This is a genomic window from Brevundimonas sp. P2_A6 (genome assembly GCF_056404975.1).
In genome coordinates, this window is sequence record NZ_JBFUCZ010000006.1 from 1 (window position 1) to 53,480 (window position 53,480).

The window sequence follows — 53,480 nt, forward strand, 5'->3', positions numbered from 1 at the left end:
GGGGCAGTCGACGTGGGCATAGTGACGGTTGGCCGTCTCATATTCCACGTGCGCGGTGTTGATCGTGATGCCGCGGGCCTTTTCTTCGGGCGCAGCATCGATGTCGGCATAGGCCATCGCCTTGGCCCCACCGGCCTTGGCCAGCGTCATCGTGATCGCCGCCGTCAGCGTCGTCTTGCCGTGGTCCACGTGACCGATCGTGCCGATGTTGCAATGCGGCTTGTTACGTTCGAACTTTTCCTTGGCCATGGCCAAACTCCTGATGGCCCTGGCCCAGAACGGGTGTGGGGGCGCTGTGTGCGATCAAAAACCTGGAGCGGGTAGACGGAATCGAACCGACATATTCAGCTTGGAAGGCTGCTGTATTACCATTATACTATACCCGCACGAAAACCACGGCAGTCCCTTGTTTTTGCAAGGAAATGTCCGCAGCGATCCCTTTTCTTCGCTCTGGTTCGCCGTGTCGAAACCGCGTGGTGGGGGAAGCAGGACTCGAACCTGCGAAGCTTACGCAGGGGATTTACAGTCCCCCCCCTTTGCCGCTCGGGACATTCCCCCAGCGCGTTTTCGAACCGTCGAACCCTGACCCGAAACCTGTCTTTCGACCGGTGTCGGAACAAAAGGCTTCAAGGTCGGGACACGCCTGAGATAGAGGGAGCGCCAGACCCGAAAGCCCTAGGGCTCCAAATCGGAGGGCGTCTTATAGTGTCGAGAAATCCAGAACGCAACGACCGGAAATCGGGCAAAAAAGGGCCGGTGAAACCGGTCTTCAATCCCCGCTCGGGCGACGCTTCAGCGGGTCCGAAGCCCGGCGGCTGGAACCCCAACCCGCCCGCCAAGGCCTTCTCGTCGGCAGCCCCGCGTCCCGGTCGGGGCAAGGTCGATGCCGACGGCTTCTTGTGGGGACGTCATCCCGTGCTGGCGGCCCTGGCCAACCCGGCGCGCAAGGGCATGGGCCGTCTGTTGGCGACCGCCGACCGGGCCGCCGAGATCGAGCGCGAGGCCGCCGTGCACGCCCACAAGATCGAGGTCATGGACGCCCAGACGCTGGAGCGGATGCTGCCCGCCGGGGCCGTGCACCAGGGTCTGGCCTTCAAGGTCCAGCCCCTGGAGGGCGTCGCCCTCGAAGACCTCGCCGAGCCCGCCGAGGGAATCATCGTCATGCTGGACCAGCTGACCGATCCCCAGAACGTCGGGGCCATCTTCCGCTCGGCGCTGGCGTTCGGCGCGCGCGGCATCGTGGTGCAGGACCGCCATTCCCCGGTGCTGGCCGGCGCGCTGGCCAAGGCCGCCGCCGGGGCGACCGAGCGCCTGCCCTGCGCCCGCGTCACCAACCTGTCCCGCGCCCTGGAACGCCTCGCCGACCTCGGCTGGCGCGCCGTGGGTCTGGACGGAGCTTCGGACGAACTGCTGGAGAATGCCCTGGACCACCGTCCGACCGTCCTGGTCATGGGGTCGGAAGGCGACGGCATCCGCCGCCTGGTCGCCGAGCACTGCGACGTGCTGGCGAAGATTCCCATGCCCGGCGGCTTCGAAAGCCTGAACGTGTCTAACGCGGCGGCCGTCGCCCTGTACGAGGCGACCCGGAAGCAACGAGCCTAGCCGTCTCCTCCCCATTCGCTGTGCGAACGGGGAGGAGACTTGGCGGTGACGCCCCTCCCCGCTAGAGACCGCCCCATGGAATTCCTCAGCTCCCCCGAACTCGCCAGCCAGCTGTCCGCCCTGGGCAAGGTGTTGGCCATCGATCTGGTGCTCGCGGGCGACAACGCCGTGGCCGTGGGTCTGGCCGCCGCTGCCCTGCCGCAGGAGCTGCGTCGCAAGGCGATCCTGGTGGGTCTGGCCGCCGCCGTCGTGCTGCGGATCGTCTTCGCCCTGGTTACCGTCCAGCTGCTGGCCATCGTCGGCCTGCTGATCGCGGGCGGGGTGCTGCTGCTCTGGGTCTGCTGGAAGATGTGGCGCGAACTTCAGGAGGCCGCCACCCACGATCAGGCCGAGGCCCAGGCGGAACTGGAACTCGCCCTGGCCATCGAACATGGCAAGGGTCCATCCCCCGAGGAAATGGGCCTGAAGCGCAAGAGCTTCGGCGCCGCCCTGATCCAGATCCTGATCGCCGACGTCACCATGTCGCTGGACAACGTGCTGGCCGTCGCCGGGGCCGCCCACGATCACCCCTGGATCATGGTCTTCGGCCTGATCCTGTCGATCGGCCTGATGGGCGTGGCCGCGACCTATATCGCCAAGCTGCTGAGCAAATACCGCTGGATCGGCTACGTCGGCCTGGTCATCGTGCTGTATGTCGCCATCCACATGATCTGGGACGGCTATCGCTCGACCGTCGTGCGGACCTTGTCCGTCGAACAGCACAATGCCTCCGCCCCCGCCTTCCTCGATGTCACCGCCGAGGAGGTCCAGAAGGGCTGCAAGCCCGAGGTCGGTCAGAAGCTGACGGTCTGTCTGGCGCAAAAGGCGATCGCCAAGCCTGACGCGGCCTGACGACAGGGTTCCTCCCGCTATCGTCCGATCGGCTCGCCGCCTAGGGTCACCCGAATCGACATGACCGGGATCGCTCCGGTCGTCAGACTGCGGAGTTCGCGATGAGCCTGATGCTTCTGTCCCTGCTGGTCGCCGGACCGATCGCGGCTTCGGCAGAGCCCACGCCCGTCGTCGTTCAGGACCGCGCCCCGGTGCGCGATGTCGCCGTCGGCAATCCCCTGCGGCCCGTGCTGCTGGATGTCCTGCGCGAGACCATCGCCGACGACCTGGGCCAGCCGGTCCAGTTCGTGGTCGACACCCTGCGCGCCGAAGACGAGAACTGGGCCTTCTACGCCGGTCAGATCCAGCAACCGAACGGCCGTCCCATCGACTTCAGCCACACCCGTTATGCCGAAGCGATCGAAGCGCAGATGTTCGACGGACCGACCGTCTTTGCCCTGTTCAGCTACAATAACGGCCAATGGCGCGTCGTGACATTCGTCGTCGGCCCGACCGATGTCGCCTATGCGGGCTGGGCCGAGGAATACAACGCCCCGGCCGCCCTGTTCGAGTAGGTCAGTCCGCCCCGCCGAACCGTTCCGACCATTCCGCCACCTGGCTGTCCTCGATCTTCCGGAACAGTACCTCGGCCGAGGCCACCGCCTGACCGCGCGGCAGACGGTCCAGCAACGCCTCGCCCGCCGATGGCCATGACAGGTCCGTCTCACCGACCGTGGCCGCGATCGTCGGGGCGGTGAAGGGCATGACCGGCGCGGCCAGCCGGGCGAACAGGGCAACCAGGTTCAGGCCGGTGCGCACCCCCACGGCCGACCGTTCGACGTCCGTCTTGAACGCGGTCCAGGGCGCGGCCTCCTGCAGATATTCGTTGCCCAGCACCCAGACGGCGCGCAGGGCGACGCAGGCCTTCCTGAACTCCATCGCTTCGAAAGCGGCCGTCGCCTCGGCGATGCCGGCCGCCACGTCGGCCTCCAGCTTGGCCTCCAGCGGCCCGGGCTCGCCCCCGTCCGGCACCACGCCGCCGAACTTCGATTCCGAGAACTTGACGATCCGGTTGACGAAGTTCCCCAGCACATCGGCCAGGTCCTTGTTCGTCGTCGACTGGAACTGCTCCCAGGTAAAGGCCGCGTCCGACCCCTCCGGCCCATAGGCCGTCAGGTGCCAGCGCCAGTAGTCGGCGGGCAGGATCTCCAGCGCCTGGTCCATGAACACGCCCCGCTTTTGCGAGGTCGAGAATTTCCCGCCGTACCAGTTCAGCCAGTTGAAGGCCTTCAGCGTGTCGACCGTCTTCCAGGGCTCGCCCGATCCCAGGATCGTCGCGGGGAACGACACGGTGTGGAACGCAACATTGTCCTTGCCCATGAACTGGACATAGCGGACATCGTCCGCGCCCTCGTCCAGCCGCCACCAGTCGCGCCAGGTCCGGCCGTTCGCCTCGGCCCACTCCTCGGTCGCGCCGATGTATTCGATGGGGGCGTCGAACCAGACGTAGAAGACCTTGCCCTCCATGCCCGGGCGCGGCCCGCCGTCGGGACCGACCACCGGCACGCCCCACTTCAGGTCGCGCGTGATCCCCCGGTCGATCAGCCCCTCGTCCAGGTGCTTCAGCGCGATCGATTTCGCCAGGGTCTGCCAGTCGGTCTTGGATTCGATCCAGCCCCGGATCCGGTCCTCGATCTTCGTCTGAAGCAGGTACAGGTGGCGGGTGTCGCGCACCTCCAGATTGGTCGAGCCCGACACCGCCGAATAGGGCGCGATCAGGTCGGTCGGGTCCAGCAACCGCCCGCAGTTGTCGCACTGATCACCGCGCGCGCCGACATGGCCACAGTGCGGGCAGGTGCCCTCGACATAGCGGTCCGGCAGGAACCGCGCGTCGTCGATCGAATAGACCATCCGGTCCACCCGCTCCTCGATCAGGCCGTTCTTCTCCAGCACATGGGCAAAATGCTGCGTCAGCCGCCGGTTCGGCTCGCGCGACGACCGGCCGAACCAGTCATAGCTCAGGCCGAACGCCTCGCCCGCCGCCTTCTGGATCTCGTGCTGCTCGTCGCAATAGGTCTGGACGTCCTGACCGGCGGCGGCGGCGGCCAGTTCGGCCGGGGTCCCATGCTCGTCGGTGGCGCAGATATACAGGACCTCATGGCCCTGCCCTCGCTTGAACCGGGCGAACACGTCCGCCGGCAGCATCGACCCCGCCAGATTCCCCAGGTGCTTGATGCCGTTGATGTAGGGCAGCGCCGAGGTGATCAGGATGCGGGGCATGGGTGTCCGGGGAGTCAGGGGAGCGGACGGATATAGGGCGATGCGGCGTCGCCGTCACCCTTGGCGACCTTTGTCTAGGACGCTTTACATTTTGCCGTTTGAATGTATAGGATGCTTTACATCTTGAACGCTTGGTCACGGGACCGGGCAAGAACGGAGCAGGAAAATGTCGCGTGGATTGGGCTGGATGCTCGGAGGGATCTTTGCCGGTTTCGGCGTGCTGTTTCTGACCCTCTGGCGATCGGAGGACTCGATGAGCATAGTGGCGGTCATGTTCGCAGTCTCCTCGGTGATGTTCGCCACCACCGAGGCCACGCAGAAACGCAAAGCTCCCTGCCCCGACAAGACTGCGGATCAGGCCTCGGCGGACTGAAGTCTCTTCGCGATCCGCACGAACCGGCCGGTCAAAAGGCTCGCCGACACCAGGCTGGCGATGATCACGGCCCAGACCAGGCCGTCGACGCCGATGCGGTGCGCCAGCACCCAGCCCAGCGGCATCATCACCGCTCCGTATGAGAAGAAGTGCATGATGGTCGGCCACCAGACGTCGCCGGCCGCGCGGTTGGCCTGTGACGCCACCACCTGGATGCCGTCGGCGACGAAGAACAGGCTGGCCAGGACCAGGGCCGGCACGGCGATCGCCGCCAGCATCGGATCGCGATTGTAGGCGGCGATCAGCAGCGGTGCCGTCGGCCACACCACCAGCGCGACGACCAGGGTCAGCACCGCGATCGTCCCGATCCCCACCAGGCCGTTCCTCAACACGCCGCGCGAATCCTTGGCCCCATAGGCCCGCCCGACCAGCACCGCCGTCGCCGCCGACAGTCCCATCGGCACCATGAAGACGATGGCCGAGATGTTCAGCACGATGGCCCAGGCCGCCGTCTGGGCGGTGCCCAACTGCCCGGCGATGAAGGTCATCAGGGCAAAGGCCCCGACCTCGATGAAATAGGACGCGCCCGACCCGGCCCCGATCCTGACCTGCTCGCGCTCGGCCGGCGGGTCCTTGGGCGGCCGGTTGAACACCCCCAGCGCCCGCGCCTCGGGCAGGCGCGCGATATAGATCACCAGGAACACCCCCAGCGAGGTCCGTGCCGCGAACGTCGCCCAGGCGGAGGCCTCCGCCCCGTGCACACCCAGCCCCAGGATGTCGGGCACCAGCAGCAGGTTGAAGGCCAGGTTCACCGCATTGGCCACCCACATCGCCACCATCCCCGGCTTGGGCTTGCCCAGCGCCTCAAGAAAGAACTGGCAGGCGACCGAGATCAGATATCCGGGCATCCCGAGCGCGAAGACGATCAACGCCGGCCGCGCCCCCTCCCCCAGCCCGTCGGCCAGGTTCAGCTGCGTCAGCGCCCACGGCCCCACGACGATCAGGGCGATCATCGCTGCGACCCCCAGCTGCAAGGCATAGCTCAGCCCTCGCCGCAGCACCGCCCCCGCCTCGTCGCGGCGTCCCTCGCCGATGCGCCGCGCGGTCATGACCTGCACGCCCAGCAGCAGCCCCACCGCCGTCGTCACCATGATCGAGGTCGGGGCCAGGGCCAGCGAGCTGTAGGCCAGCTCCCGGCTGGAATAGTTGCCGACCACGATCGCGTCGGTCAGCCCCATGGTCATGATGCCGATCCGCGCCAGCACCACCGGCCAGGCCAGCGTCAGCAGCTCGCGCGTCGCGGCTCGGGTGGAGGGGGAGAGCATGGGATTGGGGACTAGGGACTAGGGATAAGGGATTGGGCAGAGCGTCGCCCGGCCGACGGGCGCGTCTCATCTCACATTCGGACCCGTTCGCTAACCCCAGTCCCCCTAATCCCTAATCCCTAATCCCTATCCCCTAATCCCACTACCACGCCCCCATCTCCCGCAACTGCTTGGCCAGATCCTCCGGCATGTCGCCTGCATCCAGCGACGACAGGTCCGGCGGCGCGTCCTTGGGCTCCAGATAGCGCCAGCCCTGGAAAGGCCGCCTCGCCTGCGGGGCCGTGCGGACCACCTCGGGCGACAGCTTGATCAGGCACATCGACGCCTTGCCCTCGCCCCGCGTCGAGATATCCAGGATCGGCATCCGGCACGTCACCGACCCCTTCATGACCCAGAAAATCGAACCCCCATCTTCCAGCTCGGTCGCCCGCTTGGGCGTCATCCGTGTATTGACCGTCAGCCAGTCGCCCTTGGCCGCCCGCCGTTCCAGCGTCTCGACCTTGGCGACACCGACGCAGAGCTTGATCATGTGGAGGGGCATGAGTGAGCTTCTACGTTGATCCCTCTCCCGTTGGGAGAGGGCTTGAGCGCCCGAGAGCGCAGCGATCGGCCTTGCGCAAAAGGGTGAGGGTCGGGTGCCAACCTTCGCCGTTAGGCGTTCCCCGATCCAATGCGACGGCCTACGCCGACGGACGGGCCCGGCCCTCACCCTTTCGCCTGACCCATCGCTTCGCTCTGGGGGGCTCAAGCCCTCTCCCCATGGGAGAGGGGCGAGTTGGACTCATCTATTACGTCAGAAGCCAAGCCTAACGCGTTGAACGGGCGAATTTGCACTCGTTGGACTCGGTACCACTGGAGTCCAATCCGCTCAGCCCTTGGCCTCTACCACCGCCAGCACCGCGTCCGCCGCCACCTGGTCCCCGACGGCGAAGGCCACCTCGCCCACCACCCCGTCGAACGGCGCGTTGAGCGCATGCTCCATCTTCATGGCCTCCAGCACGATGACCGGCTGCCCCTTGACCACCACATCCCCCGCCTTCGCCGGCGTCGCCACGATCTTGCCCGGCATCGGCGCGCGGAGAGAGCCGTCGGAGGCGGGGCCTGCTGCGTTCGTGTCGGGCTTGAAAGGCAACGCAGAAATGGCGAGGCCTCTGTCAAAGACCACGTCCGCAGTGCCCACGCCACCTAGCCGGTATCCGAACAAATGCCCGCCTGGTTCAACAGACAGTTTGGATCGGATCTTCTGGTGTCGGTTGCCTGGGGTCTTGGCGACAACGAAGGACTGGTCGCCAACCGTGGCGTCGTAAGTCCAGCTTTCGGTGCCGGCCGACAGGCTGACAATGAACTTCTCGCCCAGCGCAACGAGAGCAACTGCTGACGACGGCTTCGCATTCAGGCGAAACCCAAACATCTGATCAAGGCGGGTTTCCCAAGCCTCTGTCCCCTCCCGCTTGGAGAAATCCCAGACGATGTTCTCGGTAACGAGGGTCGATGCGGCTGCAACGGCGGCAGGGGAAATCCCGGGGACCAGCCCCCCCTCCTCCGCCCCGATGAACCCCGTATCCACATCCCCGGCCACGAAGCGCGGATGCTCCAGGCACCGCACCAGGAACCCGGCGTTGGTCCGCACCGGCCACACCTCGACCGACCCGCAGGCTTCCGCCAGCCCCTCGACCGCCGCCTTCCGCGTATCCGAGTGGACGATCAGCTTGGCGATCATCGGGTCGTAGAACTGGCTGACCTCGCCACCCTGCTCCACGCCCGTGTCGATCCGCACCCCGTCCGGCAGGACGAAATGCTCCAGCCTGCCGATGCTCGGCAGGAAGCCGTTCGCCGGATCCTCGGCATACAGCCGCGCCTCCATGGCCCAGCCGTTGATCGACAACTGGTCCTGTTTCAAAGGCACCGGCTCGCCCGCCGCCGCCCGGAACTGCCATTCGACCAGGTCGACGCCGGTGATGGCCTCGGTCACCGGGTGTTCGACCTGCAGCCGGGTGTTCATCTCCATGAACCAGATGCGGTCGGCCCGCAGGCCCTCGGTCCCGTCGGCGATGAACTCGATGGTCCCCGCCCCGACGTAGTTCACGGCCTTCGCCGCCTTGACCGCCGCCGCCGTGACCGCCGCCCGCGTCGCTGCATCCATGCCAGGGGCCGGGGCCTCTTCGATCACCTTCTGGTGGCGGCGCTGCAGCGAGCAGTCGCGTTCGAACAGGTGCACGACCTCGCCGTGGCTGTCACCGAACACCTGAACCTCGATATGGCGCGGCGACAGGATGTATTTCTCGATCAGCACCCGGTCGTCGCCAAAGCTCGACGCCGCTTCCCGCCGGCACGACCCCAGCGCATCCAGGAAGGCCTCGGCCGCATCGACCCGCCGCATCCCCTTGCCGCCGCCGCCCGCCACCGCCTTGATCAGGACGGGGTAGCCGATAGCGTCCGCCTCGGCCTTCAGCCGCTCCGGCGACTGGTCCTCGCCCATGTAGCCTGGCGTCACGGGAACCCCCGCCTCGACCATCAGTTTCTTGGCCGCGTCCTTCAGCCCCATGGCCCGGATCGCGGCCGGCGGCGCGCCGATCCAGGTGATGCCAGCCGCCATCACGGCCTCGGCGAACTCGGCGTTCTCGCTCAGGAAGCCGTATCCGGGATGGATCGCCTCCGCCCCCGTCGCCTTCGCCGCCGCCAGCACCCTGGCCTGGTCCAGATAGCTCTCCCGCGCCGCTGCCGGCCCGATCAGCACCGCCTCGTCGGCCTCACGCACATGCAATGCCTTGGCGTCGGCCTCGGAATAGACGGCGATGGTGCGGATGCCCATCCGCTTGGCGGTGCGGAAAACGCGACAGGCGATCTCGCCACGATTGGCGACCAGGACGGATGTGAACATGGCACCTCCCTACCCCTTCTCCCCTTGCGGGAGAAGGTGCCCCGGAGGGGCGGATGAGGGGTACGAGGACCCAGACGAGATGAGGCGAGCAGGCGATCACCGGTCATACCGGGAGTCACCCCTCATCCGACCTTGCTGCGCTCGCCACCTTCTCCCGCAAGGGGAGAAGGAACTTCCTACTCCGCCCAGCTCGGGCTGCGCTTCTCCAGAAAGGCCAGCACGCCCTCCTGCCCTTCCTTGGACACCCGCGCCCTGGCGATGCGGCGGGCCGTGTCCTCCATCAGGCCGCGATCGACCTTCTGCCCGACCAGGTCGTTGACCAGTCGCTTGGCCTCGCCCATCGCGGCGGGCGCGTTCCGGCTCAGGCTGTCGGTCATCATCGACACGAACTCGTCCATCGACCCCTCGGGCAGGACCATGTCGATGATCCCGGCATGGGCCGCATAGTCGGCGTCGAAGATGTTGGCCGTCAGGAACAGCTGTTTGGCCCGCCGCGCGCCGACCGCCTCGATCACATAGGGGGCGATGGTCGCCGGAATCAGCCCCAGCTTGACCTCCGAGAACGCGAACCGCGTCCCCTCGACCGCCACCGCCATGTCGCAGGCGCAGACGATCCCCGCCCCGCCGCCCATGGCCGCGCCCTCGACCAGGGCGACCGTCAGGGCCGGAATGTCGTGCAGGGCCTTCAGCATCTTGGCCAGCATCATGGCGTCGTCGCGGTTGTCGCTCTCGGACCAACCGGCGGCGTCCCGCATCCAGCCCAGGTCCGCGCCCGCGCTGAACGTCCCGCCCGCGCCCCGGATGAAGACCGCCCGCACCCTGTCGGCCCCGTGCAGGGTCTCGAACGCCTCGTGCAAGGCGGCGATGGTCGCGGCGTCGAAGGCGTTCTTCTTGGCCGGCCGGTTGATGGTGATGAAGACCACCCCGTCGGTCGTCGAATCGATCTGCACCAGATCGTCGTTCGCATCCGGTGCCGGATCGGGCACCAGCGGCTGGGCGATCGAGTTGATCTCGGCTGCCTCGGCATCGGTGATGTCCAGGGCGTTCAGGTCGTTTTCGGTGGGGTCGGCCATGGTGGTCTCCTGCGGCTGTCGCCCTATAACGCGTCTGGGGCCGAACGGAACATGGAGACGACGCCATGGCGACCAGCACGACCGACCGCGTCCGCCGCATGAGCGTGGCCAGCGTCCACGTCCATTATGTCGCCAAGGCCGAGCGGAAGGGCCGCACGCGGGCGGAGGTCGACCAGGTCATCCGCTGGCTCACGGGCTATTCGCAAGGTCGGCTGGAGGCCCTGCTCGCGGCCGGAACGGACTTCGAGACCTTCTTCGCCGAGGCCCCGGCCATGAACCCGAACCGCTTCCTGATCACCGGCATGATCTGCGGTCACCGGGTCGAGGCGATCGAGGACCCGTTCATGCGCGAGGTCCGCCATCTCGACAAGCTGGTCGACGAGGTGGCCAAGGGCCGGGCGATGGAGAAGATTCTCCGGGCACCCATCGCCTGATCACATGCGGAAGATGCCGAACGTCGTGTTCTCGATCGGCGCGTTCAAACTCGCAGAGATCGCCAGACCGAGCACGTCCCGCGTCTGGGCCGGGTCGATGATGCCGTCGTCCCACAGGCGAGCGGTGGCGTAGTAGGGATTGCCCTCGTCCTCGTACTTCTGGCGGACCGGGGCCTTGAAGGCCTCCGCCTGTTCGGGGGTCCAGGTGTCGGCGTCGCGGTGGACGGTGGCCAGCACGGCGGCCGCCTGCTCACCGCCCATGACGCTGATCCGACTGTTCGGCCAGGTGAACAGGAAGCGCGGCGAATAGGCCCGGCCGCACATGCCGTAGTTGCCGGCACCAAAGCTGCCGCCGATCAGCACGGTGAACTTGGGCACATTGGCCGAGGCGACGGCCGTCACCAGCTTGGCGCCATCTTTCGCGATCCCGCCCGCCTCATACTTCCCGCCCACCATGAAGCCGCTGATGTTCTGCAGGAACACCAGCGGGATCTTCCGCTTGCAGGCCAGTTCGATGAAGTGCGCCCCCTTCAGCGCGCTCTCCGAGAACAGCACCCCGTTGTTGGCCAGGATGGCGACCGGATAGCCCCAGATGCGGGCGAAGCCGCAGACCAGGGTGGTGCCATACAGCGCCTTGAACTCCTCGAACTCCGAGCCGTCCACGACCCGCGCGATCACCTCGCGCACGTCATAGGGCGCGCGCACGTCGTCGGGGATCAGGCCGTACAGCTCGTCCGCGTCGAAGGCCGGGGCGCGCGGCTCGCGCACATCCAGATCGACCCGTTTCACGCTGTTCAGATGGCCGACGATGCCCCGCACGATCTCCAGCGCGTGCTCGTCGTTCTCGGCGACATAGTCGACCACGCCGGACTTGCGCCCATGGGTCTCGGCCCCGCCCAGCTCCTCGGCCGAGATGACCTCGCCGGTCGCGGCCTTCACCAGCGGCGGCCCGGCCAGGAAGATGGTGCCCTGATTGCGGACGATGACCGTCTCGTCCGACATGGCGGGCACATAGGCTCCGCCCGCCGTGCACGATCCCATCACGCAGGCGATCTGGGGGATGCCCTGCGCCGACATCCGGGCCTGATTGAAGAAGATGCGGCCGAAATGGTCGCGGTCGGGGAAGACCTCGGCCTGGTGCGGCAGGTTGGCCCCACCGGAATCGACCAGATAGACGCACGGCAGGTTGTTCTGCTCGGCAATTTCCTGCGCCCGCAGGTGCTTCTTCACCGTCATCGGGAAGTATGCGCCCCCCTTCACCGTCGGATCGTTGGCGACGATCATGACCTCGCGGCCGGACACCCGTCCCACGCCACAGATCATGCCCGCGCCCGGAGCCTCATCGCCATACATGCCGTTCGCGGCCAGCTGGCCGATCTCCAGAAACGGCGAGCCGGGGTCCAGCAATCGTTCGACCCGGTCCCTCGGCAACAGCTTGCCGCGCGCCACATGCCGCTCCCGACTGGCGTCCGACCCGCCCCGGCCCGCCCTGGCCACGCGCTCGCGCAGCTCGGTGTTCAGGGCGGTGTTGTGGGCGTGCAGCGCCTTGAACGCGGCGCTGTTGGAATCGATGGACGAGGTCAGCTTCGGCATGGGGGTGGTTTACGAGCGGTCGGAGCGGCTGAACAGCCCTTCCCCCGCTTGCGGGGGAACGGCTGTCGTCATTTCCTCAGCAACCGATCCCGCGCCGCATTGACCCGGGCCGCCAGCCCCTCGGTCCCGCCCTGATCCGGATGCGCGCGTCCCATCAGCCGCCGCCACGCCGCGTTGACCTGTTCCGGGGTCGCACCGACGCCGACCCCCAGGATCGCCCGCGCCTCCGCGTCCCCGATCGCCTCGCGCCGCGCCACGACCGACCGCATCCGCGACGCCACCGTCAGCCAAAGCGCGGCCCCGACCAGCCCTGCCCCGCTGATCCAGGCCCCCTTCGACAGCGCCAGAACCCCGCCGACCAGCAGCGCGGCCGACACCAGTGTCGCCGCCACCCGCCAGTGTCCGCGTCTCGGCCCCTCGGTCTGGCGACCCAGCCGCACCAGGGCCCACACCACGATGCCCGCCAGCACGAGCCAGATCAGGCCCATGCGAACGGTCCGATCAAGCGGCCTCGAGCGCCGGCAGGCTGACGTCGTCCAGACCCAGGGCCTGCATCAGGTTGCGCATCTCCTGGCGCGCCGCGACGTGGGCCAGTGACACGGCCACCGGTCGCACCTCGTTGGACAGGTCCGCGACCGTCAGGCCGAAGGGGAACAGCTCGCGATAGATGACCCGGTCGCGCAGCCCCGGCCCGACGCGGAAACCGACGCGCTTGGACAGTTTCAGCATCCGCTCTTCCAGACGGCGACGGTTGCGCGCCTCGGCCACGGCCATGCGGTTGACGACGACGATCCAGTCGATCGCAGCGTGGCGGCCCTCCTTGATCGCGCGGTGCTTGCGGGCCTCCCAGACGCTTTCGGAGTAGGTCGAGGGCTTCAGCAGATCCAGCGTCACCGGATCGACCGTGCCCAGCATGTCGAAGTCGACGAAGCTGTCGTTCATCGGCGTGACGATCTGGTCGGCGCGGGCGTGGGCCGCGCGCGACAGGGCCGTGTCGCCGCCGGGCGTGTCGATCAGGATGACCTCGGCCCCCGACGCGACGGCCTCGTTGAAGGCCGCCTCGAACCGGGCCAGCTGTTCGGCCTCGTCCGCGCGCGCCAGGGCCTTGCCGTCGCCCAGGTCCGGCTCGACCGGCATGGGCAGGGTGACGCCGTTGGCGGCCGTCCAGGCCGCCCGGTGCGAGAAGAAATGCGACATCGACCGCTGGCGCAGATCCAGGTCCAGGATCGCGACCTTTCGGCCGGCGTGCATCAGGCCACAGACGATATGGATGGCCAGGGTGGACTTGCCCGCCCCGCCCTTTTCGTTGCCGACGACGATAACTTGCGGCTGGGTCATGACCTGATGATCCGGATGCTGGCGACCACCGACTCACTTCGCCGGTCGTCATGGCTCACCAGAATCAGGCGCGGCGCCCTATCCGTCAACGAAACGTTAAGCGACAGCTGTGGGCAGATGGCCGGGCGGCCGGATCAGCCGCGACGCAGGCACCCCAGGTCGGCCGCATCGGCCGCGCGACAGACGGCGCGCGCCGTCTCGCCGACCGTCGTCACCTTCAGCCGTGTCAGGGTTCGCCCGTCCACGCTGACGGCCTCGAATGCCGGCGTCAGCTGGGCTACGACCGGACCCGATGCACTGATCCGCGACCACGCCGCCCGTGCCGCCGCCGGGCTGGAGAAGGCCCCAAGCTGCAGGGTCTCGCGCGGTTCGGTCGCTGCGACCCGAACGGGCTCTACGGCCACAGTCCTGGTCGGTCGCATCCTCGGCATCCGGTCGGACACCTGCTGCACCACCGCATCGGTCACGGCGGGCGCAGCGGCCTCGATCGCCGCCGGGGCCGCCTGTTCCACCAGACCGCGCAGACCGGAATCGCGCGCATCCCACAGGGCATGAGGGTCCATCACCTCGACCTTCAGTGCCCCCGGGTTCGCGATCGCCGCGGCATCCACCATCGCGGGCCGAAGCCCCTCCTCGGATGAGGTTCGAACGGACGCCGACGCGCCATCCAGCGACACGCTGGCCACGGCCTGGGCCATCGATTCGAAGCGGTGCGGATCGCTCTCGACCATGCCGCACGACGACGTCGCGAGGCCGGCGAGACCGAGGAGCACTGGACGAAGCATTCTGCTGGGCGTCATAAGCCGACCCTAGCCCGGCACCTTTTGCCGTCCGGTGCATGAACACGCTTAAGTCGAAGGGTTAATCCGGTAAGCATGAGCGACAACTCTCCCTCCATGCCCATCGCGCGAACGGTCGAAGCGTTGCGCGCCATGGTCAGCGACTGGCGTCGTCGGGGCTTCACCGTGTCTTTCGTGCCGACCATGGGGGCCCTGCACGAAGGCCACCTGGCCCTGGTGCGAGAGGCTGGCCAGCGTGCCGACAAGGTCGTCGCCAGCGTTTTCGTCAATCCGACCCAGTTCGCCGCGCACGAGGACCTGGGCACCTATCCGCGCCGCGAGGCCGAGGACGCCGCCCTGCTGGCGGGGGCCGGCTGCGACCTGCTGTTCGCGCCAACGGTCACCGAGATGTATCCCGACGGGTTCGTCACCTCGGTCGCCGTAGGCGGGCCGTCGCAGGGGCTGGAGACGGACTTTCGTCCCCATTTCTTCGGCGGCGTGGCCGTGGTCGTCGCCAAGCTGCTGAACCAGGTCCAGGCCGACGTCGCCGTGTTCGGAGAGAAGGATTACCAGCAGCTGATGGTCGTCCGCCGCATGGCCCGAGACCTGGATATCCCCACCCGGATCGTCGGTGCCCCGACGGAACGGGACGGCCACGGGTTGGCCCTGTCGTCGCGAAACGCCTACCTGTCAGACCCCGAACTCGACATCGCCCGCCGACTGAACGGTATCCTGGCCGAAGCCGCGATCAAGGCCGCCGACAGACGGCCTCTAGCGGGGGTCGAGCGCGACGCCTATTCCGACATGCTGAAGGCCGGCTTCGAGCGTGTCGATTACGTCGCCGTGCGCCGCGCCGACGACCTGGCTCCTTTCGCGAACGGCGTGGTCGATGCACCGGCCCGCATCCTGGCCGCCGCGTGGCTCGGCAAGACACGGCTGATTGACAACATGGCCGTCTGAAACTGCGGCGCCTTGACGCATCAAGACCGGTGATGTTCCTTCACGCTCGGAAACCGGGGGAATCTGAAATGCTGCGATCCATTGCGTTTTGCGTTGCGGCGTCAGCGGTATTGCTCGCCGCCTGCCAGCCGACGGCGACGACCACGACGGCCGACGTCACCGACGGCCCGCGTGTCGTTGCCGCCACCGACATCGAGGCCGGTCGATACATCGTCCTGGTCGGCGGCTGTAACGACTGTCACACCCCGCAGTATGCCCAGACGGGCGGCGCGCAGCCCCCGGAAGCCGAATGGCTAAAAGGCAGTACAGAGGGCCACACCGGCCCCTGGGGCACCAGCTATGGCAAGAACCTGCGCCTGACCGTCGCCGGCATGACGGAGGACCAGTGGGTCGAGAAACTGGCCACGGGCTCCAGCCTGCCGCCCATGCCCTGGCCCAGCGTCAAGGCGATGTCCGACGCCGACAAGCGCGCGGTCTATCGCTACATCAAGTCCTTGCCCGGCGACCCGGGCCAACCGGCCCCGGCCCCGCTGCCTCCAGGGGTGACGCCTCCCGGACCGCCCGCGGTCTGATCTAGCCGATCGCGCCGACGCAGCCCTCGGCGTCGCCGGGCGTCAGAGCGGCGTCGGTCAGGGCCAGAGTCCAGCCGTGGTGGGTGTTCAGCCCCCAGCGTCGCGCGCCGCCCCCATCGCCCGCATCGCCGCCGGCCGCGACGATGACGCTGCGGCCCTTCGGCAGCGCCGCCGGATCGATCTTGCCGATGGCCAGCGACGTGGGCTGTCCGCCCGCCTGGCCGAACCCGTCGAACACGCTCAAGCTGGACCAGTCGCGGCGCAGGCCGACCCACCAGGGATCGTCGGTGTTGACCGCCAGCACCGCCACACCTCGGCCCTCAGCGGCGAAGGCCAGGGCCGCCTGGGGGTCGCGCACCATGCGGATGGCCGCGGCCATGCCGAAACGGTGGCGGGCACCGTCGAAGGCGCGGGTGGGGTCCGTCGGCGACCAGACCTGGACCTGCAACTGGCCCTGTCGCGCCAGCCCCCAGCCGACGATCTCGCGCCACAGGCCCGTGACGGCCTCAACGTTGTCGGGTTCGGCCTGGGCCAGCATGCGAGTCAGGACGGTCTGTTCGCGATCGGGGCGCAGCTTGGTGTGGGGGCCGTGGGGGGCGTCCTTGGCCTGGCCCACCTTGGCGGCGATGGCCAACCGGCGCTGAAACAGGGCCAGGATCTGGTCGTCGACGCTGTCGATCTCAGCCCGCAGGGCGGCCAGAGCCATCTGTTCAGGGGACATCTCTTCGGGGGTCACGTCAGACCAGACGGTCTGGAGGTTCGATTTCGGCATGAGATCAGGGCTTTCAACGGGGACATTTCGATGAGGGGTGCAGGGGTGCGCCGCCGCCCTGTGTCAGGGCGGTCGCCGGCGAGGCTGTCAGGAGCGGATGCCGCTCGAGGCCTCAGCCGGCGTATCGAAAGCCGTAGAAACGATAGCCGAAATAGAGGTCGGCCGCGCGCGAACGGAGCATCAGGGTCTGGGTCGAGGCGCGCAGCGGGGACATGGGTCGGTCCGGTGTTCCGGATCTTCAGTGATCCGTGAGACTTTAAGACACGCAAGGATCGTGCGCCGTCAACCCGCCTCGCGACACAGCAGAACAAAGCGCGTGCGGTTGGCGTCCGAATCCTGAAGATCGTTGCGCAGAATCGACAGGCCATAGACCTCGGCCGCAGCGACCGGTGCCAAGGCCGCGCGGGTGCGGTCGTTGCCCTCCGAAACCGCGCGCGCCGCGCCTGCGGTGTCGAAGGCCTCCACGATCTCGACCCCCAGGGCGGCCAGCTTGTCGGCGCACTGACGCAGGGCGACGGGGTGGCTGGACACGGTGCGGATCTGGCCGATCTCGACCCCGTCCAGCGCCATCAGGGCGATCTGGATGGGCCGCCAGACGTCGGCGACCTGTTCCAGGCCTGCCGATGCCACCAGGGTCGCCGCAGGTTCGACCACGCCGATGGTCGAGTTCTCGACCGGGATCAGGGCGCAGTCGCAGTCGCCGGTCTTCACCGCTTCGATCGCCTCGGCGAAGGTCTCGAACGGCACGTGGACGTCCCAGGGACGCAGCTCGACGCAGGCCTCGTGGCTGAAGGCGCCGGGCGCGCCCTGGAAGGCGGTGCGTCCGCCCCGGTCGTCACCCTCGGGGTGTCCGATGTCGGCCACGGTCATGCGGCCTGCGACTGCTTCAGCCGTCCTGACTTGAGGCGTTCCGCGACCAGGAACGCCAGTTCCAGCGCCTGATCGGCATTCAGGCGCGGATCGCAGTGGGTGTGATAGCGGCTGGACAAGTCATCCTCTGATACGGCCTGCGCGCCGCCGATGCATTCGGTGACGTTCTGGCCGGTCATCTCCAGGTGGACCCCGCCCGGGTGCACGCCCTCGGATTCGGCCACGTCGATGAAGCCCTTCACCTCGCCGAGGATCCGGTCGAACGGCCGGGTCTTGTAGCCGCTGGTGGCCATCAGGGTGTTGCCGTGCATCGGGTCGATCGACCAGATGACCTTCTTTCCCGCCGCCTTTACAGCCCGCATCAGGCCGGGCAACCGCTTGCCGACCTTGTCGTGACCGAAGCGACCGATCAGGGTCAGACGGCCAGAGGTGTTGTCCGGATTCAGGGCGTCGATCAGGGGCAGCAGGTCGTCGGCCTCCATGGTCGGGCCGCACTTCACGCCGATCGGGTTCCGGATGCCGCGCATGAACTCGACGTGGGCCCCGTCCAGCTGACGCGTGCGCTCGCCGATCCACAGCATGTGGGCCGAGGTGTCGAACCACTCGCCCGTGCCGCCGTCCAGCCGCGTCAGGGCGCTCTCGACGTTCAGCAGCAGGGCCTCGTGCGAGGTGAAGACCTCGACGCGGCTGAGGTCGGGATGGGTCTCGGGCGTGACGCCGACGGCCTCCATGAAGGCCAGGGCCTCGGCGATCTTGTCGGCCAGCTCACGGTACTGGGCCCCGATGCCGCCATCAGCGAACCCCTGGGTCCAGCGATGGATGTTGTACAGGTCCGCATAGCCGCCCCCTGCGAAGGCGCGCAGCAGGTTCAGCGTCGAGGCCGACTGGTTGTAGGCCTTCAGCAGGCGCTGGGGATCGGGCGCGCGCTCCTCTGCGGTAAAGGCCGAGCCGTTGATGTTGTCGCCGCGATAGGACGGCAGGGTCACGCCGTCGATCGTCTCCACCGCCGAGCTGCGCGGCTTGGCGAACTGGCCGGCGATGCGACCGACCTTCACCACGGGCTTGCGCCCTGCAAACGTCAGGACCACCGCCATCTGCAGCAGCAGGCGGAAGGTGTCGCGGATGTTGTCGGTCGAGAATTCCTTGAAGCTCTCGGCGCAATCGCCGCCCTGCAGCAGGAAGGCCTTGCCGGCTTCCACATCGGCCAGCTTGGCGGTCAGGGTCCGCGCCTCTCCCGCGAACACGAGCGGTGGCATGGCCCGCAGTTCGTCCTCGACCCGCTGAAGCTCGCGCGCGTCCGGATAATCCGTCGGCATGTGTACCGCAGGCTTGCTTCTCCAGCTTTCGGGGGTCCAGCGCATGGTCATGTCTTCAGAATAGGCCGTTCGCGGTTGCGAAACAACAAATCAGCCCGCGCTTGTCTCCTGTGACTGCTTGACCTTCAGCGTCACGAGTTCCTCGGCCATGGTGGGGTGGACGGCGCAGGTGGCGTCCCACTGGGCCTTGGTCAGGCCCGCCTTCACGGCGATGGCGGCCAGCTGGATCATCTCGGGAGCCTCGGGGCCGACGATGTGGACGCCGACGACGCGGTCGTTGGTCGCGTCCACCACCAGCTTCATCAGCACCCGCTCGTCCGAGCCGGTGAAGGCGTATTTCATCGGCCGGAACTTGGTCGAATAAATATCGACCGCGCCCGAACAGCTATGGCGCGCCTCCGCCTCCGACAGGCCGACGACGCCCACGGGCGGCTGGCTGAACACGGCGGTGGCGACGGCCTCGTAGTCGAAATGCTGCGGATTGTCCTTGTAGACGGTCTCGTGGAAACAGACCGCCTCGCGAATGGCGACGGGCGTCAGGTTCATCCGGTCGGTCACGTCACCGATGGCCCAGATGTTGTCGGCGGTCGTTTTCGACAGGGTGTCGACCTTGATCGCGCCCTTGTCGTTCAACTCGACCCCGGCCGTCTCCAGCCCCAGCGACTTGACGTGCGGCACGCGCCCGGTGGCGAACATGACGACGTCGGTCTCCAGCTCCATGCCGTTCTCCAGCACATTGACCAGGCCGCTCTCCGTCTTGCGGATTTCCTTGTGCTGGCAGCCCAGGATGACCTTGATGCCGCGCTTCTCGATCTCACCGGCCAGGTGCGCCCGCACGTCGTCGTCGAAACCGCGCAGGATGTTCGGGCCGCGATAGATCAGCGTCGTCTCGACCCCGAGACCGGCGAAGATCCCCGCGAACTCCACCGCGATATAGCCGCCGCCCGCGATCAGGATGCGTTTGGGCAGCTCCGGCAGGTGGAACGCCTCTTCGGAGGTGATGGCATGCTCGATGCCCGGCAGGCCCTCAGGCATCCAGGGCCGACCGCCCGTGGCGATCAGGATGCGCTCGGCCGTGACGGTCAGGTCGCCGCCGTCCTCGCCCTTGCCGGCGATGACCACCGTATGGGCGTCGCTCAGCACCGCGCGACCGTGGATCAGCTCCACCCCCGCCTTGCCCAGGTTGGCGGCATAGATGCCCGACAGCCGGGCGATCTCGACGTCCTTGGTCTCGATGAACTTCGGCCAGTCGAAGCTGGCCTCGACCGTCCAGCCATAGCCCTCCGCCGTCTCGAACTGGTGGGCGAAGTCGCTGGCCATGACCATGAACTTCTTGGGCACGCAGCCCCGGATCACGCAGGTCCCGCCGACGCGGTGCTCCTCGGCGATCGCCACCTTCTTGCCGCCCAGGGCGGTCAGCCGCGCCGCCCGCACGCCGCCCGAGCCGGCACCGATGACGAAGAGGTCGTAGTCGTAGGCGGTCATCGGAGCGTCCGAAAAAAAAATCGTCTGCACCGTGCAGACCGTGCAGACCAGAGGTCGGACGCGGCTAGGCGCTGGGGTCTCTCGAAGTAGGCGTCCAGGCGGCCTGCGACAAGGTCCGCCGCGCTGTCACGGAGGCTGCCAGCCCTGCCAAAAGTCGGGCTAAAGGAGGGCTTCGCAAGAGAACTGAAGCCGCCGCACGCCGGGAGCAGCCACTAGGCGTGGCGCAGAACATCGGGCAATCTCGCCGCATTTCGAACACATGAGTTGCCACATGCTCGATCTCGCGCCCCAAGATGCTGCCTCAACCGAGGCGTCTCAACGCCTTTCAGCTGCCGTTCCGAGCCTGGCCGCCCTGCCGAACGTCGTGATTGTCGGATATCCCGTTTCGGGCTGGTCCAGACGCAGCATCCGGGACGACATCAACGCGCTACGCCCGGATTTGAACGGCGAGAAGCATGATGCAGCCACGACTTGGCAATACCGGATTCGGTTTCGCAACGGAGCCGACGGACAGTGCCAGCCCACAACGGCGGAGGTTACGGTGGAAATCACGGTCACCATGCCAGATTTGCTGGATCCAGAGCATTTGGATCGCGACGACACACGGGCCTGGCAGAATTATATGGCGGCGTTGGAGATCCACGAAGGCAATCACGTCCGTATCGTCAACCACGGGGCCGAACGCATGCAGTCGGCCATGCGCGCCGCCCCGTCCTGCGACGCGATGCGAGTAGCGGTGCAGGAGTTCGGCGAAGGCATCACCGCAGCTTCGGAAGAGTATGATCGACGCACCCGGCACGGCGCGACGGAAGGCTTCCGCTTCTGAGCGCGTTCAGGGCAGCCGGATCTCGACGCCCGCATCGGTCCCGATGATCGCCTCGTCCGCCAGATCGAGGAACAGGCCGTGCTCGACGACGCCGGTGATCAGCTTCAGGTCGTCGGCCAGGCGGACCGGGTCGTGGATGGCCACGCATTTCGCGTCATAGATTACGTTGCCGCCGTCGGTGCGGACGACGCCCCGATCGGCCTGACGCAGGCGGGCGGGCATGGCGATGTCATGGTCGGTCAGGACGTCCATGATCCGGTTCGCCGTGGACTTGTGGCCAAAGGTCACGACCTCGATCGGCAAGGCAAAGGCCCCCAGCACCGGCACGACCTTGGCCGCGTCAGCGATGACGATGCAGCGGGTGGAAGCCTCCCATACCAGCTTTTCGCGCAGCAGGGCCGCGCCACCGCCCTTGATCAGCGCCAGCCCCGGCCCGACCTCGTCGGCCCCGTCGACGGTCAGGTCGATGCGGGACACATCCTCCAGCGTGGTCAGCGGCAGACCCAGCTCACGAGCCAGATCGGCGGTCTTCTCCGACGTCGGGACGCAGCGCAGACCTGACAGGTTGCGGGCGGCCAGCGCCTTGACGAACCAGGCGGCGGTGGACCCGGTGCCAAGGCCCACGACCATGCCCGACTCGACGCGCAGGGCGGCGGCTTCGCCGGCGAGCTGTTTCTGGTGGTCGCTCATTTCGCTTTCGCCGCCTTGATCGCCCTGGCCCGTTCGCGGAACGAAGCCCCCGCCCCCGGCATATTGACCTGACGCCCGCGCCCCAGCGCCATGGCGTCGGCCGGCACGTCCTCGGTGATGACCGAGCCCGAGCCGATCACCGCGCCTGATCCGATCGTGACCGGGGCCACCAGCGCCGAGTTCGAGCCGACGAAGGCCCCTGATCCCACCTCGGTGCGGACCTTGTTGAAGCCGTCGTAGTTGCAGAAGATCGTGCCAGCGCCGATGTTCGCGCCCGCCCCGACCGAGCCGTCGCCCAGATAGGACAGGTGATTGGCCTTGGCCCCAGCCTCCATCCGCACGTTCTTGACCTCGACGAAGTTGCCGACCCGGACGCCCTCTCCCAGCTCGGCACCGGGCCGCAGGCGGGCATAGGGCCCGACCTCGGCCCCCGTCGCCACCGTCGCCCCCTCGATGTGGCTGAAACTGCGGATGCGGGCGCGTTCGGCGACCTTCGCGCCGGGGCCGAAGATTACGAAGGGCTCGATCACCGTGCCCGCCCCGACCTGGGTGTCCCAGGCGAAATGGACCGTGTCGGGCGCGCTCATCGTCACCCCGGCGGCCAGGAAGGTCTCGCGCTGGACCTTCTGGAACAGGGCCTCGGCCGTCGCCAGTTCGGACTGGGCGTTGACCCCCATCACCGAGTCCTCGGACGCCATGACGGCCCGGGTCGGGGCACCGCGTTTCCGGGCCAGTGCGACCACGTCGGTCAGATAGTATTCGCCCTTGGCATTGGCGTTCGTGACCTGGGACAGCAGTTCGAACAGCAGGCCGACCGGCGCGGCCATGACGCCGGAGTTGCAGGTGGTCAGAGCCAGAACCTCCGCAGTCGCTTCCTTGGCTTCCGTGATGGCGGTCAGGGTGTCGCCGTCCATCACAAGACGACCGTAGGCCCCGGGATCGGCCGCCTCGAAGCCGATGACGGTGACGCCGTCGTGGGCCTCGAACACCGCCTCGATGTCGGCGGCGCGCAGCAAGGGCACGTCACCATAGGTCACGACGACCTGGCCGACGAAATCGCCGAGCACCGCCTCGGCGGCGCGGACGGCGTGGCCGGTGCCCAGCGGCGGGTCCTGGACCGCGATCGAATCCTCGCCCAGGCGCTTGACGACGTGGGCGCGGACCTCGGGTGAATGCGCCCCCACGACCACGACGATCCGCTCGCAGCCCAGGGCCTCGGCCGCGTCGATGGCGTGGTCCAGCATGGCGCGGTGGCCGACCGGGTGCAGCACCTTGGGCACCGGCGACTTCATCCGCGTGCCCTGGCCGGCGGCGAGGATGATGGCGGCTCTGGGGTGCGGGGTGGTCATGAATCGGTCCGGCGGCTAGTCAACGGCCGAGGTCTAACCCATCGGGCGGCCCGGCGGGAGAAGGCAAGATGATCGAACGCGACCTGGAAGGCTGGACCCTGGCCTTCGACCTGGACGGCACGCTGGTCGAGACGCATCAGGATCTGGTCGGCACCCTGAACCGCATGCTGGTGTCCAAGGGCCTGCCGCCCGCGCCGATGGAGGGGGCGCGCGACCTGATCGGCGGCGGGGCGCGGGCGCTGCTGGAGCACGGCTTCACCCTGGCCGGCGCGCCGCTGGAACAGGCGCGCGACCCGGCGCTGTTCGACGCCTTCATCGCCGATTACATCGATCACATCGCCGACGAGTCCGCCCCGTTCGACGGCGTGGTCGAGACGCTGGAGACGCTGTCGGCGCGCGGCGCGACCCTGGTGGTCGTGACCAACAAGCGCAGCGACCTGTCGGAACTGTTGCTCGGCAAGATCGACCTGACCCGCCACTTCGCCGCCATCGTCGGCCCGGACCGGGTCAGCGAGAGAAAGCCCTCGGGCGCGCACCTGATCGAGGCCATCAAGGCGGTCGGCGGCGACCCGGCCCGCGCGATCATGGTCGGCGACGCGGCACCGGACGCGGGCACGGCGAAGGACGCGGGCATTCCCTGTGTGCTGGTCAGCTTCGGCTACACCCCCATCCCGGTCGAGGACCTGGGCGGCGACATCATCATCGACGCTTTTGAAGACGTGGAGGAGGCCGTCGATATGATCGTGGTCGACCACTATGTGAACAAGGCGATGTTTGGCGGCTGAGGCATGGACGACGAAGACGGCGACGCCAGCGATCTGCGCCGCCGGACCTTTCTGGAACGCCACGACTGGATCCCGTGGATCCTGGGCACCGCCATCGTCTGCGGGCTGGCGGGCTTCTTCTTCGGACGATGAGGCCGGCTGAAGCCAGTGCCAGCAAATCTGCGCACGGACTGCCACCCTGACGGTTGCGATCCGCCCCGGCGACGCCGATGTTGCGGTTCCTCCCCGGAAAGTCCGCCTTCATGCTCGCCAGATTCTTCGCCGTCCCCCTGTGGCAACGCACCGCCGCAGGTTTCGCGCTCGGCATCGTCGCGGGGCTGATCCTGCGCGAGCGGGCCGAGGTCTGGCTGCAGCCGATCGGCGACGTCTATCTGAACCTGATCCGCATGGTGGTGGCACCGCTGGTGCTGTTCACCATCGCCTCCTCGATCGCCAAGCTGGGCGAGGGCGCGGGCGCGATCCGGCTGGGGGCGCGCACCGTGATGTGGTTCGCCATCACGTCCCTGCTGGCCGTGCTGGTCGGGTTCGCGTTCGGCCACATCATCAATCCCGGTCTGGGCCTGTCGAACCTGCCGCTGGGCGAGGTCAAGGACCGGGTCATCCCGACGCCACTGGACGTCCTGATCGGCATCGTCCCGACCAATCCCTTCGCGGCGCTCAGCGAAGGCAAGGTGCTCCAGATCATCTTCTTCTCAGCCCTGGTCGGGGCGGCGCTGGTGGCACTGGGCGATCGGGCGCAGACGGCGCGACGTTTCGTCGACGAGGGCGCGGCCATCATCTTCCGCATCACCCGCTGGGTGATCCAGCTGACGCCCTTTGGCGTGTTCGGCCTGATCGGCTCGGTCGTCGGTGGCTATGGCTGGGAGGCGCTGCTGCCGCTGGGCAAGTTCATCCTGGCCATCTATGCGGCCTGCCTGTTCCACATCCTGATCGTCTATTCGGGGCTGCTGAAGCTTCACGGGCTGAAGGCGACCAGCTTCTTCCGAGGCGCGTTCGCGGCGCAACAGACGGCCTTCGCCACATCGTCGTCGCTGGGCACTCTGCCGATCACCCTGCGTCAGACGGTCGAGCGTCTCGGCGTGCCGCAGGCCTATGCGGCCTTCGCCGTGCCGCTGGGGGCCAATGTGAAGATGGACGGCTGCGGCGCCATCTATCCGGCCATCGCCTCGATCTTCATCGCCCAGTATTTCTCCATCGACCTGACGATCACCCAGTATGTCCTAATCGGCCTGACGGCGGTGCTGGGGTCCCTCGGGACGGCGGGGGTGCCCGGCACCAGCATCGTCATGCTGACCCTGACCCTGTCCACGGCGGGCCTTCCGCTGGAAGGCATCGGCTATATCGTCGCCATCGACCGGATCATCGACATGATACGCACCGCCACCAACGTCACCGGCCAGATGCTGGTCCCGGTGCTTGTCGCCAAGGAAGAGGGCATCCTGAACCAGGGCATCTACGACGGTCACGTCGCCTGGCTGCCCGGCGATCCGGAGGCGGAGACGCCCGAGACCGTGGTCGCGGCCGGTATCTGATCCTCTTGCCACCTGCCGGGGAGCGGGCTATGTCCCCGCCTCCCCGTTAAGCGGGGCCCGAGATGGATGCTTAGCTCAGCGGGAGAGCACCTCGTTCACACCGAGGGGGTCGCAGGTTCAATCCCTGCAGCATCCACCATTCTTCTCCGCTATCAAGACAACCACGTCTGAGCAGAGGACCACCGTATGATTCATGAAATCGCCGAGATCGAGGTCATCCCGGGTCACGAAGCCGAGTTCGAGGCGGCTGTGGCCGAGGCGGCGGCGCGCTTTCGGGGCGCGCAAGGATGCCGCAGTCTGGCGCTGAACCGCTCGGTCGAGCGTCCGCAGACCTACCGGCTGGTCGTCGGCTGGGACACGATCGAGGACCACATGGTACACTTCCGCGAGAGCGAGGCGTTTCAGGTCTGGCGCGGTCTGGTCGGGCCGCATTTCTCCAGCCCACCGCGCGTCGAACACGTCGAGACGGTGCTGGAGGCCTTCAGCCAGTGACCCTGACCTTTCCGTCCGCCCCGCCGGTTCTGGCCCGCACCACGACCGGCGAAGACTTTCCGGTGCGCCGCCTGTTCTGCATCGGTCAGAACTATGCCGCCCACGCGGCTGAAATGGGCGCGAGCCCGGATCGCAAGCCGCCCTTTTTCTTCACCGCCTGGGCCGAGACGGTGGTCCCGGATGGGGCCGTGATCGCCTATCCGCCCATGACGGCCAACTACCACCATGAGGTCGAGCTGGTCGTCGCCATCGGCGCGCCCGGCCGCGACGTCGACGCCACCGATGCCCTGTCCCTGGTCTATGGCTACGCCGTCGGTCTGGACATGACGCGGCGCGATCTTCAGGCCGCCGCCAAGGAGGCCGGTCGTCCTTGGGACACCGCCAAGAACGTGGAGGCCTCCAAGCCGCTGGGGCCGATCCACCCGGCCGCCGGGTTCGACCCGTCGGCGGGGTCGATCACCCTGAGCGTCAACGGCCAGCCACGGCAGTCGGGGGACCTGTCGGACCAGATCTGGTCGGTGCCGGAGATCATCGCCCATGTGTCCAAATTCTATCGGCTTGAGCCGGGCGACCTGATCTACACGGGCACGCCCGCCGGGGTGGGGCCGGTCGTCCCCGGGGACACCCTGGTCGGAGCGATCGAGGGCCTCGGCACCCTTACCGTCACCGTCGGCCCGGCCGCGCACTGAGGACCCGATCATGATCCTGCACGGCTATTTCCGATCCTCGGCCGCCTGGCGGGTCCGCATCGCGCTGCACCTGAAGGGTCGGTCGGTCGAGACCCGGTTCCAGCATCTGGGCAAGGGCGAGCAGCTGTCGCCCGACTACAAGGCGGTGAACCCGCAAGGGCTGATCCCCAGCCTGATCCTGGACGACGGCACCGTGCTGACCCAGTCGCTGGCCATCTGCGAATACCTGGACGAGGCATACCCCGAACCGCCCCTGTTGCCCTCCGATCCCCTCGGCCGAGCCGGCGTCCGGGCCTTCGCCCAGGTCATCGCATGCGATATTCACCCGGTGCAGAACCTGCGCGTGCTCAAGGCGCTTCAGGCACGCGGCCAGACCCAGGACGACACCCGGGGCTGGGCGCGCGAGGTCATCTCCGGCGGCTTCGATGCGCTGGAAACCCTGGTTGCCGATCAGGTCGGACACTTCGCGTTCGGGGATGCCCCGTCCCTGGCCGACGTCTGCCTGGTACCCCAAATGGCCAATGCGCGCCGATTTGGCGTCGACCTGCGGTGGCCGCGCCTGTCAGCCATAGAGGCCGCCTGCCTGGCCCTGCCCGCCTTTGCGGAGACCCATCCGGACCGCCAGCCGGATGCGGAATAGGGTCGCCCCATGAAGGTCGTCATCGTCGGGGCCGGTCACGCGGGCGGGTCGGCCGCCGCCCTTCTGAAAGCCTCCGCCTTCGAGGGGGAAATCCTGCTGCTGGGTGAGGAACCCGCGCCCCCCTATCAGCGCCCGCCCCTGTCAAAGGCCTGGTTGAAGGGCGAGACGGACCTGGACTCCCTGCTCCTGCGGCCGGAGACCTATTACGCCGAACAGGGGATCACCCTGCGCACCGGCGTGGTCGTCATCGGCATCGCGCCGGCCGAGCGGACGGTCACCCTGGCCGATGGCACCGTCGAAGCCTACGACGCCCTGATCCTGGCCACCGGGTCCACCGGCCGCCGCCTGCCGATCCCCGGCGCGGACCGGCCCCATCTGATCGAACTGCGCACCCTGGCCGATGCCGAACGGCTGAAGGATCAGCTCGGCCCCGGGCGTCGTCTGGTCATCGTCGGCGGCGGCTATGTCGGGCTTGAGGCGGCGGCGTCGGCCCGTTCGCTGGGGGCCGAGGTCGTGCTGCTGGAACGGCTGGACCGGGTGCTGAAGCGCGTAGCGTCCGAGCCGCTGTCCGCCTTCTTCACCGAACGCCACCGCGCAGAGGGCGTCGATGTCCGCCTGAACGTCGAGGTGGCCGGGTTCGAGGCCGACGGCGTGCGGCTGGCGGACGGCAGTCTGGTCGAGGCCGATGTGATCCTGGTGGGTGTCGGGGCGCTGGCCAACGACAGTCTGGCGCGCACGGCGGGGCTGGCCTGCGACCCGGCCGGGTCCGGCGGGATCGTGGTGGATGATGTGGCCCGCACCTCCGACCCGCACATCTATGCCATCGGCGACGTGACCGTCCGGCCCGTCCCCGTCCACGGACTGACCCTTCGGCTGGAGAGCGTGCCCAATGCGCTGGAACAGGCCCGCCAGGCCGCCCACGCCATCGTCGGCCGGGCCCAGGCGGCACCCGAGGTGCCCTGGTTCTGGTCCGATCAGTACGACCTTAAGCTTCAGATCGCCGGGCTGCCGAATGAGGCCGATCGCACGATCGTCCGGGGCGATCCCGCGACCGGCCGGTTCGCCGTCTTCCACCTGTGCGGCGACCGCATCGTCTGTGTCGAGGCCGTCAATGCCCCACCCGAGTTCATGGCCGGAAAACAACTGATCGGACGGCGCACGCCGGTCGATGTGAGCAAGGTCACCGACCTCGCCATCTCCATGAAGGCCGTCGGCATCGATAGCGGGTCGACGAGCTAGACGTCGCCGTCCCAGGCCGCTCGTGCACGGGCCTTTTCCTCGGTAGGGACATCGGGCGCGCCGTCGTCGTCCTCATCGGTGAAATGAACGGGATTGTTGCGACTTGTCGAAAAGCGGGATCCGAAGGCCCACAGCGCGATCATCACGGCCAGAACCGCGAGCACGCCCAGAACCTTCATGATGTTCAGATCACCCATTGGCCCTCAACGTCGGTCACGTCTTGGGTGTTCCGCTTCACGCCGTTCGACCCGACGATGACCTTCCCTACAGCCCGCCGCGGTTGGATCCGTTCGAAGCCAGCCGCACGACGATGTCGTCGACCTGCACCCCGCCCCGGTCGATGACCAGGTTCTGGTAGTTGCGCTGGCCTTCCATGGTCTCGGACTCCACGCCCTGGACCTCGGCCACGAACTGGGCGCGCAGATAGGTGGCAAGTTCGCCCGCCGTGACCGCGCCGTCGCCGTCACCGTCGCCCTCGCCCGCCAGACCCGCCCGCAGGAAGTGCGACAGGTATCCGCCGGCCTCGAACTTGTCGGCCACCGCGCTGGTCAGATCCTCTTCGGAGCTGAACAGGCCCATCACGCCCGGCCGATCCACGACGTTGCGCGCAAAGCCGCCCGAAAAGCAGCTGTCCAGCACCAGCAGGGACAGCCGGGCATTCACGCTGTCGAACAGCGACGCCATCTCCGTGTCCGACAGTTCACCGTCGCGCAGCACGATGCTCTCGCGTCGGCCGTCCGGCTCCAGCGCGGACGGGGCGATCTCGGTCTGATCACCATGTCCCGAGAAGAAGAACAGGAACATGTCGTTGGGCCCGGCCTGGCGCGCCACGTTCTGGAAGGCACGCCGCACCCCGCCCATGGTCGCCTCGGCATTGGTCAGGACCACGCTGGAGGCGTTCAGAACGCCTTCGCGCTGAAGGGTCTCGGACAGCTTCTCGGCATCCTCGTCGGTGTAGGGAAGGTTGTTGGCCTCGTCGCCGTAATCGGAGATGCCGACCATGATGGCGAACACCCTCGCCCCGCCCTGCACCGCCGCCTGGCGCTGAGATCCCTGGCTAGGGACCACGGCGAAGCGATAGGATCCGGTCTCGCCGGGTTCATAGCTGGTCACCGCGACCGTGTATTCACCGTCTTCGGACAGGACGGTGTCGAGGCGGCTGTTGGTGCCGTCCTCGCCGTCGTCGTTCTCCAGCTGCTCGCCCGACGGCGTGGTCAGCAGGATATAGGCGTCGAAGGCCGAGGACGTGAGTTCCGCCGCCACCCGCTGGCCGCGCTGCCCCCGGAAGGTGAAGGTGTCGACGTATTCGCCCGAGTCCAGCTGATCGTCGCCGGACTGCAGGCTGCCGCCCACGGTGTCACCGATGCGGATCGTGCCGCCGGCCACGTCCTGACGGCCGCGATCGTTCTCGACGTAGCTGTCCTGCTGCGGCCGTCCAGCCTGCTGGCGGCCCGTGGCCGGGACGACGCTGAGGCGATAGTCGCCGGCCTCTCCGGCCTCATAGCTGGTGGCGGTGATCCGGTATTCGCCGTCGGCGGGCAGGGTCACAAACAGACGGCTGTTCAGGCCGTCGCCTTCGCTGTCATCATCGTTGAACTCCGACAGGCCGCCCGGTCCCTCGATGGCGATATAGGGGTCGAAGCCGTTCCCGGTCAGCCGCAGGTCCAGCTGCTGACCCCGGCGTCCGCGCACGGTGTAGGTGTCGATGTATTCGCCCGAATCCAGCTGGCGGTCGCCGCGCCCCAGCGATCCGTTGACCGTCTGGCCGATCGTGATCGCGCCCTGCACCGGACGGGAGGGCGGCGTGTAGGCCCCCTGCTGTGGGCGTCCGCCGCCGCTCGAACCGCGACCGCCCTCCTCCAGCGCGATCTGGTATCGGCCGGTCTCGCCGCTCTCGAAACTCGTGGCCGAGACGTTCACGGTGCCGTCGGCGGGGGCGGTGAAGGTGATGCGGCTGTTTCGGGTGCCGCGCTGGCCGGTGTCGTCGTCGTTGTCTTCCGACAGCCCGCCCGGTCCGCGCAGGATCAGATAGGGGTCGAAGTCGCTGGCGTTCAGGCTGACGCTGTAGGACTGGCCCCGTCGCACAGGGAAGCTCCAGGCATCGGCGAACTCTCCGGTCGACAGGGTCCGGTCGCCCGACGCCAGCGCGCCACTGGCCGGACGGTCGGCCGACAGCGTGCCCCCGCCGGAGTTGCCGCCGGCGTTCCCGCCGCCGTTGCCGCCCCGCGGGCCATTTCCGCCCCCGGCCCCCAGGCTGAGCGAATAACGACCGCTCTCGCCCGATTCATAGCTGGTGGCAGTGATCCGGTAGGTGCCGTCGACCGGCAGCCGCACGTCCAGCATGGAGTTGGTGCCGTCGTCGCCACCGTCGTCGTTGTCCTCCTCGAAGTCGCCCGGCCCGCGCACCATCAGATAGGTGTCGAAGTCGTCCGAGCGCATGGTCACCGACAGCGGCTGACCCGCGCGGCCCTGAACCTCGTAGACATCGATGAACTCGCCCGAATCCAGCTGGTCGTCCCCGCGCGCCAGCTCGCCCTGCACCTGCCCGCCCGGCCGCAGCTGGGTCTGAGCCCAGACCGGCCCGGTCAGCAACGGACCGCCCGCCAGGGTGACCGAAAGGACCGTCGAAAACAGCAGCTTGCGCATAGAGATTCCCCCGAATACCGGCGGCACACTGCCCCCAAGCGTCGCCGCTGTCATCCCGTCGCGTAACCCCGGTCAGATTTCGACATCTTTCGGCCACCACCACCATTCGGCCTTGATCGGGGAGCATAGGCCGCGCCCTCCCAAAACGACCTGCAGCCTCGCCATTCCAGGCGAAGCGCCCTACGGAAATCCCATGCCCTTCCCCGCCAGCCATCCCGCGCTCGATCGCGCCCTGTCCGAACGCGGCTATGCCGAGCCGACGCCTGTCCAGGCCGCCGTGCTGGAAGCCGCCCTGTCGGAGGACGGCGATGTCGAGGGCGGTGTCGGCCGCGATCTGCTGGTCTCGGCCCAGACCGGCTCCGGCAAGACCGTCGCATTCGGCCTGGCCCTGGCCCCCACATTGCTGGGCGAGGCCGAGCGGTTCACCGACTTCGGCGCGCCCCTGGCCCTGGTCATCGCCCCGACGCGCGAACTGGCCCAGCAGGTCGCCAGCGAACTGACGTGGCTCTATGCCCAGACCGGCGCCCGCATCGTGTCGTGCGTGGGCGGCATGGACCCCAAGGTCGAGCGTCGCGCGCTGGAACGCGGGGCCCACATCGTCGTCGGCACGCCGGGACGTCTGCGCGACCATCTGGAACGCGGCGCGCTGGACCTGTCCGAGGCCCGCGCCGTCGTGCTGGATGAGGCCGACGAGATGCTGGACATGGGGTTCCAGGAAGACCTGACCTTCATCCTGGACGCCGCGCCCGCGACCCGACGCACCCTGATGTTCTCGGCGACGCTCGCCCGCGACATCGTCCAGCTGGCCAAGACCTATCAGCGCGACGCCGTGCGCATCGATACGGTGTCGGGCACCAAGTCCCACGCCGACATCGAATACAAGGCCATCCGCTGCGCCCCGAACGAGATCGAACTCGCGGTCGTCAATGTGCTGCGATACTTCGAAGCCCCCGGTGCCCTGGTGTTCGCCAACACGCGCGAACGGGTGAAGCATCTGACCGCTTCCTTGCGCGAACGCGGCTTCTCCGTTGTCGGCCTGTCGGGCGAGCTTACGCAAGGCGCGCGATCCGAGGCGCTGCAGGCGCTGCGCGACGGCCATGCCCGCGTCTGTGTCGCCACCGACGTGGCCGCGCGCGGCCTGGACCTGCCCGACCTGGGCCTGGTCATCCATGCCGAGATCCCGGTCAACAAGGCCGGCCTGCTGCACCGTTCGGGCCGCACCGGGCGTGCGGGCAAGAAGGGCGTATCCGTCCTGCTGGTCAGCTACACGCGCCGGCGCAAGGTCGAGTTGATGCTGCAGTCGGCGTCGATCGTGGCCGAATGGTCCGGGCCACCCAGCGCCGAGATGATCCTGGAAAAGGACCGCGAGCGTCTGCTGGCCGATCCCGCCCTAACCGCGCCGGTCGAGGACGAGGAGGCGCTGGAGCTGGGCCGTCTGCTGCTGGAGCGGACGACGCCCGAACAGGTCGCCGCCTCCCTGATCCGCCTGTATCGCCAGAAGCTGCCCGCGCCCGAGGACGTCTACGACGACGACCGCATGAAGCGTCAGCAGGAGACCGGCAAGAACGATCGCGGCCAGACCGACGCGCCGTTCCAGGACTTCGCGCGCGGCGGCGACATGGCCTGGTTCCGCATCAACATCGGTCGCGACAAGAACGCCGATCCGAAATGGCTGCTGCCGACCATCTGCCGCATCGGCCATGTGACCAAGCGCGACATCGGCTCCATCAAGATCTTCGATCGCGAGACCAAGTTCGAGATCACCAAGGAGGCCGAGGCCAAGTTCAAGGCCGCCGTCGCCGCCTCGACCGAGGACGGCGTCACGGTGTCGGAGGCCGTGGCACCGGGTCCGAAGGAACGCCCCGCCAGCCGCTGGGACAAGAAGCCTTCGGGCGACGGCGATCGCCCCGAGCGGAAACCCTGGGCCAACAAGACCGAAGGGGATCGCGCCCCGCGTGGCGACAAGCCAGCGTGGAAATCTCGCGACGATGCAGCACCCTCGGGCGACAAGAAGCCCTGGGTCAAACGCGACGCGCCTGCTGGCGAGAAGAAACCGTGGGTCAAGCGCGACACGCCCGAGAGCGCCGAACGTACCCCGTGGGCGGGCAAGGTCGACACTGGTGCGGCTCCGGCCAAGAAGCCGTGGGTCAAGCGCACGCCAGAGTCTCCGACGCCCGAAGGCAAGAAGCCCTGGGTGGCCAAGCCTCACGGTGCCAAGAAGCCCTGGGCTCCGCGCGCCGACGCGGCACCGTCGGGCGAAAAGGCCTGGACCGGCAAGCCCAAGGGGACCGGCAAGCCGTTCAAGGGCAAGAAGAAGCCGAACGGCTAAACCGACCCTTCTCCCCTTGCGGGAGAAGGAGCTTCACAGCGCCCGGAACCACCGGTCCAGCAGCGCCGCTTCCGCGCGGCGGGCCTCGGTGCGTTCGGCGTTGTCGGCGTCGATGCCCCACTGGCGTTCCTGAAAATCCTCGTCCAGGCGGCTGAGGTCGAAGGCTGCCTCGCCCTCGAGGGCGCCCCGCTGCACCGCCAGCCCCAGGATCGCGCTGCCGAACAGCGGCACCGCCGTCGCCAGACCCGTCAGGGCGAAATCGTCCAGACCCAGCGCCAGCGCCCGCACGCGGGCAATGCTTTCCGGTGGCTGTGGCCGATGGACGATGCCCTGCGTCGCCTCGACCTGGATTCCAAGTTCGGCGGCCGCCCAGTCCCGCCACGGGGCCCAGGCCCTCGTCTGTTCCGCGACCAGATTGCCGGGGTGTTCGGCCAGGTAGCACAGCAGATCGGACCCGACGTAGGACGCGATCTCGTCCGCCACCGGCTCGCGCGTCTGTGAGACCCGGTCGATGGCGGTGGCGGCCAGACGGGTCGCGGGCATGGTGCCCGGCTCGATGAACTCACCCTGAGCGGCCCACTCGTCCGCCACCAGACGCGCCGCCGCCTCGGTCGGCAGAACCATGCGGGCATGGGCCGGGGTCTTGGGTGCGCGCCCGTCCAGCAGGACAACGAACCCGTCACCGTCCGGCGCGACGGACGCTTCCTTCCAGAACCGCTTCAGCCGTTCTTCGGATTCGCGAAACCCCTTCTTGGCGGCGACACGGGGGTCGAGCGGCGGGATATGGCTCATGCGAAGGCTCTCGAAGCGAAACGGTCCAGCGCGACCTCCAGGTCCGCGAAGTCTGTGGCGACATGCGGCGCGCCCGCCGCGATCTGTTCCTCCGGCGTGTGAAAGCCCCAGGCCACGCCCTGCGGCCAGACCCCGGCATTGATCGCCATCGTGATATCGTGGGCGGTGTCGCCGATCATGATGGTGTCGGCCGCATTCGCGCCCGCTGCCGCCATCGCCGCGTGCAGCATGGCGGGGTCGGGCTTGCCCGGCCCGTCCTCGGCGCAATGGGACGATACGAACAGCTCGGCCCACCCCGCCCGCGCCAGGTTCCGCGCCACGCCCCGCCGGTTCTGCCCCGTCGCCAGCGACAGCCGCCAGCCGTCCCGGTGCAGCCGCGTCAGCAGCTCCAGCGCCCCGTCGTACAGCGGCTCCTCGTGACCCGCCTCGAACATCCGGTTGAAGCTGGCCCGGAACGCGGCGGTGAACCGCTCCAGTTCCGACGCAGTCAGGTCGGGTTCCAGCACCTGCAGGGCATAGGGCAGCGACAACCCGACGATCTGGCGCACCCGGTCATAGTGCGGGTCGGGCAGGCCCAGGTCCCGCGCCGCCTCCGTCGCCGCCTGAAGGATTGACGCCCGGCTGTCGACCAGGGTCCCGTCGATATCGAAGACGGCGAGCGGCCTCATCTCTGCCGCTTCACGCCGGCGAACGGATCGTGGTCCGCCTCGTCCTCGTCAAAGCCGAAATGCTCGAAGCCAGCGCGCAGCTCGGCGCTGATCGGGGCCTCGACCACCAGGGTCCCGCCCGACGGATGATCCAGCTCGATGCGGCGCGCATGTAGCTGCAGCTTCAGCGGACCGCTCAGCTGACCGGACGCCTCGTCGCCGTATTTCGGATCGCCCAGAATGGGATGGCCGATCGCCTTCATGTGCGCCCTCAGCTGATGCGTCCGCCCGGTGAAGGGCCGCAGCGCCATCCAGGACGCGCGCTGCGCCGCGTGGCTGATGACGGCATAGGCGGTCTCGGCCGGCTCGGCGCCGTTCTCCTTGGGGTCGGCGGGGCGCATGATCTCGTAGTCGTTGATGCCGGACTTCTTCAGATGCACGCTGATCTGACCATCTGCGGGCTTGGGCAGGCCCTGCACGATGGCCCAGTAGGTCTTCCTGGCCTGACGCCGGGCGAAGGCGCCCGCCAGTCGCTTGGCCGCCTCCGGCCCCTTGCCCAGCAGCAGGACGCCCGAGGTGTCCCGGTCCAGCCGGTGCACCAGTCGGGGACGCTCCATCCCCTCACCCCAGGCCGACAGAAGCCGGTCAACGTGGCGTGTGGTCTTGGTGCCGCCCTGCACCGCCAGGCCGTGCGGCTTGTTCAGCGCGATGACCAGGTCGTCCTCATAGATGACCATGGACTTGGCGAAGGTGATGTCGGCCGGCGTCAGGGCCATGTGCTCGCCGGGTGCCCGAACGATCGGCTCGGGGATCGGCGGCACCCGCACGGCGGCCCCCGCCGTCAGTCGCCCCTCGGGCTTGATGCGGGCACCGTCGACGCGGATCTGGCCGCCGCGCGCCATCTTCTGCACCTGGATGTTCGACAGATGCGGCCAGCGCCTGCGGAACCAGCGGTCCAGCCGGATGCCGTCCTCGGCCTCGGCGACGTACAGGATCTGCGCCTCACGCGCGCCGACCGGGCCCTTCGGCTGCGGGGCCTCCGGTGCCGTCTCCTTCGGATCGTAGCTCATGCCGGCACTCCGAACGCCCGTCGCGCCATCATCAATCCCGCCATTGCCGCCGCGATAGCCAGCACCACGGACAGCGCGACATAGGCCGCCGCCAGGCCAAACTCTCGCCGCTCGATCATCAGCACCGTCTCCAGCGAGAAGGCGCTGAAGGTGGTGAACCCACCCAGGATACCGACGGCGGCGAACACCCGCACCGTCTCCTGCGACGCCCCCGCCCTCAGCCCCATCCAGCCGACCAGCAGCCCCATCAGCAGCCCGCCCACGACGTTCGCCGCCAGCGTCCCCCAGGGCCAGGCCCCTGCCGGGACCATCCGCCCGGCCAGAAGCCCCACGCCATAGCGCGCCATGGAGCCCAGGGCCCCGCCGATGGCGACCAGCAGAAATCGTGTCATGATCCGGGGCTTATAACGGGTCGGGCCCGAAAGCGAAGGCGCACTTAATCCTCCCCCATTGGGGGAGGGGGACCGCGAAGCGGTGGAGGGGGCCTGACGCGCACACGCTCGGCGATGCTCTGCACCACGCCTTCCAGATTCCTCAACACGTCACGGGCGGGCACCCTGTAGACGCTGATTCCTCGCACCTCCAGCCAGACTGTGCGCCGACGATCATGCATCGCCTGGTCGGGATGAGAATGCCCCTCTCCGTCGATTTCCAAGGCCAGTTTGGCGTCATCACAGTAGAAATCGAGGATGTAGGGCCCGATTGGGTGCTGGCGCCGAAAGCGTGCATTGGCGACACGGCGGCCTCGAATGGCATTCCAGATGATGACCTCGGGTAAGGTCAGCTTGCGGCGCAGCTCCTTTGCCCGCGTTATCGTCACTTTCGGAGCGTCCATTGCAACACGCTATGTAAGAAAAGAACCCGCGTCAGGCCCCCTCCGTCACGACGCGAAGCCGCGCCGTGCCACCTCCCCCAAAGGGGTAGGATTGGACCTGACCAAAACGTCACTTGCCGCGCGGTACGGTTAACGGCGATACCCGGCTTCGCGTCGCGAGAGAACGCCGTCCGCTACCGCCCAGGGTCTGTCATACTGGCTGCAAGCACGTCTGAAGGTTCGAAACGTTCGCCATGTCGCACGACGATCACGCGCACCCGGCTCCCTCGGTGGAGCCAATCCCGCACAGCCCGGCAGCCCCGGTGCCCGTGGCCCCGCCGCCCGGCGCCGCCGATGCGCCCGGCCGCGTCGAGCCGCCCGCGCGCCCGCCCGAACGGCCGACCCCGACCGTGTCCGACGACGGCATCCTGCGCCCCATTCAGGAAAGCGACTATTTCACCCTGGACCCCGCCGCCATCGCGGTGATCTCGGCCAATATCGACCAGTATTTCAATCAGGCGCTCGACATCTTTCCGTTCTGGGAGACCGAGAACAAGCCGGACCGCTTCCACGTCCTGTTCAGCCGCCAGATCGAGGAGCGGTTCCCGGTCGAGGCCGACATTCGCGGCCGGATCTACGGCTATGGTCGGCGCGTCTTCAACGCCCTGCGGGTCCATGTCATCACCAAGCGCCTGACGCAGGGGCTGGCCCTTGTCGCCTTCGCCGCCATGGCGATCTTTGGCCCCGGGCTGTTCGCCGAATGGACGGGGGGGCAACCCCAGGGACTGGGCCTCGCCATCCTGGGCATGCTGGTGACCCTGGGCATCTTCTTCGGTGTCTCGTCGATCCTGTTCGTGCAGTACCGCTTCCGCCTGGAGAACGACTCCTACGAACTGTCGCGCGAGATCGTCCAGCGGACGCGCGAGTTGCAGAACCTGTTCACCAACGCCCGCGCTCTGTCGGATCAGGCCGAGACCCAGTTCGCCACCGACGGTAAGGGCTGGGGCCAGCGCGCCCTCTACCTGACCCGCCTTGTCCTGTGGATCGCCGCCCGCATGGAATACCTCGAGAAATACGCCCAGATGGAGCTGTGGCGCGTGCGCCGCGAACGGTACTGGATGCGCTGGGTCGGGCGCATCACGACGCCGCTCGTCCTGCTGGTCTGGGCAGTTGTTTTCGCGTTCTGGCCCTCCCCCGCCGGCAACGAGGGTGGGTTTCGGGTACTGCAGATCGTCGCCTTGGTAATGGCCGTGATCGTTTCATGGCTGTCCTACTACCGCTGGCAGACGCCGACGGCGGCCGTGAAGGACAAGCTGGGCGTGGACGGCTGGGTCCGCTACGCCTCGCTGGACGTCGACAACACGGTCGGCGACCAGGTCCGGCGCGACAAGGAACGCCTGGTCGAATACCGCGCGCTTACCCGCGGCCGCTAAGCGAATACCGGACCTCGCGCGCGTCATAGGCTTCGACGTCGTTCGGCTTGGTTCCGCGCCCCAGCCGGACTTCCAGAACGGTCGAGGTCGGCGACGGCCCCTGGAAGTTCAGCCCCACGCCCACGCCGGTGCTGGTGCCCGAATAGCGGTAGCCGCCGTAGCGACCCGAGGAAGACCCCACCCCGACCGAGACGCTGGGCCGGAACCCTCCCGCGCTGTCGGGGCGTCCGTCGATGTAACGCTGGGTGACCGCGAACCAGTCGTAACCCTGCTCGATCGTGAGATCAGCCGCCCGCAGCAGTGCCATGTCCGCCACGGGGCCGGGAGCGCCCACGCCGTTGTAGCTGACCCGGTAGCGGTCGCTTTCGATCCGCTGCTCTGCGTATCCCTGTCCGCCGGGTCCGCCTTGCGGTCCATACGGGGCCAGACTGGCGCAAGCCGATAGCGCAAGCGCGGCACCGGATAGCAGGAGAAGAGTCAGGCGAGGTGTCGGAACGTGGGTCATGCGCCTGCAACGTCGTTAAAAAAGCCCGGTTCCGCCGGATGCGCTTTCCAAGCGGAGCGAATGCGCGTTTTGTCGCAGGCGGTCCCGGCGTGGGATCATCCATGTGGCGTAGTCAACGATGCAGACCTTCAAGAGGGCGTCCGATGAGGAAGCCCTGAACGCCCTTCAGGGCTCGGAACTGCTCGCCAATGGTTGCGTAAACCTGATCTCGCTGGACGCCATTCGGGAACGTGCGGGTGATCTGTGGCCCCGAAAGCGCGAACTGGTCTGGGACTTCACAGACAAGAAGCTGCGGGAGCGCCTGCGGGCGCAAGACATGGTCTTCCGGGTCGATGAGACCACCTATCTGATCGCCGTGGTCGCCGACTACGCCGCTGCCGCCCAGGCCGTGGCCATGCGCAGTCTGGAAGAGATTCTGCTGCACTTCATCGGCCACCTCGACCGCGCCCACATCGTCATCCGTCGCGTCGATCGCATCGACGGGGCCGAACTGACCACCAGCGCGGTCGATATCGAACGAATTCCGCGCCTGGAGGACGTCCCCCAGCAGAAGGCGAAGATCAGCCCAACGCCGCAGGCCGAGCGCGAGAAGAACCCGCTGTTGTTCAAATCGCTGTCCGGCCGCGACCTGCGGGTCGATTTCTCGCCGCGCCCGATCACCAGCCTTCAGCACGGGGTCATGACCGCGCTGCACCTGGCCCGTCGCGTGGTCGACGTGGAGACCGAGGCCGTCCTGGGCGCTACGCAGCTGGATGCCCTGACCGACGGCGACCTGATCCGGATCGACGAGGCGACCCTCGACTACGCCTCCCTGTTCACCATGGGCGATCAGGACGCGGGCTATGTCGCCCTGGTCATTCCCGTCTCCTATCGGACATTGCTGAACCGCCGGGGGCGCGCGGCCATGATCCAGCTGGGCGGCGGCCAGCCGGCGCTGAAGACCGGCGCCTTGTTCGAGATCCTGGACATGGACACCGGCACGCCGCCCAGCCGGATCGCGGAAGCCGTGGCCCTGTCCCGCAGCTTGGTCAGGGGCGTCGTGGCGCGCCTGCCGGAGGGGCGCGGCAGCCTGGCACCCTTCACCGTCGTCGGCCTGACCGGCCTGACCGTACCGATGCCCCGTCAGCGCGGGCCAGGCGCGGCGTCCTTCAAGGTGCCTCCGCATGCGGTGGATCGGCTCAAGCCCACCTTCCGCGCCCTGATCGCGCTGGAGGCACGGCGGGGGGACGAGGCTGCGCTGCAGGCCCTGGGCTTTACCCACGCCAGTCTGGATACCGAACACGCCACCGCGGTCAGGGCGTCTTCAGGCCCAGGGCCTCTGCCAGCGCTTTGAAGTCCTCCGGCGGGTCAGCCGACACGGTCCGCTCGCCCCCGTCCGGATGCGGAAACCTCAGCGACGCGGCGTGCAGCATCAGCCGGGGCGCAGGCCTGCCCCCCGCCGTCAGCGCCCCGCCATAGCGGACGTCCCCGATCAGCGGCCGTCCGACGTGGGCCATGTGCACGCGCAGCTGATGCATCCGTCCGGTGAAGGGCTGAAGCTCCACCAGCGCCCCGTCCTCGCTGGAAGCCAGCGTGCGGTATCGGCTGCGTGAACCCTGCGCGCCCTTGGTGTCGAAGGCGGCGACCCGCATATAGCTTTCGCGCCCGATCTCCTGGCGTACCAGCGGCACGTTGATGTCGCCCTGCGCCGGATCGGGCGCGGCCGAAAGCAGGGCCAGATAGGTCTTGGTCAGCTTGTGCGCCTGGATCGCCTTGCCCAGGAAACTGGCCGCCGGTTTGGTCTTGGCCGCCAGGATGACGCCGGACGTGTCCCGGTCCAGCCGATGCACCAGTTCCGGCCGCTTGCCGTTCGACCGCGCGAAGGCCCACAGCAGGTCGTCCAGCGTGTGCGCCTGGATCCTGCCGCCCTGGCTGGACAGACCCGACGGCTTGGCGAAGGCGATGACCGACGCGTCCTCGTGGATCACCCAGCCGCGAACGGCCGCGATCTCGTCTTCGGTCAGGGATACGGGGGTTCTGAGGCTCACCCGCCGTGCGTTAGCGCAGGAAGCCACGCGCCGCCATCATCCGCGAATACCAGACCAGGAACAGACACCCAGCCAGGATCACCGCGTTCATGATCCATGCCGTGTCGCCCATCGCCTGCGCCCCGTTCGACAGGCCGTACTGATAGATGAGACTGATCACAAAGGCCGCCAGCGACACCACGAAGACCGGAAACGCCAGTCGCCGGCGCGCCAGCAGCAGGACCGACCCCAGCAGTGCGCCCCAGACGCCGATGGCCCACACGCCGGTCATCCAGACCGGCATGGCGTGCATATAAGCGATCTGCGGTTCGGTCATTCCCACGCCGCGCAGATATCCGTCTCCGCCCGTCTGGGTCATCGTGTAGTCATAGGGGCCGTAGCTGTTCCACAGCAGCCCGATCACCCCGACCACCCAGAAATGCCACGGCGTCCGCCCCGTCCGCGTGTCGCTCATGATGCTGACCATCGTCCCCTCCCAAGGATGTCTGGGGAACGACGATACGCCTTGTCAGCCCAACAGCAAGGCGGAGGTCGTCAGGCCGTGTCGGACTTCGCCGCCCGCATCGCCGCCCAGCGTTCCAGCCGCGCCTTGACCTTCTCCTCATGCCCCTCGCCCTTGGGCGAATAGAACACCCGCCGGTCCATCTCGTCAGGGAAGAAGTTCGCGCCGGAGAAGCCTTCCTCGGTGTCCGGGTCGTACTGGTAGCCCTTGCCGTAGCCGAGCGACTTCATCAGCTTGGTCGGCGCATTGCGGATGTGGGCCGGGGGCATCAGCGACCCCGTCTCGTGCGCCGCTTTCTTCGCCGCCTTGAACGCCTCGTAGACCCCGACCGACTTTGGCGCGGTGGCCAGATGCACCACCGCCTGGGCCAGGGCCAGCTCGCCCTCGGGCGAGCCCAGGAAGTCGTAGGTGTCTTTGGCGGCATTGGCGACCAGCAGCGACAGCGGGTCGGCCTCGCCGATGTCCTCGACCGCCATCCGCACGATCCGCCGCGCCAGATACAGCGGATCCTCGCCGCCGTTCAGCATCCGCGCCAACCAGTAGAGCGCCGCGTCCGGGTCCGATCCGCGAACTGATTTATGCAGCGCCGATATGAGGTTATAATGTTCTTCTCTACTCTTGTCGTAGGCCGGAGCCCGCCGTTGCAGTGTCGCCGCAAGCGCCTGCACATCCAGCGGTTCGGGCGGCAGGGCGAACAGCGTCTCGGCCATGGTCAGCAGGTATCGTCCATCCCCGTCGGCCAGGGCCAGCAGTGCCTGACGGGCCTCCGCCGTCAGCGGAAGCGCCGAACCCTCCTCCGCCTCGGCACGAATCAACAGTTGATCAAGGGCCACCTCGTCCAGCCGTTTCAGGACGAACACCTGGCTGCGCGACAGCAGCGCCCCGTTCAGTTCGAACGAGGGGTTCTCGGTCGTCGCCCCGACCAGGGTCACGACCCCTTCCTCAACGAACGGCAGGAAGCCATCCTGTTGCGCCCGGTTGAAGCGATGGATTTCGTCCACGAACAGCAATGTCGACTGCCCCGCCGCCCGGCGGACGCGCGCCTGTTCAAACGCCTTCTTCAGATCTGCAACGCCCGAGAAGACCGCCGAAATCTGCTGGTACTGATAGCCCGCCGCCCTGGCCAGCAACCGGGCGATCGTGGTCTTGCCCGTCCCCGGCGGTCCCCACAGGATCATGGAACCCAGCCGCCCGGCCTCGATCATCCGACGGATCGGCCCGCCTTCGCCCAGCAGGTGATCCTGTCCCACCACCTGATCCAGCGACGCGGGGCGGAGCCGGTCAGCGAGCGGCGCGTCGGGAGGGTGAATGCCGGAGGCTTCGAACAGATCGGTCATGCGGGTTGACAGATAGGCGCTACGCGTCGCCTTTTCACGCCTGGAATCCGAAGCCATCGAGGCACGCGTCATGGAACAGGTGAAGGCCCCCCGGCCGTTGTCCGGAATCACGCCCTACCTGAGCATCGCCTCGCGCGGAGCGGATGCAGCGGCGGAGTTCTATCGCGCCGCCTTCGGAGCCGACGAGGTCCGCCGCATGGTCGCCGACGACGGGGAGCGGCTTCTGCACGTCCACCTCCACATCAACGGCGGCAGCGTCATGCTGTCCGACGAGTTTCCCGAGTATGGCGGAGAGGCAGACGTCGAGCCGAAATCGGTGACGCTTCACCTTCATGTCGACGACGCCGACGAATGGTGGAACCGCGCCATCACGGCCGGAGCCGTGCCGGTGCATCCCTTGGCCAACCAGTTCTGGGGCGATCGCTACGGCGTGTTGAAGGATCCCTTCGGCCATAGCTGGTCGATCGGATCGCCCCTGAAGGGCTAGCGAACCCGCCCCGACATCACCCGGCCCTGCCGCAGCAGCGACACCTCCGACCCGCGCGTCGCACGCTGGATCGCCGCCAGATCGCGCACCGGCCGCCCGTCGATCTGGGTCACCACGTCGCCCGGCAGGAATCCGTTGGCGCGATAGGCATAGCTGTTCCTGGCCACGTCGGTGACGATGGCCCCGCTGGCGAAAGGATCGCCCCCCAGCCGGTCGGCCAGCGCCGGGTTCAGGGCCGCGACCTGGGCCCCCGCGAACGGTCCCTGCTCGATCGTCTGGCCATTGCCCTTCGCATCGCCGGGCAGGGTCTGGACCCGCGCGTTCAGCGTCTGGGACCGGCCGTCGCGCAGCACCGTCACCGCCACGCTGTCATTGGGATCCTTGGTGCCGATGCGGAAGTTCAGCCCACCCTGATCGTTGATCTCGGCCCCGTCGATGGCGGTGATGACGTCGCCTTCGCGAAGGCCCGCCCGCGCGCCCGGCCCGTTGGCATAGACGTCGGTGACGATCAGGCCCTGCGGCCGGGGCAGGCCCAGCGACCGGGCGATGTCGGACGTCACGCTGTCGCCCTTGACCCCCAGCCAGGGCCGCACCACCGCTGTGGCACCCCCCAGGGCCGAGTCCACCACTCGCCGCACCATCGACGCCGGCACCGCGAACCCGACGCCCGACGACGATCCCGACCGCGAGAAGATCGCCGTGTTGATGCCGATCACGTCGCCATCCATGTCGACCAGCGGACCGCCCGAGTTGCCGGGATTGATCGCCGCGTCGGTCTGGATGAAGGACCCGGAATCCGAGATGCCGGTCTCGGTCCGGTTCAGGGCCGAAATGATGCCGTTCGTCACGGTCTGGCCAACACCGAACGGGTTGCCGATGGCCAGAACCAGGTCGCCGACCTGCTGTTCCTCGCGATCGTCGATGGCGAGAACAGGTAGCTGCTCGGTCACGCCGGTCAGCCTCAGCACCGCGATGTCCGAGCGCTCGTCGGCCAGGATGACCTCGGCCGGGAACTCGCGCCGGTCGTTCAGGACGACGCGGATCTGCTGCGCGCCCTCGATCACGTGGTTGTTCGTCACCACGATGCCATCGGACCGGACGATCACGCCCGATCCGGCCGATTCCGCCACACGCTGCTGGGGCATGCCGCCGCCGAACATCTGGAAAAAGGGGTCCGCCTGCACCCGCTGAATCGACCTCGCCGAGATGTTCACCACCGCCGGTGCCGCCTCGCGCACCACGGGCGAGAAGCTCTGCTTCATGGTGGAGACGTCGGTCGGGGTGGTCCGGTTGGTCGGCTCGGCGAACACGCCGTCCTGGGCCTTGGTGGAGTTGGCGTTGCCGCACGCGGCCAGCGCCAGCGCCGCGGTCAGAGCGAGGGTCGAGGTCTTCATTGCATTCCAGAGTTCAGTCATCGCGGATGCGCATATCTGTACCGATTTCGGGCGGCATCAAGGCGGGTGGTCACGGCCGCAACGCAGCGGCCGTATCGATGGCCCGCCCGTCTCCGGCCGGGACGGAAATCGCCAGCAATCGCCCCAGCAAGGGCTGCACATCGACACTGTCCAGATCGCGAAGCACCACGCCGGGCGCGATCCCGGGACCGTGGGCGATGAACAGGGCCTGCATCTCGACCGCGGCGTTGTCGAACCCATGCGCCCCGCCCGGGTGGCTCAGCGGCCGGTCGTGGGTGGCCAGATACCATCCGATATCGGCCAAACAGACGATCGGCGGCACCCGCGGATTGGAGCCCAGCACAAACCGCGCCGGGAGCTCTCCTCGCCGCCAGCACTGATGGTGGTCCTTGCGCCCGATCAACGCCGCGTCCACCTCGGCTTCATGACCCGGCCTGGGGGCCAGATAGGCGACCCCGCTGGCATAGATGACGTCCAGCGCGCCCGGCGGAACCGCGTCGTCCAGATAGATCGTCTGATCCGGCGATATCGGTGCCATGCCGTGGTCGGACACGATCACCAGCGTGGTCCGGTCGTACAGTCTCCGTTCCCTCAGGCCCTGGATCAGCCCACCGATCGCAGCGTCCACCTCAGCCGCCGCCGCCAACGTCTGGGGCGATGCCGGACCCGTCACATGGCCGACCGTATCCACCACGTCGAAATACAGGGTCACGAAATCCGGCCGCGCCTCCGGCAGATCGAGCCACGCCAGCACCTGATCCACGCGCTCCTCATTGCCGACCGTCCCGTCATAGGGCCGCCAGTAGGTCGGTCGCCGTCCTCGGATTTCCGTCTCCGACCCCGGCCAGAACATGGTCGCCGTGGTCAGGCCCGCCTTCTCGGCCGTGACCCAGATCGGCTCGGCCTGGTTCCACCACCCGGTCTCCTTCTTCGCCTGACTGAAGCGGCCCAGAACCGGATCGTCGAAGTTGTTGCCGACGATGCCGTGGTGGTCGGGATGCAGACCCGTCACCAGCGTATAGTGGTTGGGAAAGGTCAGGCTGGGAAACGACGGCCGCATCGGCCCGCTCGCTCCGCCCGCCGCCAGGCCGGCCAGCACCGGCGTCTGCCCTCGCTCCAGATAGTCGGCACGAAAACCGTCGATGGAGATCAGGATGGTCAGCGGGCGCCCTGCGTCTGCCGACCTGGGGCCTGGCACGGTGGCGCACGCGGTCAGCAACAGCAGCAGGACGGCGATCATTACGCGCGGCATGAGAGCGACTCCCTGCACGACAGGACCGTCACGCGGGACGGTCCTGGTCGATGGCTTCGATCAGTTCCTGGGTTGGATCACGGTCAGGATAAGGCGTCGCCCCGCTCAGCACCAGATCGAGTCCGGCATTCCTGACCCCGGCCTGTTTCAGAGGTTGACGGCCGGTCCGGGTGCGGCAGAGGCTAGAATATCGACGGGATGGCGACCGGTATCAGGCCACTGGCGGTCCGCATATCCCGGGTTACCAGATGAATCCGATCGACGAACTTCCGATCCATGATCTTGCACCGCTCATAGACCGCAGGATCGTCGCTGACGAAGATTGTGTAGCTCTGCTTGCTCGTGGCGGCGTTGAACGCCGCGGCGATCTCTTCCAGTTCGTCGGCGGTCGCCTTCACATGGGCCTGACGGATGTCGAAGATCCAGTCCCATCCGCCCAGCGCCTTGCGCTGTCGCAACAGCCGCAGGACCGTCTCGCCCATCGTGTCGGTCACGGGTCCCGGCATCGCCGTCACGGTGACCCGCTTCAGCCCTTCACTCAACGCAACTTTCGTAGACATCGGCTACCTATGCCATCCTCGCGGCAACAAAGGTTTAAGGCCGCCAGATCGCTCATGACGTCGACAGGATCGTCCTCTGCCCTGGGCGGCGAGGGCGGTGTGATCGACCTGTCCGAAGCTTAATCTGCCGACGCTTGCCGACCGGCCCTCCCCGGGCGAAGGTCCGAACATGACCGCAGTGATCGAGACCCGTGCCCTGACCAAGACCTATGGCACCGTGCGGGCGCTGGACGGGCTCAGCCTGACCATCCCCAAGGGTGGGGTCTATGGCGTGCTCGGGCCCAACGGGGCAGGCAAGTCGACCCTGTTCCGCATCCTGCTGGGCTTGATCCGTCCGACCGAGGGCGAGGCCATCGTCATGGGCGGCAGGGTGGGCGACGTCGCCGCCGGCCGCCGCATGGGCTCGATGATCGAGACGCCACGCTTTCCGCCCTTCATGACCGCGCGCCAGGTTCTGGAGTGGCTGTCGATCGCCCATGGGCTGAAGGCCGACGCCGCGCGCGTGTCTGGCTGGCTGGAGCGCGTCGGTCTGACCGAGGCCGCCGACCGAAAGGTGCGGGGCTTCTCCGTGGGTATGCTGCAGCGGCTAGGCGTCGCCGCCGCCCTGATCACAGAGCCCGAACTGGTCATCCTGGATGAGCCCACCAGCGGCATGGATCCCCCCGGCATCCAGGAAATGCGCGCCCTGATCCGCTCCCTGTCGGAAAAGGACGGCATCACCGTCGTCCTGGCCAGCCACCAGCTGCTGGAGGTCCAGCGCGTCTGCGACCGCGTCGCCATCCTGAACCGGGGCAAGCTGGTCCGCGAGGGATCGGTCACCGACCTGACCTCGGCCGGCGAGCGTTTACGCCTTTCGCTCACCCCCATGGCCCAGGCCATGGCCATCCTGGGCAGCCGGGCGGTGGTCGAGGGTGACGCTATCCTGGTCACCCTGCCCCGTGCCGAGGCCCCCGCCCTGCTCCGCGCCCTGATCGAGGCCGGCGTCGACATCGACGAGGCCCGTTGGATCGGAGCCGATCTGGAAAGCGTCTTCATGACGGAAACTGGCAGCGTCCAAACCGTAGAGGCCATCCGATGAGCGTGACCATGCTGGCCGACGCCCTGCGCTCCGAGGCCTATCGCTTCACCAAGAACCGCGTGACCCTGTTGTGGAGCGTGGTCTTCTTTCCCGTCGTCGCCCTGGTGCTGGGAACGCTGGGGCAGCTCTTCATCAAGACCAAGATGGCCGAGGTCCGGGACGCCACCCTGCCGCCGGGCGTCGCCGAAAAACTTCTGGCGACCGGCACCCTGAACCTGGGTGAATCCTTGCCGACCCTGGCCGCCGATCTGGCCAATCCGATCCTGATCCTGTTCATCCTGATCGGGGCGGCAACGATTTTCGCCGGTGACTATCGCTGGGAAAGCTGGCGGCTGACCACGGCGCGCAACAGCCGGCTGAACCTGATCCTGGGCAAGGTCGGCGTGGCCAAGCTGCTGACCCTGACCGCCCTTCTGCTCATGATGGTCCTGGGACTGATCGGCGAAGCGGCCAAGGGCGTCATCTTCGACCGCAGCCTGTCGTTCAGCATCGGCGGCGACAGCCTGGGCCAGACCGGCCTGCTGTTCCTTCTGGCCTATGTCCGCGTCGTCCAGATCACCCTGCTGGCATTGCTGGCCGCCGTCCTGACCCGTTCCCTGATCGCCACCCTGTTCGTGCCGATCGTCGTCAGCCTGGCCCAGGCCATCTTCGCCAACTTCCTGCCCATGCTGGGATGGGGCGTTGACGACTGGCGCGCGCAGTTCCTGTTCCCCGGCTTCGCCTACGACACGCTGAAGGCTGCGATCGAGACCGGTGGCGGCATGTCCGCCGACGGCGCGGTCCTGGCCCTGGTTAGCCTCATCCTGTGGTGTCTGGTCCCCCTGGCGGGGGCCATCGGCTGGTTTGGCCGTCAGGATTTGTCGAAGGAGTAGGCCTCAGTCCTCGTCCGGCGCGCCCAGGGGGAAATAGCCCCGATACGGCCGTGCCTCGTTCAGCGCGCGGGCATAGCTGGGTCGGGCCAGCAGGCGTCGGCGATAGGCCCACAGGTGTTCGAAACGCGCGGGGATCGCGTGGGTCCAATGGGCATACAGCAGCCCCGGCGCGGCCCCGCAGTCGGCCAGGGTGAAGACTTCTCCCGCCGCCCAGGTCCGGCCCGACATCACGCTGTCCAGCCAGGCATAGGCCGTCTCCAGCCTGGCTTTGGCTTCCGTCACGATCAGGGGATCGCGCGCATCCTCGGGACGCAGCGCATTGTAGATGATCCGCTGCTGGTTGGCGTTGATGTGGTTGTCGAACACCCGGTCCATGAACCGCGTCTCCAGCGCCAGCTCCGGATCGGTCGGGATCATCGGCGTGGAGGGATCGATCTGGTCCAGCCGCTCGATGATGATCGAGGTCTCGGCGAAATGCCTGTCGCCGTCCTTCAGCACCGGGAACTGTCCGAACGGCCAGGCCGCCTTCAGCTCCGCCATCGCACCCTCGTCATCCAGCATCCGCTGGGTGAAGGGCAGATCCTTCTCGTAGAAGGCCACGATCGCCTTCTGGCAGTACGACGAGAAGGGGTGGCTGTAGAGGATCAGGTCGGTCATGCCGCACCCTGCCCGACGCGCGCGCAAAGAAAAAGGGCGACCCGGTCACCCGGATCGCCCTTCAAATCTCGGTCTGCCAGCGACAGCCTATTCGTCGTCGCCTTCGTAGACGGCGACCGGACCCGAGTCCTGGCCCTTGGCCGAGGTGTCGCGATCGACGAACTCGATCACCGCCATCGGGGCGTTGTCGCCGTGGCGGTAACCGGCCTTCATGATGCGGATGTAGCCACCCTGACGGTCGGCGTAGCGCGGGCCGATCGTTTCGAACAGCTTGCCGACCTGGGTCACGTCACGGACGTGGCTGATGGCCTGACGACGCGCATGCAGGTCGCCCTTCTTGCCCAGCGTGACCAGCTTTTCGACGAAGGGGCGAAGCTCCTTGGCCTTGGGCAGGGTCGTGGTGATCTGCTCGTGCTTGATCAGCGACGCGGCCATGTTGGCGAACATGGCGGTGCGATGGCTGGCCGTGCGGCCGAGTTTGCGGTGGGCGGCGCCGTGGCGCATCGGGGTCTCTCCTACTCAACCCGGGTATCCGTCTTACGGGACCGTGGGCCGTATCATTCTAACCGCTCCGATGACCGAAATCGGTCCGGGCGGAGGGTTGAAACTAGATCTGGTCGTCGAACTTCTTGGCCAGGTCTTCGATGTTCTCCGGGGGCCAGTTCGGCACGTCCATGCCGAGCGACAGACCCATGGAGGTCAGCACTTCCTTGATTTCGTTCAGCGACTTGCGGCCGAAGTTCGGGGTGCGAAGCATTTCGCCCTCCGTCTTCTGGATCAGGTCGCCGATGTAGACGATGTTGTCGTTCTTCAGGCAGTTGGCCGAACGGACCGACAGTTCCAGTTCGTCGACCTTCTTCAGCAGGGCCGGGTTGAACGGCAGGTCGGGCTTGCCTTCCGACGCTTCCACGGCCTTCTTCGGCTCGTCGAAGGTGATGAAGATCTGCAGCTGGTCTTGCAGGATGCGCGAGGCGTAGGCCACCGCGTCAACCGGCGAGACGGCACCGTTGGTTTCGACTTCCAGCACCAGCTTGTCATAGTCCAGCGACTGGCCCTGACGGGTCGGCTCGACGCGGTACGCGACGCGCTTGACCGGCGAATACAGGGCGTCGACGGCGATCAGGCCAATCGGAGCGTCTTCCGGACGGTTGAACTCGGACGCGACATAGCCCTTGCCGTTCTGGACGGTCAGTTCCATGCGGATCGACGCGCCGTCGTCCAGGGTGCAGATGACGTGGTTGGGGTTCAGCACCTCGATGTCCGAAGGGACGTCGATCTGGCCGGCGGTCACGGGCCCGGGGCCAGTGGCGCGCAGCGTCATGCGCTTGGGACCCTCGGCGTGCATGCGCAGCGCCAGCTGCTTGATGTTCAGGACGATGTCGACGACGTCCTCGCGCACGCCTTCCAGCGACGAGAATTCGTGCACGACGCCGTCGATCTGAATGGCGGTCACGGCCGCGCCTTGCAGCGACGACAGCAGCACGCGGCGCAGGGCGTTGCCGAGCGTCACACCGAAACCGCGCTCGAGGGGCTCGGCCACCAGACGGGCCTTGCGTTGGGCGTCGGAGCCCAGCTCGATCTGCGGCTTCTCGGGACGGATCAGCTCTTGCCAGTTACGTTCGATCATAGGTGTCCCTAACGAGTGTCGCCGGACCCTCTCACCTCGTCAGGGAGGCGGGTCCGGCGGAGAAATAGAGCAGGCGGCGGGGTAGCTTAGACGCGACGGCGCTTGGGCGGACGGCAGCCGTTGTGCGGCATCGGCGTGACGTCGCGGATGGTCGTGATGGTCAGGCCGACCGACTGCAGCGCGCGCAGGGCCGACTCCCGGCCGGAACCGGGGCCCGAGACATTGACTTCCAGCGTCTTGACGCCGTGTTCCTGGGCCTTCTTGCCCGCGTCTTCGGCGGCCATCTGGGCGGCGTAGGGCGTCGACTTGCGCGACCCCTTGAAGCCCATGTGTCCGGCGGACGACCACGATATCGCGTTGCCCTGGGCATCGGTGATCGTGATCATGGTGTTGTTGAAAGAGGCGTTCACATGGGCGACGCCCGAGGTGATGTTCTTGCGCTCGCGCTTCTTTACGCGACCCGGTTCCTTGGCCATGTGTCTGTCTTACTTCTTCTTGCCGGCGATCGGCTTGGCGGGACCCTTGCGGGTGCGGGCGTTGGTGTGGGTGCGCTGACCGCGGACGGGCAGGCCCTTGCGGTGACGCAGGCCGCGATAGCAGGCCAGGTCCATCAGGCGCTTGATGTTCATCGACGTCTCGCGGCGCAGGTCGCCCTCGACGGTGTGATCCTTGTCGATCGTCTCGCGGATCTGCAGGACTTCGGCGTCGGTCAGCTGGTTCACGCGGCGCGAGGGCTCGATGCCCACCTTGCCGGTGATGTCCTTGGCGGCGGCCGGGCCGATGCCATGGATGTACTGAAGCGCGATTTCGACGCGCTTGTTGGTCGGAATGTTGACGCCAGCGATACGGGCCACGAAGATCTCCAAGTACGCGCAAACCGGACGCAACAAACGCTCCGGTCAACAGACCAGGAGCGTGGCGCCCTTCGCGGGAAGCGCGCCTTATACAGGCGATTCAGATTGCGTCAACGCCTGAGCGAGGCGGGCCGGACATTCGCCGTCTACTGACGACCGAACAGGACCACGACCGTCGCCCGGAAGCCCTCGATCGATCGTCCCGACGCCGTCGTCGGCGGGCGGAAACGGAAATAGGTTTCGGCCACCCGGGTCGCCGCCTCGCCGAAGCCCAGGCCTTCGGGGCTCTCCGAGACCACGCGACAGCCGTCCAACCGCGTATCCGAACGGATGACACAGTTGACCGAGGCACGACCCGGCACCCGCCGACGGCGCGCTTCCTGTGGCACCAGCCCCAGGATCTCTCCGTTCGAGGCTCCGCGCAGGATGATGGGGCCGGAGCCCGAACCCGGACCGTCGCCCTCCCCTTCCCCGTCACCCGTGCCATTGCCCTGTCCCCCCTGGCCCAGACCCGGGGTCGGACCCGGCTGGTCGGAGGCACCGACGATGACGGCCGGCGCGGGCGCGGGCTTGGGCGGCGCGGGCAGCTCGGGGCGGGGAACCGGCTTGGGCGTCACATGCACGACCGAAGGGGCCGCGGGGGCACCGCCACCTGCATCCGGCGCCGGGGGCTCGGGCGGAGGCGGCGGTGGAGGGGGCGGCGTAAGATCGACCAGCTGGACGTTGATCGGGGTCTGGACGACGACGGGCGGCGGCGTATGCCCCAGGCCGCTGAGCGCGAACAGCACCGCGTGCAGCGAGACGACGCCAAGCATGACGCCGCCCTGACGCCAGCGTCTCGCGGATTTCGGCGTGGCTGGAATGATCGTGGCTCCGGTCGCGGCGCTTACCGCCAGGCTTGGACGACCAAACGCTCCGTCCGGTCTGAACGATCCATAGCAGAGCCGGAACGACGGGGCGTGACGACCGGGCTCATGCCCCGTTCATCCGCAGACCCTTCAGGCGCGGGCCAAAGCCTCTGAGATGGCGGTAGCGACGGCCTCGATCGAGCCCATGCCGTCCACCTCGGTCAGCAGCCCCTTGTCGCCGTAGTAGGGCAGCAGGGGCGCGGTGTTGCGGTTGTAGGCGTCCAGGCGAACCTTGAAGCTTTCGGGATTGTCGTCGGGCCGGCCCTGGTCGGCGAACCGCTTCGAGACCCGCTCCAGCAGGGCGTCGTCGTCGACCTTCAGCCGCACCACAGCGTCGATCTTCTTGCCCAGCTTGGCCAGCATGGCGTCCAGCGCCTCGGCCTGGGCGATCGTGCGGGGGAAGCCGTCGAAGATGGCTCCGCCCGCGTCCTCAGCCTCTTTCAGCCGAGCCTCGATCAGCGCGATGACGATGTCGTCGGCGATCAGTCCGCCCTTGGACATGATTTCCTTGCACTGCTGACCCAGTTCGGAACCCGAGGCGATCGCCTCGCGCAGCATGTCGCCGGTCGACAGCTGGACCATGCCGCGCTGTTCGACCAGCCGCTTGGCCTGGGTACCCTTGCCGGCCGCAGGGGGCCCGAACAGGATCAGGTTCATGCTCGGTGCCCCTCCCCGGGCTTGATCTCGACTATCGCCGAACCGGCGCGGGCGCACCGCGACCGCCACGGCCGCGCAGCTTGGCCTTCTTGATGAGGCCTTCGTACTGGTGTGCCAACAGTTGCGACTGGATCTGCGCCACCGTGTCCATCGTCACCGAGACCACGATCAGGACCGAGGTCCCGCCGAAATACAGCCCCCGGCCGAAGTTGGCCGAGATGATCTCCGGCAACAGGCAGACCGCAG

At 67.6% G+C, this 53,480-nt stretch carries 59 protein-coding genes and 3 tRNA genes (1 of these 62 running past the window's edge); 22 read left to right on the forward strand and 40 right to left on the reverse strand.

Going from position 1 to position 53,480, the window contains the following annotated elements:
- The 3 genes from AC1DW4_RS13050 to AC1DW4_RS13060 form a co-directional block, all read right to left on the reverse strand.
- On the reverse strand, positions 1-249 hold a 249-nt coding region (locus AC1DW4_RS13050; protein WP_246347506.1), incomplete at its 3' end, for a GTP-binding protein.
- Between the two features lie 63 nt (positions 250-312).
- A tRNA-Gly gene (locus AC1DW4_RS13055) sits at positions 313-386 on the reverse strand.
- A gap of 88 nt (positions 387-474) precedes the next feature.
- A tRNA-Tyr gene (locus AC1DW4_RS13060) sits at positions 475-558 on the reverse strand.
- A 147-nt stretch (positions 559-705) separates the two neighbouring features.
- Between AC1DW4_RS13060 and rlmB the strand changes: the two genes are divergently transcribed.
- The 3 genes from rlmB to AC1DW4_RS13075 all read left to right on the forward strand — a co-directional run bounded on the left by rlmB (position 706) and on the right by AC1DW4_RS13075 (position 3,047).
- Positions 706-1,602, forward strand: coding sequence for a 23S rRNA (guanosine(2251)-2'-O)-methyltransferase RlmB (gene rlmB / locus AC1DW4_RS13065; protein WP_477017703.1), 897 nt, complete (start codon positions 706-708; stop codon positions 1,600-1,602).
- Positions 1,603-1,677: 75 nt separating this feature from the next.
- Positions 1,678-2,493: a TerC family protein gene (locus AC1DW4_RS13070; protein ID WP_477017704.1), complete on the forward strand. Its 816-nt coding sequence runs from the start codon at positions 1,678-1,680 to the stop codon at positions 2,491-2,493.
- A gap of 101 nt (positions 2,494-2,594) precedes the next feature.
- Positions 2,595-3,047: a hypothetical protein gene (locus tag AC1DW4_RS13075; protein WP_477017705.1), complete on the forward strand. Its 453-nt coding sequence runs from the start codon at positions 2,595-2,597 to the stop codon at positions 3,045-3,047.
- A gap of 1 nt (position 3,048) precedes the next feature.
- Here the strand turns inward: AC1DW4_RS13075 and metG are convergent, their stop codons facing one another.
- A complete protein-coding gene (gene metG, locus AC1DW4_RS13080) occupies positions 3,049-4,752 on the reverse strand; it encodes a methionine--tRNA ligase (protein WP_477017706.1) in 1,704 nt (567 codons plus the stop codon).
- Positions 4,753-4,918: 166 nt separating this feature from the next.
- On the opposite strand from metG, the gene AC1DW4_RS13085 reads away from it, so the two are divergent.
- The gene (locus tag AC1DW4_RS13085; RefSeq protein ID WP_477017707.1) at positions 4,919-5,125 is read left to right on the forward strand and encodes a hypothetical protein; all 207 of its coding nucleotides are present in this window, start codon (positions 4,919-4,921) and stop codon (positions 5,123-5,125) included.
- On the opposite strand, the gene AC1DW4_RS13090 is transcribed toward AC1DW4_RS13085, so the two are convergent.
- The 4 genes from AC1DW4_RS13090 to AC1DW4_RS13105 all read right to left on the reverse strand — a co-directional run bounded on the left by AC1DW4_RS13090 (position 5,107) and on the right by AC1DW4_RS13105 (position 10,404).
- On the reverse strand, positions 5,107-6,450 hold the full coding sequence (locus tag AC1DW4_RS13090) for an MATE family efflux transporter (RefSeq protein ID WP_477017708.1): 1,344 nt from the start codon (positions 6,448-6,450) through the stop codon (positions 5,107-5,109). The two genes, AC1DW4_RS13085 and AC1DW4_RS13090, sit on opposite strands and share 19 nt — an antisense overlap.
- Positions 6,451-6,592: 142 nt before the next feature.
- Entirely contained in the window at positions 6,593-6,991 is a 399-nt protein-coding gene (locus tag AC1DW4_RS13095) for a DUF1489 family protein (RefSeq protein WP_477017709.1), read from the reverse strand.
- Positions 6,992-7,318: 327 nt separating this feature from the next.
- Positions 7,319-9,331: an acetyl/propionyl/methylcrotonyl-CoA carboxylase subunit alpha gene (locus AC1DW4_RS13100; RefSeq protein WP_477017710.1), complete on the reverse strand. Its 2,013-nt coding sequence runs from the start codon at positions 9,329-9,331 to the stop codon at positions 7,319-7,321.
- A gap of 176 nt (positions 9,332-9,507) precedes the next feature.
- Positions 9,508-10,404: an enoyl-CoA hydratase-related protein gene (locus AC1DW4_RS13105; protein WP_477017711.1), complete on the reverse strand. Its 897-nt coding sequence runs from the start codon at positions 10,402-10,404 to the stop codon at positions 9,508-9,510.
- Between the two features lie 65 nt (positions 10,405-10,469).
- On the opposite strand from AC1DW4_RS13105, the gene AC1DW4_RS13110 reads away from it, so the two are divergent.
- Positions 10,470-10,838: a DUF2200 domain-containing protein gene (locus tag AC1DW4_RS13110; RefSeq protein ID WP_477017712.1), complete on the forward strand. Its 369-nt coding sequence runs from the start codon at positions 10,470-10,472 to the stop codon at positions 10,836-10,838.
- On the opposite strand, the gene AC1DW4_RS13115 is transcribed toward AC1DW4_RS13110, so the two are convergent.
- From AC1DW4_RS13115 to AC1DW4_RS13130, 4 genes are all read right to left on the reverse strand, one after another.
- On the reverse strand, positions 10,839-12,431 hold the full coding sequence (locus tag AC1DW4_RS13115; RefSeq protein ID WP_477017713.1) for a carboxyl transferase domain-containing protein: 1,593 nt from the start codon (positions 12,429-12,431) through the stop codon (positions 10,839-10,841).
- Between the two features lie 68 nt (positions 12,432-12,499).
- Positions 12,500-12,919, reverse strand: a complete 420-nt coding sequence (locus AC1DW4_RS13120; protein WP_477017714.1) for a J domain-containing protein — start codon at positions 12,917-12,919, stop codon at positions 12,500-12,502.
- A gap of 13 nt (positions 12,920-12,932) precedes the next feature.
- Positions 12,933-13,769 carry a division plane positioning ATPase MipZ gene (locus tag AC1DW4_RS13125; RefSeq protein ID WP_477017715.1) on the reverse strand — a complete coding sequence of 279 codons (837 nt, stop codon included), beginning with the start codon at positions 13,767-13,769 and terminating at the stop codon, positions 12,933-12,935.
- Between the two features lie 134 nt (positions 13,770-13,903).
- Positions 13,904-14,554 (reverse strand): SPOR domain-containing protein, encoded by a 651-nt coding sequence (locus AC1DW4_RS13130; RefSeq protein WP_477017716.1) that lies wholly within the window; start codon positions 14,552-14,554, stop codon positions 13,904-13,906.
- 90 nt (positions 14,555-14,644) lie between these two features.
- Between AC1DW4_RS13130 and panC the strand changes: the two genes are divergently transcribed.
- Positions 14,645-15,508 carry a pantoate--beta-alanine ligase gene (gene panC / locus AC1DW4_RS13135; protein WP_477017717.1) on the forward strand — a complete coding sequence of 288 codons (864 nt, stop codon included), beginning with the start codon at positions 14,645-14,647 and terminating at the stop codon, positions 15,506-15,508.
- Between the two features lie 68 nt (positions 15,509-15,576).
- Entirely contained in the window at positions 15,577-16,080 is a 504-nt protein-coding gene (locus tag AC1DW4_RS13140) for a c-type cytochrome (protein ID WP_477017718.1), read from the forward strand.
- Position 16,081: 1 nt separating this feature from the next.
- Here the strand turns inward: AC1DW4_RS13140 and AC1DW4_RS13145 are convergent, their stop codons facing one another.
- The 4 genes from AC1DW4_RS13145 to gor all read right to left on the reverse strand — a co-directional run bounded on the left by AC1DW4_RS13145 (position 16,082) and on the right by gor (position 20,523).
- A complete protein-coding gene (locus tag AC1DW4_RS13145; protein ID WP_477017719.1) occupies positions 16,082-16,852 on the reverse strand; it encodes a chorismate mutase in 771 nt (256 codons plus the stop codon).
- 282 nt (positions 16,853-17,134) lie between these two features.
- A complete protein-coding gene (locus tag AC1DW4_RS13150) occupies positions 17,135-17,722 on the reverse strand; it encodes a prephenate dehydratase domain-containing protein (protein WP_477017720.1) in 588 nt (195 codons plus the stop codon).
- Positions 17,719-19,089, reverse strand: a complete 1,371-nt coding sequence (locus tag AC1DW4_RS13155) for a class II 3-deoxy-7-phosphoheptulonate synthase (protein WP_477017721.1) — start codon at positions 19,087-19,089, stop codon at positions 17,719-17,721. Before AC1DW4_RS13155 ends, AC1DW4_RS13150 begins: the two co-directional genes overlap by 4 nt.
- Positions 19,090-19,128: 39 nt before the next feature.
- Positions 19,129-20,523, reverse strand: a complete 1,395-nt coding sequence (gene gor, locus AC1DW4_RS13160) for a glutathione-disulfide reductase (protein ID WP_477017722.1) — start codon at positions 20,521-20,523, stop codon at positions 19,129-19,131.
- Positions 20,524-20,794: 271 nt separating this feature from the next.
- Here gor and AC1DW4_RS13165 point away from each other — a divergent pair, with 271 nt between their 5' ends.
- Positions 20,795-21,349, forward strand: a complete 555-nt coding sequence (locus tag AC1DW4_RS13165) for a DUF922 domain-containing protein (protein WP_477017723.1) — start codon at positions 20,795-20,797, stop codon at positions 21,347-21,349.
- A gap of 6 nt (positions 21,350-21,355) precedes the next feature.
- On the opposite strand, the gene rpiA is transcribed toward AC1DW4_RS13165, so the two are convergent.
- Together rpiA and glmU are read right to left on the reverse strand one after the other, a co-directional pair.
- Positions 21,356-22,039 (reverse strand): ribose-5-phosphate isomerase RpiA, encoded by a 684-nt coding sequence (rpiA, locus tag AC1DW4_RS13170; RefSeq protein ID WP_477017724.1) that lies wholly within the window; start codon positions 22,037-22,039, stop codon positions 21,356-21,358.
- Positions 22,036-23,388, reverse strand: coding sequence for a bifunctional UDP-N-acetylglucosamine diphosphorylase/glucosamine-1-phosphate N-acetyltransferase GlmU (glmU, locus tag AC1DW4_RS13175; protein ID WP_477017725.1), 1,353 nt, complete (start codon positions 23,386-23,388; stop codon positions 22,036-22,038). Before glmU ends, rpiA begins: the two co-directional genes overlap by 4 nt.
- A 68-nt stretch (positions 23,389-23,456) precedes the next feature.
- On the opposite strand from glmU, the gene AC1DW4_RS13180 reads away from it, so the two are divergent.
- The 8 genes from AC1DW4_RS13180 (at position 23,457) to AC1DW4_RS13215 (ending at position 28,765) form a co-directional block, all read left to right on the forward strand.
- Positions 23,457-24,173 carry an HAD-IA family hydrolase gene (locus AC1DW4_RS13180; RefSeq protein WP_477017726.1) on the forward strand — a complete coding sequence of 239 codons (717 nt, stop codon included), beginning with the start codon at positions 23,457-23,459 and terminating at the stop codon, positions 24,171-24,173.
- A 3-nt stretch (positions 24,174-24,176) separates the two neighbouring features.
- The gene (locus tag AC1DW4_RS13185; protein ID WP_477017727.1) at positions 24,177-24,305 is read left to right on the forward strand and encodes a hypothetical protein; all 129 of its coding nucleotides are present in this window, start codon (positions 24,177-24,179) and stop codon (positions 24,303-24,305) included.
- A 110-nt stretch (positions 24,306-24,415) separates the two neighbouring features.
- Positions 24,416-25,705: a dicarboxylate/amino acid:cation symporter gene (locus tag AC1DW4_RS13190; RefSeq protein ID WP_477017728.1), complete on the forward strand. Its 1,290-nt coding sequence runs from the start codon at positions 24,416-24,418 to the stop codon at positions 25,703-25,705.
- A 64-nt stretch (positions 25,706-25,769) separates the two neighbouring features.
- Positions 25,770-25,844 (forward strand) — tRNA-Val (locus AC1DW4_RS13195).
- A 47-nt stretch (positions 25,845-25,891) separates the two neighbouring features.
- The gene (locus tag AC1DW4_RS13200) at positions 25,892-26,197 is read left to right on the forward strand and encodes a putative quinol monooxygenase (protein ID WP_477017729.1); all 306 of its coding nucleotides are present in this window, start codon (positions 25,892-25,894) and stop codon (positions 26,195-26,197) included.
- Complete coding sequence (locus AC1DW4_RS13205) at positions 26,194-26,886, forward strand: fumarylacetoacetate hydrolase family protein (RefSeq protein ID WP_477017730.1); 693 nt, start codon at positions 26,194-26,196, stop codon at positions 26,884-26,886. The genes AC1DW4_RS13200 and AC1DW4_RS13205 overlap by 4 nt, the downstream gene beginning before the upstream one ends.
- Before the next feature lie 10 nt (positions 26,887-26,896).
- Complete coding sequence (gene maiA / locus AC1DW4_RS13210) at positions 26,897-27,526, forward strand: maleylacetoacetate isomerase (protein ID WP_477017731.1); 630 nt, start codon at positions 26,897-26,899, stop codon at positions 27,524-27,526.
- Between the two features lie 9 nt (positions 27,527-27,535).
- Complete coding sequence (locus AC1DW4_RS13215; RefSeq protein ID WP_477017732.1) at positions 27,536-28,765, forward strand: NAD(P)/FAD-dependent oxidoreductase; 1,230 nt, start codon at positions 27,536-27,538, stop codon at positions 28,763-28,765.
- Here the strand turns inward: AC1DW4_RS13215 and AC1DW4_RS13220 are convergent.
- Positions 28,762-28,962: a hypothetical protein gene (locus AC1DW4_RS13220; protein ID WP_477017733.1), complete on the reverse strand. Its 201-nt coding sequence runs from the start codon at positions 28,960-28,962 to the stop codon at positions 28,762-28,764. The two genes, AC1DW4_RS13215 and AC1DW4_RS13220, sit on opposite strands and share 4 nt — an antisense overlap.
- Before the next feature lie 67 nt (positions 28,963-29,029).
- Positions 29,030-31,411, reverse strand: coding sequence for a pre-peptidase C-terminal domain-containing protein (locus tag AC1DW4_RS13225; RefSeq protein ID WP_477017734.1), 2,382 nt, complete (start codon positions 31,409-31,411; stop codon positions 29,030-29,032).
- A 193-nt stretch (positions 31,412-31,604) separates the two neighbouring features.
- On the opposite strand from AC1DW4_RS13225, the gene AC1DW4_RS13230 reads away from it, so the two are divergent.
- Positions 31,605-33,740 (forward strand): DEAD/DEAH box helicase, encoded by a 2,136-nt coding sequence (locus tag AC1DW4_RS13230; protein ID WP_477017735.1) that lies wholly within the window; start codon positions 31,605-31,607, stop codon positions 33,738-33,740.
- Between the two features lie 33 nt (positions 33,741-33,773).
- On the opposite strand, the gene AC1DW4_RS13235 is transcribed toward AC1DW4_RS13230, so the two are convergent.
- The 5 genes from AC1DW4_RS13235 to AC1DW4_RS13255 are packed head-to-tail and all read right to left on the reverse strand — an operon-like array spanning position 33,774 to position 37,084.
- The gene (locus tag AC1DW4_RS13235) at positions 33,774-34,532 is read right to left on the reverse strand and encodes an ATP12 family chaperone protein (RefSeq protein WP_477017736.1); all 759 of its coding nucleotides are present in this window, start codon (positions 34,530-34,532) and stop codon (positions 33,774-33,776) included.
- Positions 34,529-35,200: an HAD-IA family hydrolase gene (locus AC1DW4_RS13240; RefSeq protein ID WP_477017737.1), complete on the reverse strand. Its 672-nt coding sequence runs from the start codon at positions 35,198-35,200 to the stop codon at positions 34,529-34,531. The genes AC1DW4_RS13235 and AC1DW4_RS13240 overlap by 4 nt, the downstream gene beginning before the upstream one ends.
- Positions 35,197-36,249 carry an RluA family pseudouridine synthase gene (locus tag AC1DW4_RS13245; protein WP_477017738.1) on the reverse strand — a complete coding sequence of 351 codons (1,053 nt, stop codon included), beginning with the start codon at positions 36,247-36,249 and terminating at the stop codon, positions 35,197-35,199. The genes AC1DW4_RS13240 and AC1DW4_RS13245 overlap by 4 nt, the downstream gene beginning before the upstream one ends.
- Positions 36,246-36,641, reverse strand: coding sequence for a fluoride efflux transporter CrcB (crcB, locus tag AC1DW4_RS13250; protein ID WP_477017739.1), 396 nt, complete (start codon positions 36,639-36,641; stop codon positions 36,246-36,248). Before crcB ends, AC1DW4_RS13245 begins: the two co-directional genes overlap by 4 nt.
- A gap of 44 nt (positions 36,642-36,685) precedes the next feature.
- Positions 36,686-37,084, reverse strand: a complete 399-nt coding sequence (locus AC1DW4_RS13255) for an endonuclease domain-containing protein (protein WP_477017740.1) — start codon at positions 37,082-37,084, stop codon at positions 36,686-36,688.
- A gap of 233 nt (positions 37,085-37,317) precedes the next feature.
- Here AC1DW4_RS13255 and AC1DW4_RS13260 point away from each other — a divergent pair, with 233 nt between their 5' ends.
- Positions 37,318-38,496, forward strand: coding sequence for a hypothetical protein (locus AC1DW4_RS13260; RefSeq protein ID WP_477017741.1), 1,179 nt, complete (start codon positions 37,318-37,320; stop codon positions 38,494-38,496).
- Here the strand turns inward: AC1DW4_RS13260 and AC1DW4_RS13265 are convergent.
- Entirely contained in the window at positions 38,480-39,001 is a 522-nt protein-coding gene (locus tag AC1DW4_RS13265) for a CC0125/CC1285 family lipoprotein (RefSeq protein ID WP_477017742.1), read from the reverse strand. The two genes, AC1DW4_RS13260 and AC1DW4_RS13265, sit on opposite strands and share 17 nt — an antisense overlap.
- A gap of 118 nt (positions 39,002-39,119) precedes the next feature.
- Between AC1DW4_RS13265 and AC1DW4_RS13270 the strand changes: the two genes are divergently transcribed.
- A complete protein-coding gene (locus tag AC1DW4_RS13270; RefSeq protein ID WP_477017743.1) occupies positions 39,120-40,334 on the forward strand; it encodes a hypothetical protein in 1,215 nt (404 codons plus the stop codon).
- Here the strand turns inward: AC1DW4_RS13270 and AC1DW4_RS13275 are convergent.
- The 3 genes from AC1DW4_RS13275 to AC1DW4_RS13285 form a co-directional block, all read right to left on the reverse strand.
- Entirely contained in the window at positions 40,294-41,028 is a 735-nt protein-coding gene (locus tag AC1DW4_RS13275) for an RluA family pseudouridine synthase (protein ID WP_477017744.1), read from the reverse strand. The genes AC1DW4_RS13270 and AC1DW4_RS13275 overlap by 41 nt on opposite strands.
- 10 nt (positions 41,029-41,038) lie before the next feature.
- Positions 41,039-41,482 (reverse strand): hypothetical protein, encoded by a 444-nt coding sequence (locus AC1DW4_RS13280; RefSeq protein WP_477017745.1) that lies wholly within the window; start codon positions 41,480-41,482, stop codon positions 41,039-41,041.
- 80 nt (positions 41,483-41,562) lie between these two features.
- The gene (locus AC1DW4_RS13285) at positions 41,563-42,867 is read right to left on the reverse strand and encodes a replication-associated recombination protein A (protein WP_477017746.1); all 1,305 of its coding nucleotides are present in this window, start codon (positions 42,865-42,867) and stop codon (positions 41,563-41,565) included.
- 70 nt (positions 42,868-42,937) lie between these two features.
- Between AC1DW4_RS13285 and AC1DW4_RS13290 the strand changes: the two genes are divergently transcribed.
- On the forward strand, positions 42,938-43,354 hold the full coding sequence (locus AC1DW4_RS13290; RefSeq protein WP_477017747.1) for a VOC family protein: 417 nt from the start codon (positions 42,938-42,940) through the stop codon (positions 43,352-43,354).
- Here the strand turns inward: AC1DW4_RS13290 and AC1DW4_RS13295 are convergent.
- From AC1DW4_RS13295 to AC1DW4_RS13305, 3 genes are all read right to left on the reverse strand, one after another.
- Positions 43,351-44,748 (reverse strand): Do family serine endopeptidase, encoded by a 1,398-nt coding sequence (locus tag AC1DW4_RS13295; RefSeq protein ID WP_477017871.1) that lies wholly within the window; start codon positions 44,746-44,748, stop codon positions 43,351-43,353. The genes AC1DW4_RS13290 and AC1DW4_RS13295 overlap by 4 nt on opposite strands.
- Positions 44,749-44,818: 70 nt before the next feature.
- Positions 44,819-46,021 (reverse strand): alkaline phosphatase family protein, encoded by a 1,203-nt coding sequence (locus AC1DW4_RS13300; RefSeq protein WP_477017748.1) that lies wholly within the window; start codon positions 46,019-46,021, stop codon positions 44,819-44,821.
- 182 nt (positions 46,022-46,203) lie between these two features.
- Positions 46,204-46,581 (reverse strand): hypothetical protein, encoded by a 378-nt coding sequence (locus AC1DW4_RS13305; protein ID WP_477017749.1) that lies wholly within the window; start codon positions 46,579-46,581, stop codon positions 46,204-46,206.
- 169 nt (positions 46,582-46,750) lie between these two features.
- Here AC1DW4_RS13305 and AC1DW4_RS13310 point away from each other — a divergent pair, with 169 nt between their 5' ends.
- Together AC1DW4_RS13310 and AC1DW4_RS13315 are read left to right on the forward strand one after the other, a co-directional pair.
- Positions 46,751-47,659 carry an ABC transporter ATP-binding protein gene (locus tag AC1DW4_RS13310; RefSeq protein ID WP_477017750.1) on the forward strand — a complete coding sequence of 303 codons (909 nt, stop codon included), beginning with the start codon at positions 46,751-46,753 and terminating at the stop codon, positions 47,657-47,659.
- Entirely contained in the window at positions 47,656-48,531 is an 876-nt protein-coding gene (locus AC1DW4_RS13315) for a hypothetical protein (protein ID WP_477017751.1), read from the forward strand. The genes AC1DW4_RS13310 and AC1DW4_RS13315 overlap by 4 nt, the downstream gene beginning before the upstream one ends.
- A gap of 3 nt (positions 48,532-48,534) precedes the next feature.
- On the opposite strand, the gene AC1DW4_RS13320 is transcribed toward AC1DW4_RS13315, so the two are convergent.
- The 8 genes from AC1DW4_RS13320 to secY all read right to left on the reverse strand — a co-directional run.
- Entirely contained in the window at positions 48,535-49,188 is a 654-nt protein-coding gene (locus tag AC1DW4_RS13320) for a glutathione S-transferase family protein (protein ID WP_477017752.1), read from the reverse strand.
- Between the two features lie 87 nt (positions 49,189-49,275).
- Complete coding sequence (rplQ, locus tag AC1DW4_RS13325) at positions 49,276-49,692, reverse strand: 50S ribosomal protein L17 (RefSeq protein ID WP_013268946.1); 417 nt, start codon at positions 49,690-49,692, stop codon at positions 49,276-49,278.
- A 103-nt stretch (positions 49,693-49,795) separates the two neighbouring features.
- Positions 49,796-50,815: a DNA-directed RNA polymerase subunit alpha gene (locus tag AC1DW4_RS13330; protein ID WP_209322818.1), complete on the reverse strand. Its 1,020-nt coding sequence runs from the start codon at positions 50,813-50,815 to the stop codon at positions 49,796-49,798.
- A gap of 86 nt (positions 50,816-50,901) precedes the next feature.
- Positions 50,902-51,291, reverse strand: coding sequence for a 30S ribosomal protein S11 (gene rpsK, locus AC1DW4_RS13335; protein ID WP_013268944.1), 390 nt, complete (start codon positions 51,289-51,291; stop codon positions 50,902-50,904).
- 9 nt (positions 51,292-51,300) lie between these two features.
- Entirely contained in the window at positions 51,301-51,669 is a 369-nt protein-coding gene (rpsM, locus tag AC1DW4_RS13340; protein WP_477017753.1) for a 30S ribosomal protein S13, read from the reverse strand.
- A gap of 146 nt (positions 51,670-51,815) precedes the next feature.
- Complete coding sequence (locus AC1DW4_RS13345) at positions 51,816-52,484, reverse strand: energy transducer TonB (RefSeq protein ID WP_477017754.1); 669 nt, start codon at positions 52,482-52,484, stop codon at positions 51,816-51,818.
- A 183-nt stretch (positions 52,485-52,667) separates the two neighbouring features.
- Positions 52,668-53,234 (reverse strand): adenylate kinase, encoded by a 567-nt coding sequence (locus tag AC1DW4_RS13350; RefSeq protein ID WP_477017755.1) that lies wholly within the window; start codon positions 53,232-53,234, stop codon positions 52,668-52,670.
- A gap of 31 nt (positions 53,235-53,265) precedes the next feature.
- Positions 53,266-53,480: the 3' portion of a preprotein translocase subunit SecY gene (gene secY, locus AC1DW4_RS13355; protein WP_477017756.1), read on the reverse strand. 1,165 nt of this gene lie beyond the right edge of the window; only the last 215 of its 1,380 coding nucleotides appear in the window; its start codon lies off the right edge, out of view; the stop codon is at positions 53,266-53,268.

Bases quoted from the DNA above. Each gene is read 5' to 3' on its own strand.
- AC1DW4_RS13070 (WP_477017704.1), top strand. From the start codon at position 1,678: ATGGAATTCCTCAGCTCCCCCGAACTCGCCAGCCAGCTGTCCGCCCTG.
- AC1DW4_RS13075 (WP_477017705.1), top strand. From the start codon at position 2,595: ATGAGCCTGATGCTTCTGTCCCTGCTGGTCGCCGGACCGATCGCGGCT.
- metG (WP_477017706.1), bottom strand. From the start codon at position 4,752: ATGCCCCGCATCCTGATCACCTCGGCGCTGCCCTACATCAACGGCATC.
- AC1DW4_RS13085 (WP_477017707.1), top strand. From the start codon at position 4,919: ATGTCGCGTGGATTGGGCTGGATGCTCGGAGGGATCTTTGCCGGTTTC.
- AC1DW4_RS13090 (WP_477017708.1), bottom strand. From the start codon at position 6,450: ATGCTCTCCCCCTCCACCCGAGCCGCGACGCGCGAGCTGCTGACGCTG.
- AC1DW4_RS13095 (WP_477017709.1), bottom strand. From the start codon at position 6,991: ATGCCCCTCCACATGATCAAGCTCTGCGTCGGTGTCGCCAAGGTCGAG.
- AC1DW4_RS13100 (WP_477017710.1), bottom strand. From the start codon at position 9,331: ATGTTCACATCCGTCCTGGTCGCCAATCGTGGCGAGATCGCCTGTCGC.
- AC1DW4_RS13105 (WP_477017711.1), bottom strand. From the start codon at position 10,404: ATGGCCGACCCCACCGAAAACGACCTGAACGCCCTGGACATCACCGAT.
- AC1DW4_RS13110 (WP_477017712.1), top strand. From the start codon at position 10,470: ATGGCGACCAGCACGACCGACCGCGTCCGCCGCATGAGCGTGGCCAGC.
- AC1DW4_RS13115 (WP_477017713.1), bottom strand. From the start codon at position 12,431: ATGCCGAAGCTGACCTCGTCCATCGATTCCAACAGCGCCGCGTTCAAG.
- AC1DW4_RS13120 (WP_477017714.1), bottom strand. From the start codon at position 12,919: ATGGGCCTGATCTGGCTCGTGCTGGCGGGCATCGTGGTGTGGGCCCTG.
- AC1DW4_RS13125 (WP_477017715.1), bottom strand. From the start codon at position 13,769: ATGACCCAGCCGCAAGTTATCGTCGTCGGCAACGAAAAGGGCGGGGCG.
- AC1DW4_RS13130 (WP_477017716.1), bottom strand. From the start codon at position 14,554: ATGCTTCGTCCAGTGCTCCTCGGTCTCGCCGGCCTCGCGACGTCGTCG.
- panC (WP_477017717.1), top strand. From the start codon at position 14,645: ATGAGCGACAACTCTCCCTCCATGCCCATCGCGCGAACGGTCGAAGCG.
- AC1DW4_RS13140 (WP_477017718.1), top strand. From the start codon at position 15,577: ATGCTGCGATCCATTGCGTTTTGCGTTGCGGCGTCAGCGGTATTGCTC.
- AC1DW4_RS13145 (WP_477017719.1), bottom strand. From the start codon at position 16,852: ATGCCGAAATCGAACCTCCAGACCGTCTGGTCTGACGTGACCCCCGAA.
- AC1DW4_RS13150 (WP_477017720.1), bottom strand. From the start codon at position 17,722: ATGACCGTGGCCGACATCGGACACCCCGAGGGTGACGACCGGGGCGGA.
- AC1DW4_RS13155 (WP_477017721.1), bottom strand. From the start codon at position 19,089: ATGACCATGCGCTGGACCCCCGAAAGCTGGAGAAGCAAGCCTGCGGTA.
- gor (WP_477017722.1), bottom strand. From the start codon at position 20,523: ATGACCGCCTACGACTACGACCTCTTCGTCATCGGTGCCGGCTCGGGC.
- AC1DW4_RS13165 (WP_477017723.1), top strand. From the start codon at position 20,795: ATGCTCGATCTCGCGCCCCAAGATGCTGCCTCAACCGAGGCGTCTCAA.
- rpiA (WP_477017724.1), bottom strand. From the start codon at position 22,039: ATGAGCGACCACCAGAAACAGCTCGCCGGCGAAGCCGCCGCCCTGCGC.
- glmU (WP_477017725.1), bottom strand. From the start codon at position 23,388: ATGACCACCCCGCACCCCAGAGCCGCCATCATCCTCGCCGCCGGCCAG.
- AC1DW4_RS13180 (WP_477017726.1), top strand. From the start codon at position 23,457: ATGATCGAACGCGACCTGGAAGGCTGGACCCTGGCCTTCGACCTGGAC.
- AC1DW4_RS13185 (WP_477017727.1), top strand. From the start codon at position 24,177: ATGGACGACGAAGACGGCGACGCCAGCGATCTGCGCCGCCGGACCTTT.
- AC1DW4_RS13190 (WP_477017728.1), top strand. From the start codon at position 24,416: ATGCTCGCCAGATTCTTCGCCGTCCCCCTGTGGCAACGCACCGCCGCA.
- AC1DW4_RS13200 (WP_477017729.1), top strand. From the start codon at position 25,892: ATGATTCATGAAATCGCCGAGATCGAGGTCATCCCGGGTCACGAAGCC.
- maiA (WP_477017731.1), top strand. From the start codon at position 26,897: ATGATCCTGCACGGCTATTTCCGATCCTCGGCCGCCTGGCGGGTCCGC.
- AC1DW4_RS13215 (WP_477017732.1), top strand. From the start codon at position 27,536: ATGAAGGTCGTCATCGTCGGGGCCGGTCACGCGGGCGGGTCGGCCGCC.
- AC1DW4_RS13220 (WP_477017733.1), bottom strand. From the start codon at position 28,962: ATGGGTGATCTGAACATCATGAAGGTTCTGGGCGTGCTCGCGGTTCTG.
- AC1DW4_RS13225 (WP_477017734.1), bottom strand. From the start codon at position 31,411: ATGCGCAAGCTGCTGTTTTCGACGGTCCTTTCGGTCACCCTGGCGGGC.
- AC1DW4_RS13230 (WP_477017735.1), top strand. From the start codon at position 31,605: ATGCCCTTCCCCGCCAGCCATCCCGCGCTCGATCGCGCCCTGTCCGAA.
- AC1DW4_RS13235 (WP_477017736.1), bottom strand. From the start codon at position 34,532: ATGAGCCATATCCCGCCGCTCGACCCCCGTGTCGCCGCCAAGAAGGGG.
- AC1DW4_RS13240 (WP_477017737.1), bottom strand. From the start codon at position 35,200: ATGAGGCCGCTCGCCGTCTTCGATATCGACGGGACCCTGGTCGACAGC.
- AC1DW4_RS13245 (WP_477017738.1), bottom strand. From the start codon at position 36,249: ATGAGCTACGATCCGAAGGAGACGGCACCGGAGGCCCCGCAGCCGAAG.
- crcB (WP_477017739.1), bottom strand. From the start codon at position 36,641: ATGACACGATTTCTGCTGGTCGCCATCGGCGGGGCCCTGGGCTCCATG.
- AC1DW4_RS13255 (WP_477017740.1), bottom strand. From the start codon at position 37,084: ATGGACGCTCCGAAAGTGACGATAACGCGGGCAAAGGAGCTGCGCCGC.
- AC1DW4_RS13260 (WP_477017741.1), top strand. From the start codon at position 37,318: ATGTCGCACGACGATCACGCGCACCCGGCTCCCTCGGTGGAGCCAATC.
- AC1DW4_RS13265 (WP_477017742.1), bottom strand. From the start codon at position 39,001: ATGACCCACGTTCCGACACCTCGCCTGACTCTTCTCCTGCTATCCGGT.
- AC1DW4_RS13270 (WP_477017743.1), top strand. From the start codon at position 39,120: ATGCAGACCTTCAAGAGGGCGTCCGATGAGGAAGCCCTGAACGCCCTT.
- AC1DW4_RS13280 (WP_477017745.1), bottom strand. From the start codon at position 41,482: ATGAGCGACACGCGGACGGGGCGGACGCCGTGGCATTTCTGGGTGGTC.
- AC1DW4_RS13285 (WP_477017746.1), bottom strand. From the start codon at position 42,867: ATGACCGATCTGTTCGAAGCCTCCGGCATTCACCCTCCCGACGCGCCG.
- AC1DW4_RS13290 (WP_477017747.1), top strand. From the start codon at position 42,938: ATGGAACAGGTGAAGGCCCCCCGGCCGTTGTCCGGAATCACGCCCTAC.
- AC1DW4_RS13295 (WP_477017871.1), bottom strand. From the start codon at position 44,748: ATGAAGACCTCGACCCTCGCTCTGACCGCGGCGCTGGCGCTGGCCGCG.
- AC1DW4_RS13300 (WP_477017748.1), bottom strand. From the start codon at position 46,021: ATGCCGCGCGTAATGATCGCCGTCCTGCTGCTGTTGCTGACCGCGTGC.
- AC1DW4_RS13305 (WP_477017749.1), bottom strand. From the start codon at position 46,581: ATGTCTACGAAAGTTGCGTTGAGTGAAGGGCTGAAGCGGGTCACCGTG.
- AC1DW4_RS13310 (WP_477017750.1), top strand. From the start codon at position 46,751: ATGACCGCAGTGATCGAGACCCGTGCCCTGACCAAGACCTATGGCACC.
- AC1DW4_RS13315 (WP_477017751.1), top strand. From the start codon at position 47,656: ATGAGCGTGACCATGCTGGCCGACGCCCTGCGCTCCGAGGCCTATCGC.
- AC1DW4_RS13320 (WP_477017752.1), bottom strand. From the start codon at position 49,188: ATGACCGACCTGATCCTCTACAGCCACCCCTTCTCGTCGTACTGCCAG.
- rplQ (WP_013268946.1), bottom strand. From the start codon at position 49,692: ATGCGCCACGGCGCCGCCCACCGCAAACTCGGCCGCACGGCCAGCCAT.
- AC1DW4_RS13330 (WP_209322818.1), bottom strand. From the start codon at position 50,815: ATGATCGAACGTAACTGGCAAGAGCTGATCCGTCCCGAGAAGCCGCAG.
- rpsK (WP_013268944.1), bottom strand. From the start codon at position 51,291: ATGGCCAAGGAACCGGGTCGCGTAAAGAAGCGCGAGCGCAAGAACATC.
- AC1DW4_RS13345 (WP_477017754.1), bottom strand. From the start codon at position 52,484: ATGCTTGGCGTCGTCTCGCTGCACGCGGTGCTGTTCGCGCTCAGCGGC.
- AC1DW4_RS13350 (WP_477017755.1), bottom strand. From the start codon at position 53,234: ATGAACCTGATCCTGTTCGGGCCCCCTGCGGCCGGCAAGGGTACCCAG.